We start from the raw sequence: 56,436 nt of genomic DNA, 5'->3' as shown, positions 1-56,436 counted from the left end.
GCTCGCCGAGGAACCGCTGGTGATCATGGGTGAGACGTCCCAGGAGAGCTGGAACCAGACCGAACCGCACCTGGCCTTCGCGGGCGCCGGGCTGCACCCCGCGGTCGGGTTCCGGGCGACGCAGCCGCAGACGATGGTCTCGCTGGTCCGGCACGGGCTCGGCGCGGGCATGGCGAACGCGCTGGCGATGACCACGGCCGACCTGGACGGGGTGCGCCTGGTCCCGGTCTCCGACGCGGGCAACGAACGAGTGGTCGCCCTGTGGTGGCACGCCGACCAGCCGCGCTCGGCGGCCACCGAGGCGGTGCGCGAGGCGCTCCTGGCCGTGCCCCCGCCCCGCTTCCCCATCGGAACCGAGCCCCGCTCCGGTGAAGCGCTGGTGCACTGACCCCGCGTTCGACGCGCCGCCTCACCCTTCGGAGCGAACTCCGTTGTCCCGCAGCTGCTCGCCCGCTCGGCAGGTGACCGGCCGCCAATTTCGGCTGCTACCGCACGTCATCGGCGCATCACCGGGGCAACTCGTGCGAGTGCCTTCGCGATTCCACCGCATCTTTCTCCGGAATCGGGGCAACCCTGAGCGGGCAGGCGACGTGAACGGGGTGTCGCGATGCACACGGCCCGGACGACCGGGCCGCTGGGGGGCCCTGAGCACAACACCGGTGCGCGAGTTCAGTGCGGCACCGCGCGAGACGCGCGTGCCCGCGATGCTGGGAGGAAATCGATGTCCATTCGGAGCAAGGTCGCGCGGACGGCCGCAGTCGCAGCGGGGGGCCTGCTGCTGGCCGCCACCGCCGTCGGATCGGCCTCGGCCGCCTCCGTCCAGGAGGACCCGACCTTCAAGGCCATGCGGGAGGCCTGCGGCGACGGCTACCTGTGCGTCTTCTCCGGGCCGGCAGGCACCGGGGAGATGTTCAAGTACTACGAGTGCACCGACGCGGTGGCCGCGCCGTGGCAGATCAAGTCCTGGATCAACAACCAGTACACCGGCACGGTCGCCGGGTTCTGGGGTCCCGCCCCCGCCAACTCGGACGGGCCGTGGATCGAGCAGTACACCTCCACCGCGCCCGAGTTCGACGACGACACCAGGGGTTTCGACACCCGCGCCGTCGATCCCTGCTGAGCGGGGCGGGTGTCCCCGGCCGCGCGGCCGGGGACACCCGCGCTCCCGACTTCCGAGGCCCGGCGAGGCGGGTGACTACAGTTGGGGCATGACGCGATGGGACATCCACCGAGTACCCGACATGAGCGGGCGGACCGTGCTCATCACGGGCGCCAACAGCGGGCTCGGCCTGCGCACCGCGCAGGCCCTGGGCCGCGCTGGCGCGCACGTCGTGCTGGCGGTGCGCAACCAGCACAAGGGCGACCGGGCCGCCGCATCGGTTCCCGGTGACCCGGAGGTGCGCGAGCTCGACCTCACCGATCTGTCCTCGGTGCGCACCTTCGCCGATTCCTGGTCGGGCGAGCTCGCGGTGCTGGTCAACAACGCGGGCGTGATGTTCCCGCCGGAGGGCCGCACCGCCGACGGATTCGAGCTCCAGTTCGGCACCAACCACCTCGGGCACTTCGCGCTCACCAACCTGCTGCTGCCGCACATCACCGACCGCGTCGTGACCGTCTCCTCCGCACTGCACCGCAACGTGCGCGGAATCAACTGGGACAACCCGAACTTCGAGGGCGCCTACGACCCGCAGCGCGCCTACGGCCAGTCCAAGCTGGCGAACCTGCTGTTCACCCTGGAGCTCCAGCGCAAGCTCGCCGCAGCGGGTTCGCCGCTGCGGGCGATGGCCGCCCACCCCGGTTACGCGGCGACCAACCTGCAGAGCCGCGCGGGCAACGCCGTGCTGCGCCGGCTGATGGCGGTGGGAAACCGGGTCCTCGCCCAGAGCGATCGGGCCGGCGCGCTGCCGACGCTGTTCGCCGCCACCGAGGACCTGCCGGGCAACAGCTACGCCGGCCCCTCCGGACCGGGCGAGATGCGCGGCGGCCCGACGCTGGTCGGCCGCTCCGCCGCCGCGGCCGATCCGGCGGCGGCGAAGCGGCTGTGGGAGCTCTCCGAAGAGCTCACCGGCGCGACCTTCCCGATCACCGCGTCGTAACGGTGAGCGGGAGCCCGTCCGGGTCGATCAGCAGCGGGTCCGGGCTCGGGCGCATCACCGCGCCCGCGCCCGCCCGCGTGAGGGCTTCCACCGCCGATCGGTGCTCGGCGACGGTGAAGCCGAGCGTGCGCAGGCCGAGCCGGGCCTGGCCCGCGTTCCACGGGTTGGCGGCGGTCTCGCGGGTGAAGGTGAGGATCTCGAGGGTCGCCGACCCCAAGCGCAGGTTGGTGATGACCAGGCCGCGCGGATCGTCCTCGTAGAGCAGCTGGCCGATGACCGCGGCGCCCATCGTGCGGACGTAGAACTCCAGGGCGGCGTCGAGATCGGGCACCGTGATCGCGACGTGGTCGAAGGTCGGCCCCGCCTCGGGCAGCAGCGCTTCGCCGGCGACGCGGTCGCGTTCGGCCAGCTCGGGCGACCAGAGCTTGTCGTGGGCGACGGTGCCGGACACGAACTCCAGCAGCGTTCCGTCCGGGTCGGTGAAGAACGCGATCCGCACGCCGCCGTGCGCCGAGCGGGGTCCCTCGGTGAACGAGACGCCGGCTTCCGCCAACCGCGCGGCCTGCAGGTCCACGTCGCCCACGCGCATGCCGAAGTGCCGCATGCCGCACTGCAGGTCGTCCTCGACCCAGCCGCCGAGATCGCCGTCCGCGACCTCGACGAGCTTGAGCCGCGCCGCTCCCGCGTCCAGCCAGCACGTCCCCGGTTCCTCGCCGACCGGCGGGAAGCCGAGCAGCCCCTGGTAGAAGTCCAGCGATCTGGAGAGGTTCCGGCATCCGACCTCCAGGAAGCGGATCTGCGGAGCCTCGGTCATCAGCTGCATCCCCTGCTCGATCCCCACGTTTTCCCCCGTCGAAGCTTCAGGTTCCAGTGGCAAGGACGCTGCTGCCCGGATCTCCGGTTGCCCGAAGTCACCTGAGCGGCCCAACCCGGCGCCGAACACCACGCATTTCGGACATCTTCCCAGACGGGCGCGCCAGCACGTGCTCCGCGGTGCGTCCGGGAGCACCGCGGAGCACGTCCTGGGAGCGCTCTCGCCGTGCGCGTCAGATCTCGACGGCGTTCGCGGCGGCGGAGCGGCGGAACCAGTGCCCGCTGTCCTTCACCGTGCGCCGCTGGGTGTCGTAGTCGCAGTGCACGATGCCGAAGCGCTTGGAGTAGCCGAGCGCCCACTCGAAGTTGTCCAGCAGCGACCACACGAAGTACCCGCGCAGGTCGACGCCGTCGGCGATGGCCTGGTGCGCGATCCGGAAGTGCTGCCGCAGGTAGTCCACCCGGTCGGCGTCGTGCACCGCGCCGTCCTCGCCGACCTCGTCCGGGCAGGCGATGCCGTTCTCGGTGATGTACAGCGGCAGCGGGCCGTACTCCCGGTGCAGCCTGCGCAGCACCTCGCCCAGCCCGTCCGGGTCGACCTCCCAGCCCATCGCGGTGGTCGGCAGGCCGCGGCTGACCGGGGTCATGTCGCTGCTGCCCGGCCAGGGACTCGGCGGGTCGCCCGCGCGCCACCCGCGCGGCTGCTCGCCGACCGAGACCACGTGCCGGAAGTAGTAGTTGACGCCGAGGAAGTCCAGCGGCTGGTTGATCGTCTTGAGGTCGCCGTCGAGGAGGTGGTCGAGGTCGCTGACCGGGGCCAGGTCGTCGATCAGGTCCGCCGGGTACTGACCGCGCAGCAGCGGGTCGAGCCACTGCCGGTTCATCAGGGCGTCGATGCGCCGCGCCAGGTCGGCGTCGGCGTCGCCGTCGGTCCCGGGGTCGACCGGGAACAGGTTGAGCGTGATGCCGAACTCGGCGTCCGGGTCGCCCTCCCGCATCGCGGCGACGGCCTGGCCGTGTCCGAGCATCAGGTGGTGCGCGGCGCGCAGCGCGGCCGGGTGGTCCTGCCGCCCCGGCGCGTGCCGTCCTTCGGCGTAGCCCAGGAAGGCCGAGCACCAGGGCTCGTTGAGCGTGGTCCAGTGCCGCACCCGGTCGGACAGCGCGGCGTGGGCCTTCTCGGCGTAGTCGGCGAAGCGGTGGGCGGTGTCGCGCTCCGGCCAGCCGCCCCGGTCCTCCAGGGCCTGCGGCAGGTCCCAGTGGTAGAGCGTCACCCACGGCGTGATGCCCGCCTCCAGCAATTCGTCGACCAGCTTCGAGTAGAAGTCCGCTCCACGGGGGTTGAGCCCTCCGGTGCCGTCGGGTTGCAGTCGCGGCCAGGCCAGCGAGAACCGGTAGTGGGTCACGCCGAGATCGGCCATCAGGGCCACGTCTTCGGGATAGCGGTGGAAGTGGTCGCAGGCCACGTCCCCGGTCTGCCCTGCGAGCACGTTCCCCTCGGTGTGCGAGAAGCGGTCCCAGATGGACTCACCGCGACCGCCTTCGCCAACACCGCCTTCGATCTGATAGCTCGCCGTGGCCACGCCCCACGCGAAACCGCTCGGGAATCGCCTTGACTCGCCCATTCGCTTCCTTTCGGTGTGTCGTCACCACTGCCAGCGCTCCGGTGGTGCGGCCAGCGCCAGCAGCTCCGCCCAGAGCTCCTCCGGGACGTGCTGCTCGGCCAGCCGGATCGTCTCGGCGATCCGCTCCGGCCGGGAAGTTCCCACGACGGTCGAGGTGATCCGCGGATCGCGCACCGAGAACTGCAAGGCCGCTGCGGGAAGCCGAACCCCGTAGCGCTCGCAGGCGTCGTGCATCCGGCGCGCCGCGTCCAGGACCTCCGCGTCGGCTTCGCGGTAGGCGTAGCGAGTCGAGGCGCCCGGTTCTCGGGCGAGCAGGCCGCCGCCGAAGACCGCGGCGTTGAGCACCGCCACGCCGCGGTCCACGGCTTCGTCGATGAGACCGTCGGCGCTGCGGTCCAGCAGGGTCCAGCGGTTGTGCGTGACGAGGACCTCGAAGGGCGCCTCGCGCAGGAGCTCGGCCATCATCCCTACCGGCCCGCCCGCCAGTCCGACGTGCTCGGCCACCCCTTCGTCGCGCAGCCGGAGCAGCGCCTCCACCGGACCGCCCGGCGCCATCGCCTCGGCGAGGGAGATGTGCTCCGGGTCGTGCAGGTGCAGCAGCGGAACCCGGTCCACGCCGAGGCGCTGCAGGCTCTCCTCGGCCGACCGCCGCATCCGGTCCCCGGAGAAGTCCCCGGAGTCGGCATCCCGGTCCACTTTGGTCGCCAGCACGAATCCCTCGGGCGCGCCACCGATCTCGGACAGCGCGGCGCCGATGCGGCGTTCGCTCTCCCCCGCGCCGTAGATGTTGGCGGTGTCCAGGAAGTTGATCCCGCTGTCGAACGCGGCGCGGACCGTGGCGATCCCCCGCTCGACCGGGGTTTCGTAGCCGAACTCCTGCGGCATGCTGCCCAGCGGCGCGGCTCCCGCGCACAACGGGGTCACCTCCAGCCCGGTGCCGCCGAGCGGGCGGCGCGTCAGCGGCGAGCTCACCGGGCGCTCACCACCGTCCGCGCCGGCCCGAGCGGGCCGGCGCCCACCCCGTCGGCGGCCAATCGCAGGTTCGCCGCGCCGACCCGCGGCGGGCGCCGCACCGGCTCGAAGCCGAGCAGCTCCCGGTGGAGGACCAGCTGCCGGGCGAGACCCCGGCAGCCGACCTGGATCGGTCGGATCTCCGCTGAGCGCCGCATGCTCCCCCTCTCGTCGGGGAGATGTTGCCGCCGCGAACGGGCACGGGACAACGGCGCATCGGGTGCGCGAATGGCCGCTATCCGCCTTGCCGCACCACCCGCGCACTTAGTTCACCGGATGAACTAACGCGCGAGACCTGCCGCACGCGTGCGGCGCCCGGACAGTTTGGCCGGAAACCGCACGTCCCTGGGACGTGCGGTTTCCGGCCAAACTGTCCGGGCCCTTGCGTCCCGTTCTCGTGGATATTAGTTTACCCGGTGAACTTATTGGAGGTGTTGGTGAGCGATCGCAGCAGCGGGGAGGCGGGTCGGCTCGGCGGGGCGTCGGGCGTCGACCAGACGGCCGTGCGGCGGGCCAACCTCGCGCGGGTGCTCGACGAGGTGCGCCGCGGCGAGGTCGTCTCCCGGGCCGAGATCGCCGCGCGCAGCAAGCTCACCAAGGCCACCGTGTCCAGCCTGGCCGGCGAGCTCATCGAGCGCGGACTGCTCCGCGAGACCGGGCTGCGCCGGGAGGGCGCGGTCGGTCGCCCCGGGCGTTCCCTCGAACTCGACGGCGGCGGCATCAGCGCGCTCGGCCTGGAGATCAACTCCAAGTACCTGGCCGCGCGCGGCACCGACCTGGCGGGCCGGGTGATCGTGGAGCGTCGCCTGGGCTTCGACGCGATGAACCTGCCGCCGGAGGCCACCCTCGACCGGCTGGCCGAGCTGGCCAGCGAGGCCATTGCCGAGCTCGCCGACCAGGGCAGCCCGCGGGCGTTCCTGGCCGGGGTCGCCGTCGCGGTCCCCGGTCTGGTCGACGCCGGGACCGGCCGCGTGCGCTACGCGCCGAACCTGGAGTGGCGCGGGGTGGCCGTCGCCGACGCGCTGCGCGAGCGGCTGGGCGGCGAGGTGCCGATCGTGGTCGACAACGAGGCCAACCTGTCCGCTCTGGCCGAGCTGCACGCCATGCCCGAGCCCGCCGACGATCTGGTCTACCTGACCGGCGAGGTCGGCGTCGGCGCCGGGCTGATCACCGGCGGACGGCTGCTGCGCGGTGCGGGCGGGTTCTCCGGCGAGATCGGGCACATCCCGGTCGATCTGGACGGCCAGCCGTGCGGGTGCGGTCGGCGGGGCTGCCTGGAGACCAAGATCGGCCTGCCCGCGGTGCTCGACGCGGCCGCGCCGGATCTCGTCGCCGCGGGTGCGGATCCGCAGGACCAGGCCCACGCCCTGCGAGCTCGCGCCGAGGCCGGCGGGCCGGAGGCGCTCGCCGGGTTCGACGAGATCGGCCGGTGGCTGGGCATCGGGGTGTCGATGCTGGTCAACCTGCTCAACCCGGAAGCGGTCGTGCTCGGCGGGTACCTCGGAACCGTCGCGCCCTACCTGGTGCCCTCGGCGATGCGGCAGCTGCGCGAGCGCGCCGTGGCGGGCGAGGCCGCGACCTGCCGGATCACCGCCTCCTCCTTCGGCTTCTCCGCGGCGGTGCGCGGCGCGGCCAGCATCGTGGTCGAGGAGGTCTTCACCGACCCGCTCCGCATCCCCTCCGGCGGGGACACCGCCGCCGGCTGAACTTTCGGCGCTCCGCGCCGAGCCGTCTGCAGCACGACGATGTGAAAGGAAAGTCATGACCGACTTCACCCCGAAGCGCGAGGACAAGTTCTCCTTCGGCCTGTGGACCGTGGGCTGGCTGGGCCGCGACCCGTTCGGCGAGGCCACCCGCAGCCCGCTCGACCCGGTGGAGGCCGTCAAGCGGCTCTCCGACCTCGGTGCCTGGGGCGTCACCTTCCACGACGACGACCTCATCCCGTTCGGCTCCAGCGCGGCCGAGCGCGAGTCGATCGTCAACCGCTTCCGCGGTGCGCTCGACGAGACCGGCATGACCGTGCCGATGGTGACCACCAACCTGTTCGCCCACCCGGTGTTCAAGGACGGCGCGCTGACCGCCAACGACCGCGACGTGCGCCGGTTCGCGCTGCGCAAGGTGCTGCGCAACGTCGAGCTGGCGGCCGAGCTGGGCGCGAAGACCTTCGTGGCCTGGGGCGGCCGCGAGGGCGCCGAATCCGGTGCTGCCAAGGACGTCCGGGCGGCGCTGGACCGCTACCGCGAGGGCATCGACGCGGTCGCGGCCTTCGTCAAGGAGCGCGGCTACGACCTGAAGCTGGCCCTGGAGCCCAAGCCGAACGAGCCCCGCGGCGACATCCTGCTCCCGACCGTGGGCCACGCGCTGTCGTTCATCAACGAGCTCGAGCACTCCGACATCGTCGGCGTGAACCCCGAGGTGGGCCACGAGCAGATGGCCGGGCTGAACTTCGCGCACGGCATCGCCCAGGCGCTGTGGGCGGGCAAGCTGTTCCACATCGACCTCAACGGCCAGAGCAGCATCAAGTACGACCAGGACCTGCGCTTCGGCGCCGGCGACGTGCGCAACGCGTTCTTCCTGGTGGACCTGCTGGAGACGGCCGGCTACCAGGGGCCGCGGCACTTCGACTTCAAGCCGCCGCGCACCGAGGACTACGAGGGCGTGTGGGCGTCGGCCGCCGGCTGCATGCGCAACTACCTGATCCTCAAGGAGCGCGCCGCGGCCTTCCGCGCCGACCCGCGCGTCCAGGAGGCCCTGCGGGCCTCGCGGGTCGACGAGCTGACCACCCCGACCCTGGGAGCGGGCGAGTCGGTGGCCGACCTGCTCGGCGACACCGACTTCGACGTCGAGACCGCCGCCGCGCGCGGCATGCACTTCGAGCGCCTCGACCAGCTGGCCATGGACCACCTGCTGGGTGTTGCCTGAGCCTTTCCCACGACCGGCCCCGATCGAGCACAATCGGGATCGGCCACGACGGAATCGGCGTTGGCACGCCGCAAAACCCCGGCCCGGGCGGCTGCGCGCAGCCGCCCGGGCCGCGAGCGTGAAGGATGATCCGCAATGCTGGTGCTAGGCATCGACTCGTCGACCCAGTCCACCAAGGCGCTGGTGGTCGACGCCGACGACGGCGCGGTGGTCGCCGAGGCCAAGGCCTCGCACCCCGACGGCACCGAGGTGAACCCGGCCGCCTGGTGGGAGGCGGCGCGCGGCGCCATCGCCGAGGCGGCCGAGCGGGCGCCCGGCCGCGTCGAAGCGGTCTCCGTCGGCGGCCAGCAGCACGGCATGGTCGCGCTGGATTCCGCCGGGGAGCCGGTCCGCGACGCCCTGCTGTGGAACGACACGCGCTCGGCTCCGCAGGCCGAGCAGCTCGTCGAGCGGCACGGCGCCGGGGCGCTGGCTTCTCGGACCGGGCTGGTCCCGGTCGCCAGCTTCACCATCACCAAGCTCGCCTGGCTCGCCCAGCGCGAGCCGCGCAACGCCGACCGGGTGCGGCGGGTGCTGCTGCCGCACGACTGGGTGAGCTGGCAGCTGGCCGGACGTCCCGCGCGGACCTGGACCGACCGCGGCGACGCCTCGGGCACCGGGTACTACTCCCCCACGACCGGCGAGTGGCTGCCGGAGCTGCTCACCGAGGCGATGGGTGGCCGCAGCCCGGAGCTGCCGGAGGTGCTGGCGCCCGACGCCGTGGCCGCGCGGGCGACGCTGCCCGAGATCGAGGGCGCGGCCATCGGCGCGGGAACCGGCGACAACATGGCCGCCGCACTGGGTTTGGGCCTCAAACCGGGTGATGTCGCCGTCTCGCTGGGCACTTCGGGTGCGGTGTTCGCACCCGCCGAGCAGCCCAGCGCCGACCCGACCGGGACCGTCGCCGGCTTCTGCGACGCCACCGGCCGCTACCTGCCGCTGGTGTGCACGCTCAACGCCGCGCGGGTGCTGAGCTCCACCGCGCAGCTGCTCGACACCGACCTCGAAGGGCTGTCCCGGCTCGCGCTCGCGGCCGAGCCCGGCGCGGGCGGACTGAGCCTGCTCCCCTACCTGGAGGGCGAGCGCACGCCGAACCTCCCGGGCGCCACGGGCACGCTCGCCGGGCTGACCGGCGCGAACATGACGCCGCAGAACCTGGCCCGCGCGGCGGTCGAGGGCATGCTCTGCGGGATGGCCGACGCGATCGACGCCTTGCGCGACACCGGTGCCGAGGTGCGCCGCGTGCTGCTCATCGGCGGTGCGGCCCGCTCCGAAGCGGTGCAGGCCATCGCGCCGGGCCTGTTCGGCGTGGACGTGGACGTGCCGGAACCCGCCGAGTACGTAGCCATCGGCGCGGCGAAGCAGGCCGCCTGGGCGCTCTCCGGCGCTGCAGGTCCGCCGGACTGGGAGGTCGCGGGCACCCGCCGCACCGCGGGCGAGGACCGCGGCGGGGAGGCCGTTCGAGCCGCCTACGCCGCCGCCCGCAAGCAGGCCCACGGCATCTGATCGCGGAACGCGCCGCGGCCGCCCGCCCGGGCAGCGGGACCTCGCTGCCCGGGTCGGCGGCCGATTCGCGTGGAATTGCGCCGAGTTCCGGCCCGGCGCGACGATCTCGACTGCCAGACTCGGTGCGTGGCTTCGCATCCCCTCCGCCCCGTGCTCGGCGTGCGCGGGCCGCTGCTGGGCGGTCCGGTCCTGCTGGCCCGCTGCTGGTGGCTCGTCCCGCTGGCGCTGCTGGTGGTCGCGCCCTTCCAGCTCGCGTCGTGGTCGCTGACCTGCCACCTCGGGTCCTGCGCCGAGTCGTTGACGCTGGTCGAGCTGCTGGGGGTGCCCGGCTCGCTGCTCGGCTCGGTGGCCGCGCACGTCTACCGCGGGGCCCTCTCCGCTCCGCCGCTGCTGCTGATCACCGCCGCGGCCACCGCGGGGCTGACCGCGGCGAGCGCGCGCACGCCCATCGGCATCCGCACCGCGCTGCGCGAGATCGCCGCCCGCGCCCGACCGCTGGGCGCGCTCATCGCGTTCTCCGCGGCGCTGCCGGTGATCTCGCTGCTGGCTCCGGTCGCGCTGTGGCGGCTGCTGTTCGGTCCGCTGGCCGACAACCTCCGCCCCGACGGCCTCCGGCCGATCGCGATCGGCGTGCTCCTGGTGGTCCTGCTGTTCGGCGCGCTGGCCGCGATGACCGCGGCGATCGTGGCGCTGGTGGCCACCGTTCCCGTGGTCCTCGAGGGGTGCTCGGCGGTGCGCGCCTTCCGCCGCACGCTGTCGCTCGCGGTCAAGCGCGTGCTGCCCACCTTCGGCACGGTGCTGCTGGTCCTGGTGGCTTCCGAGTTCGTCGCGGCGGCGATGGACGTGCTCTGGCGCACCGCCGATCTGACCGCGCTGCCCGCCTGGCTCGGCGCAGCGCTCAACGCGACCCTGGGCGACGCGGTCTCGCTGCCGCTGACGGCCGCGATGTACTTCGTGCGCTACGTCGACCTGCGCGCCCGCGACGGCTTCCAGCGCGCCGACCTCGTCCGCGCCGCCCCCGGGCCCCGGTGATGGCGCGCCGGGGCCCGGGCCGCGTCAGGTCGCGGGCTCGACGTCGCGGCTGACGAAGGTGACCGCGATCAGCGCGACGATCGCCACGGCGGCGAAGGCGTAGAAGCCCCACGGGTAGGCCAGGCCTGCGCTGAGCAGCGCACCTCCGACCAGCGGGCCGCAGATGGCGCCCAGCCGCCCGATCCCGCTGGAAGCCCCGAGCGCGGTGGCCCTGACCTCGGCCGGGTAGTGGTGGCTGACGTAGGCGTAGACCACGACCTGGCTGCTGAACACGAACACCCCGGCCAGCAGCACGGTCAGGTACACCCCGACTCCGGGCAGCTTCACGCTCAGCAGCGCCAGGAAGACCGCCGCGGCGGTGAACCAGACCAGCACGCAGGTGCGCACCCCGATGCGGTCGGACACCCGGCCCGCCAGCAGCAGCCCCAGCACCGCGCCGACGTTGAGGGTCAGCAGCAGCGCCAGCGCGGCACCCAGCTCGTAGCCGGCCTCGCGCATGATCTCGGGCAGCCAGGTGTTGAGCCCGTACACCAGCAGCAGCCCCATGAACGAGGTGCCCCAGAACGCCAGGGACGAGCGCAGGTAACCGCCGCGCACCAGCGCGGTCATCGGGTTGCCGCGCCGGGCGCGCTCCTCGGCGGTGGGCGGCATCGACTCCGGCAGCCGCTTGGCCAGCAACGGCACCAGCACCAGGGCGGGCAGCGCGCCGATGACGAACATCGCGCGCCAGCTCAGCGCCGGGATCACCACGATCCCCAGCAGCGCGGTCAGCACCGCACCCACGTGGTACCCGGTCATCAGGGTGGTCGTCGCGCTGCCGCCCCTGTTCTGCTTGGCCTCGTTGACCATCGCGATGGCCACCGGCAGCACCCCGCCGAGGCCAAGCCCGGCCGCGAACCGCAGGAACCCGAACACCACCGGGCCGGTCGCCAGCGCGCACAGCAGCGTGAGCGCGGAGAACGCGGTGACCGTGCCGATCATCATCCGGCGGCGGCCGTACCGGTCGGTCAGCGGCCCGATGCCCAGCGCGCCGACCATCACCCCGACCAGACCGGCGGAGGAGATCACCGACGCGGTTCCCGGATCGAGCCCCCAGCTCGGGTCGCGCAGCAGGGAGGGCAGCACGACGCCGAGCACCACCAGGTCGTAGCCTTCCAGGGCCACCGCGGCCCAGCTGAGCGCGGCGACCCAACCCGACGATCGCGCGGCCGGTGGTTCCGGTCCCGTGGCCGAGTGCCCTGAAGCCGTTGTCATTGCGCGGTCACCTCTTCGTGCTCCGTGTTCGCTGACGGCGCGCGCATCATGCGACCACCCGGGCATCCCCCGGGAAGCATCGGTTTCCGGCCAGCAGAAGCCAATGCCGGTTCGTGACCTGGCGAGGCCCGCCAGCCGGGTCCGGACCTCCGGGTGATTCCGGACACGTCGTCCGGGCCCGAACCCGCACGCGGCGGCGGCGCGGCAGGCATGATGGTTCGCCGTGGAAGACCGACGTGATGCCGCAGCGCCCGGAGCCGCCGCCGACCTGCCGCCGGAGGCGGTCGAAGAACCCGGGCTGCACCGCTGGGAGCGCCGCACCGAGTGGCCGATGGTCGCCCTGTCGGTGCTGTTCCTCGCGCTCTACGCGTGGGAGGTGCTGCAGCCGGGCATGCCGGGGTGGCTGCACCGGCTGGTCGTCGCCGGGATGTGGGTGACCTGGGCGGCCTTCGGGCTGGACTACCTGGTCAAGCTGGCGCTCGCGCGCAACCGCGGCCGGTTCTTCGTCCGCCACCTCTTCGACCTGCTGGTCCTGCTGCTGCCGCTGATGCGCCAGCTGCGCGTGCTGCGGGTGGTCATGGTCCTGCTGACGCTCAACCGCAAGGCCCAGGGTCAGGTCCGCGGTCGCGTCGTGCTCTACATCTCGGGCGCGGTGGCGCTGCTCGGGTTCACCGCCGCGCTGGCGGTGCTGGAGGTCGAGCGCAGATCCCCCGACGCATCGATCACCACCTTCGGCGACGCCCTGTGGTGGACGATGACCACGATCACCACCGTCGGCTACGGCGACTACTCCCCGGTCACCGACCGCGGCAAGTTCATCGCCGCAGGCCTGATGATCGCCGGCATCGCCATGCTCGGTGTGGTCACCGGCTCCATCGCGTCCTGGTTCGTCGAGCGCTTCGGCGGCATCGAGCGCCAGCTGGAGCAGTCCAGCACCGACGCCCGCCTGCTCGAAGGCGAGAACGACCTGCTCCGCGCGGAGCTCAACGAGCTGCGCCAGGAGATCGCGGCGCTGCGCCGGGACCTCGCCGGGAACCGGGACTGAATCACCGGCCCGGTCAGCCCCTCGGGCCCGCCGGGAGGACGAACCGCCAGCCCTCGGCGCGCAGGCGCGGGATGATCTCGTCGACGGCGGCCGCGGTTTGCGAGCGGTCGCCACCCCCGTCGTGCAGCAGGGCCACGGCCTGCGGGCTGACCCGGTCGGCGAACCGCTGGACGAGCACCTCGGTCCCCGGCGGGTTCCAGTCCTCGACGTCGAAGCGCCAGCCCAGCGGCTGCATCCCGAGGTCGGCGGCCACCTCGGGCGATTCGCCCCACGAGCCGTAGGGCGCGCGGAAGTAGGCCACCTCCGCGTGCGGTGCGGCGGCGCGGACGAGGTCGTTCGTCTCGACCAGGTCCGCGCGGACGGCTTCGGGCGTCCAGGCCGCGAGGTCGTCGTGGTGCGTGGTGTGGTTGCACAGCACGTGCCCCTCGGCGACGATCCGGCGCACCAGGTCCGGGTTCTGCCGGACGTGGTCGCCCCAGAGGCAGAACACCGCCCGGACGTCGTGCTCGCCCAGCACCCGGAGCAGCGCCGGGGTGTCGGTCGCGTCGGGGCCGTCGTCGAAGGTCAGCGCGACCGTCCGGCCGGGAACGCCCGTGGAGTCGATGATCTCGGGCGTCGCCTCGGGCGTGGTGAACGCGGTGCCGCCCAGCGCGGCGACCAGCAGCAGCGGCAGCAGGGTTCGGGTTGAACGGGAACTCGTCACGCCGGCCTCCTCTGGCCCGGAAACGCGGATCTCCGCAACTTTTCAGAAATCAAGCTAGACATCGCCTCGCTCTGGTGTCAACGCATCGCCCGCCGAGCCGAAATACCGCGTCACCCGGAAACTTTCGGCCCTGCTCGATCCCGTTGCCGGCCTTGACTCCTCAGCTCGCACCCCAATAGTCTCCGAACTCGCCCGAGTTCGAAATGTTTCTGAAATATACTTGGCAACCGAGCGGGAGTTCAGCGATGAAGCCGATCCGCCTCACCACGACCGCCGCGATGGCGCTCGCCGTGTTCGCCGCACCGACGGCCCAGGCCGCACCACCCGCGCAGGCCGACGCGCTGCGCGACGCCGCCCCGGACGGCCTGTTCATCGGCTCCGCCGTGGCAGGCGGCGGGCACCACGACGACGCGTCCTACCCGGACCCGTTCACCTCCGACCAGGCCTACCGCGACGTCCTGGCCGGCGAGTTCAGCTCGCTGTCGCCGGAGAACCAGATGAAGTGGGAGTACATCCACCCCGCGCGCGACACCTACGACTTCGAGACCGCCGACCGCATCGTCGACTTCGCCGAGCGGAACGGGCAGGTGCTGCGCGGGCACACCCTGCTGTGGCACAGCCAGAACCCCGAGTGGTTGGAGAGCGGGGACTTCTCGCCGGAGCAGCTGCGGGAGATCCTGCACGACCACATCAGCACCGTGGTCGGGCGCTACGCCGGCCGGATCCAGCAGTGGGACGTCGCCAACGAGATCTTCGACGAGAGCGGGCAGCTGCGCACCCGGGACAACATCTGGATCCGCGAGCTGGGCCCGGGAATCATCGCCGACGCGTTCCGCTGGGCCCGCGAGGCCGACCCGAACGCGAAGCTGTTCCTCAACGACTACGGCGTGGAGAGCATCAACGCCAAGAGCAACGCCTACTACGACCTGGTCCAGCAGCTGCAGGCCGACGGCGTCCCGGTGGACGGCTTCTCCGCGCAGGCCCACCTCGACCTCGACGACGGCTACCCCGCGGACCTGACGCGCAACCTGCAGCGCTTCGCCGATCTCGGGCTGGAAACGGCGATCACCGAGCTCGACGTGCGCATGACGCTTCCCGAGGGCGGCACGCCGACCGAGCAGCAGCTGGCCGAGCAGGCCTCCTACTACGGCCGCGCGCTGGACGCCTGCCTGCGCGTGCGCACGTGCCACTCGTTCACCGTGTGGGGCCTGCCGGACAAGTACTCCTGGGTGCCGAGCACCTTCCCGGAGCAGGGCGCGGCCACGATCATGTGGGACGACTTCACCCGCAAGCCCGCCTACGACGAGCTTCTGGACGGGCTCAACGCCGCCGAGCGCTGAGCCCCCGCCCGCGCCGGAGATCGGACGCCGCGGTGGGGCAGGTGCGCTTCGCCGCCCCACCGCCGCCGAACGCGAAACCCGAGAGGGGCTTGCGCGGCCGCCGTTCCGACTGTCGCTCGCCGCCCGAACCGCGCCCCTCAACGGCCGCGTCGCGGATCGGCGACCCGCGCGCCGGGACGCCCCTCGAACGGCCTAGCACGTGGTCACGAAGGTGCAACGAATCGTTTCGATATCATCCATCGTTGACACGGTCGCGCTAGCAATGGCGAGAACCGAATCCACGGGGGGACGACGATGGCGGCACTACCCACGGACGCTGAGCCCCAGGAGCGCAGCGACGCCGAGCTCATCGAGGCCGTGCGCGAGGGCGACACCGCCGCCTACGGCCTGCTCTACGAGCGCCACATCGCCGCCGCGTACAACATGGCGCGCCAGGTCGCGAAGTCGGCCGCCGAAGCCGACGACCTCGTCTCGGAGGCGTTCGCCAAGGTCCTCGACCTGCTGCGCGCCCGGAAGGGGCCGACCAGCGCCTTCCGCGCCTACGTGCTCACCGCCGTGCGGCACTCGGCCTACGACCGCACCCGCAAGCAGCAGCGGCTGCAGCTCGCCGACGACCTCGAGACGATCCCGAACATCGACATCTCCCAGCCGTTCACCGACACCGCGGTGGAGGGCGAGGACCGCTCGCTGGTCGCAGCGGCCTTCGCCGAGCTGCCGGAGCGCTGGCAGACCGTGCTCTGGCACGTCGAGATCGAGGGCGAGACCCCCGCCAGGGTCGCTCCGCTGCTGGGCATGACCGCCAACGGCGTGTCGGCGCTGGCCTACCGCGCACGCGAAGGCCTCAAGCAGGCCTACCTGCAGATGCACCTGGGCAACCTCAGCGCCGAGCAGGAGCGCTGCCGCGCCACCGTGGAACGGCTCGGCGCCTGGACCCGCAGCGGTCTGGCCAAGCGGGAAACCGCGCAGGTCGAAGGCCATCTCGACGACTGCGATCGGTGCCGCGCGCTGGCCGCCGAGCTCGCCGAGATCAACGGAGCGCTGCGCGTCCTGGTCGCTCCCCTGGTCCTCGGCGGCGGCGCCACCGGCTACCTGGCCACCGCCGGGACCACCGCGGTCGGCGGCGCCACCGCGGGCGGGATCATCGGTGCCGCGGGCGGGCCGCGCAGGGTCGCGCTCTCGGGGGCGGCGCTGGCCGCGCTGCTGGCGGCGATGGCCTTCGCCATGACCTCCACCGAGCAGGAGATCCCACCGGTGGCCGATTCCCGCGAGCGCCCCCCGTCACCGGCGCAGCCACCGGCCGCGCCGGCTCCCGCTCCTCCCGCTCCTCCCGCTGCCCCGCCGGCCGCGCCGCCGGCGGCTCCGGCGCCCGCGCCCAGCCCGCCGGGCGCCGCGCCGAGGCCTCCGGAAACCGCCCCCTCGCCGCCGATCCCGCTGCCCATCCCACCGGAGAACGACGTGGTCGACAGCGAGGCCCGCGTCGGCTTCGACCTGCTCGGCATCGGGGTGGACGCCAACCCGCGCCTGCGCATCGACCGCGAGGGCGTCGACGCGGGGGCCGACGTGCGCATCAGCCCGGACGGGGAGCCGCTGCGCGTCGACGAGCCGAAGGGCAAGCTCGACGTCCTGGAGAACCCCGTCGTGGAGAACTAGGTACCGCTCGAAGACGCGGCGCGGCCACCGTTCTCGGTCCGCGTCGGCCGCGCAGGTGGGCGCGCAGGACCTCGGAGAGCGGGCTGCGCTCGGCGCAGTCGTCGACCCGGAACGCCTTGGCGAGCTCGCGGGCCTGCTACGGGGTGACTGGAAGTGCTCGTCCTGCCGGAACATCGGCGCGCGGGGTTGTCGCTGTGCCAGTGCTGGCCCTGGCAGCCGGGCAGCGCGTGCAGGTCGGTGATCGAGTGCAGCGCGCGGCGAGCAGGTCGATCATCCGGTTGAGGTGCTCGAAGCCCTCGGTCTTGAGCTCGAACGGGTTCTCGTCGTCCTCGAAGTGCCGGTGGTTCACCGGGATCCGGACGTGGTCCACGCCCGGCGAGGCCAGGTGCGCCGCGTCGGCGTCGGTGACGAAGTCGTGCAGGAAGGTCTCGAAGAACGCCCGGTAGGGCTCCTCCCCCATCGACCGCCCGCATCAGCTGCTCGCGACCCGGGTGCCCGGTGATGAAGTTCTCCGCGTTCACCCGCCCGCCGAGCCCGACGCCGCGCAGGGCGACGGGTTCCGGTCTCCTTTCGACCAGGCGAGACCCCTGGACGCGCAACCGGGCAATGTCGTCACGAGCGTTCTCCGTCCCGCGGGTAAGCGGTTACCGTGACAGCCGAGCAGACCGGTCACCGGCTGTCCACACGCTGGCGGAGGTATCCGAGTTGTCCGCAACGATGCGCGACGTCGCCCGGTTGGCCGGGGTCTCGGTCAGAACCGTGTCCAACGTGGTCAACGAGTTCCCGCACGTCAGCTCGACCACGCGCGGCCGCGTGCTGGCGGCGATCGCCGAACTCGGCTACCAGGTGAACTACTCCGCGCGCAGCCTCGGCCGCACCGGGATGCTCGCCCTGGCGGTGCCCGAACTGCGCACGCCCCACTTCGCCGAGCTCTCCGACGAGATCGTCGGCGCTGCCGCGGAGCGCGGCTACACCGTGCTGGTCGAGCAGACGGGCGGCGTGCGCGACCGCGAGCTGTCGGTGCTCTCCAGCCATCGGCGCCGGATGACCGACGGCCTGATCTTCTCCCCGCTGGCGCTGGGGCGAGCCGACGGTCCCCGGCTGGACGTGAGCTACCCGCTGGTCCTGCTGGGCGGGCGCCCCATCGGCGGACCGGTGCACCACGTCGCCACCGCCGACCAGCGGGGTGGCCGGGCCGTCGGCGAGCACCTGCTGGCGCGCGGCGCGCGGCGGATCGCCGTGATCGGTTCGGCGCTCGAGGGCGGAGCCGGGCACTTCCGCGCGCTCGGCTTCCTGGAGGCGCTGCGCGAAGCCGGGCTCGACCACGACCCGGCCCGCACCGGCGAGGCGCGGGAGTGGACCCGCGAGACCGGTGCCGCGGCGATGCGCCGCCTGCTCGACAGCGGAGTGCCCGTCGACGCGGTCTTCGGCCTCGACGACGTGCTCGCGCTCGGTGCGCTGCGGGTGCTCCACGAGCGAGGACTGCGGGTCCCCGACGACGTCGCGGTGGCCGGTTTCGACGACATCGACGACGGCCGCTACGCGCGCCCGAACCTCACGACCGTCCGCCCCGGCCGCACCGAAATCGCCCGCACGGCGGTGGACTTGCTGCTCGATCGCGTTTCCGGGGCCGAGCCGCGCGCGCAGCGGCAGCTCATCGTCGAGCACGAGCTGGTGGTGCGCGAATCCACGGGATCCGCCTGGTGAGAGGCCGGTTGCGGGAGTTCGCGTCGCGGTGCTGACCGACCTCGGCACGGCCCGGGCCGACACGCGACGACGGGGCGACACGACGGCTCGTCCGGCGCGGCCGTCGCGTCGCGGAGCCCTTCACCGCCCGCGCCGACCAGCCCTCCGCCGTCTAGCGCGATGGGGCCGATTCCCGCAGGTCAACAAGCCGAAACCCGGATGGTGCGCGCGACTCCCGCGCCACGTGCTCGGCAACCCGAGCCGAACGAGCGCCCGGGGACGGGACCTGCCAGCTCTAGCCATGACGGCCACTCGCCTGCAAGAATCGGAAAGCGCTCTCCAAGCGCACATGACGGACACGCCGAACAACACGCATCTCCACAACGGACACGGACGGGCAGGTCGACCACCTGCCGGTCCACCTGCCCGGAACCGGTGCGCTGCTCGCCGCCTCCTCCTGGCCGAGGGACGGGGCGACGAGGCCACCCGGCACCCGGGCTCCCCCGCGACGGCCGCCGGGCGGTGCGCGCAGCGGGTTTCGCGCCACCTCCCGACCGGCCGACTTCCTGCAGAAACGGTGGTGATCTGATGGTCCGACGCTACGGGGTGGTGGGCACCGGAGCCCGCTCCCAGATGTACGTCCGGGCGATGCTCGGGGCTCATGCCGAGGAGGCCGACCTGGTCGCGTGGTGCGAGCCGAACCCCGGCCGGATGGACCACGCGGACCGGCTGGTCGCCCAGCTGGACGGGCGCGCGCCCGCCAGGTACGCGCCCGCGGACCTGGAACGGATGATCCAGGCCGAGAAGCTGGACGCCGTCGTGGTCACCGGCCCCGACCACACCCACGCCGAGACCGTCGGGCGAGCGCTGCGCGCAGGCGCCGACGTCGTGGTGGAGAAACCGCTGACCACCACCGCCCGGGGTTGCCGGGAGATCACCGAGGCCGTCGCCGACACCGGTCGCGCGCCCGTGCTGACGTTCAACTACCGCTACTCGCCGCGCAACTCGGCGCTCAAGCAGGTCATCGCCGACGGGCGGATCGGCGCGGTGACCTCGGTGCACTTCGAGTGGGCGCTGGACACCGTGCACGGTGCGGACTACTTCCGCCGCTGGCACCGGGACAAGTCCAACTCCGGCGGGCTGGCCGTCCACAAGGCGAGCCATCACTTCGACCTGATCAACTGGTGGCTCGACGACGCACCGGTGCGGGTGTTCGCCGACGGCGGCCTGCGGTTCTACGGCGCGACCAACGCGCGCGCCCGCGGTCTGGGCGACCGCCCGGAGCGCGGAACCGTCGACCCGCCCACCGCCGACCCGTTCGCCCTGGACCTGCGGCGCGACCCGGTGCTGCGCTCGTTGTACTACGACGCCGAGCGGTACGACGGATACCGGCGAGACCAGGACGTGTTCGGCCCCGGCATCACCATCGAGGACAACATCTCGGCGGTGATCGGCTACACCGGCGGTGCGTCGGTGACCTACTCGCTCAACGCGCACAGCCCGTGGGAGGGCTACCGGGTCACCGTCAACGGATCGCGGGGGCGCGCCGAGCTGGAGGTGGTCGAGCGCGCCGCCGCGCTGCCCGGCCCCGACGGCCGGGTCGTGCTCGACGCGAGCGCGGAGGACGACCCCACCGACGGTGCCGCCCGCGCGCCCGGCACCCGGTTGGTGCTGCAGCGGCACTGGGAGCCGGCCGAGCAGGTGCCGATCGCCATGGGCGAGGGCAGCCACGGCGGCGGCGACGCGCTGCTGCTGGCCGACATCTTCCGCGGCGCCGGCGAGGACCCGCTGGGGCGCCCCGCCGGGCACCTCGACGGCATCGCGTCGGTGGCGGTCGGCCTCGCGGTCAACGCGTCGATGGAAACCGGTGCGCCGGTGCGCATCGACGAGCTGGGACTGCCCGCTCTCGAACCCCGCGGGGAGGCGTCATGTCCGTGATGAGCGAGCTGGCGACGCTGCGCCGCTCGAAGTCCGCCAAGAGCTCCAGCCCGGCCGAGCGCGGGGACGGCAGGGCAGCCGCGCTGTTCCTGGCACCGTGGTTCCTCGGCCTCGTGCTGATCACGGTCGGCCCGGTGCTGGCCTCGCTCTACCTGTCGTTCACCGACTACAGCCTGCTCGCCGCACCGGAGTGGTCCGGGCTGGACAACTACGCCGAGATGCTCGGCGACGAGCGGCTGCTGACCTCGTTGCGGGTGACGTTCACCTACGTGTTCGTCTCGGTGCCGCTGCAGCTGGCCGCAGCGCTCGCGCTGGCGCTGTTCCTCGACCGCGGGTTGCGCGGCCTGGCCTTCTACCGCTCGGCGTTCTACCTGCCCTCGCTGCTGGGCGCTTCGGTGGCGATCGCGATCCTGTGGCGGCAGATCTTCGGCAACGGCGGGCTGATCAACCAGGTGCTGGGCTGGTTCGGCGTCCAGGGCGTGGGCTGGATCAGCCATCCGGATTACGCGCTGGGCACGCTGGTGATCCTCAACGTGTGGACCTTCGGTTCGCCCATGCTGATCTTCCTGGCCGGGCTGCGGCAGATCCCGCAGCACTACTATGAGGCGGCGTCGATCGACGGGGCGAGCAAGCTCCGGCAGTTCTGGAGCGTCACGCTGCCGCTGCTGACCCCGATCATCTTCTTCAACCTGGTGCTGCAGATCATCCACGCCTTCCAGTCGTTCACCCAGGCGTTCGTGGTCAGCGGCGGGACCGGTGGTCCGGTGGACGCAACGCTGTTCTACACGCTCTACCTCTACGAGCAGGGCTTCACCAACCTCGACATGGGCTACGCCTCGGCGCTGGCCTGGCTTTTGCTGCTGATCATCGCGGCCTTCACCGCGATCAACTTCTTCCTGGCCAAGTTCTGGGTGTTCTACGATGACTGAGACGCTGGCGAAACCTCCTGTCACGAACCGACCTCCGGCCGATCCGGTGCGGCGCTCGCGGCTTCGACCGCGCCTGCGGCGGGTGATCAAGCACCTGCTGCTGATCGGTTCGGCGCTGGTGATGCTCTACCCGCTGCTGTGGATGCTCGCCAGCTCGTTCAAGCCCAACGCGCTGATCTTCCGCGACCCCTCGCTGATCCCGGCGCAGCTGGACCTGTCGAACTACCCCGACGGCTGGGCGGCGCTGGCGCACCCGTTCAGCCACTACCTGCTGAACTCGGCGGTCATCGTGGTCGGCTCGGTGCTGGGCAACCTGCTGTCCTGCTCGATGGCCGCCTACGCCTTCGCCCGGTTGAACTTCCGCAGCAAGCGGCTGTGGTTCGCGGTCATGCTGATGTCGATCATGCTGCCGATCCACGCGGTGATCGTGCCGCAGTACGTGCTGTTCTCCAACCTGGGCTGGATCAACACCTTCCTGCCGCTGATCGTGCCGAAGCTGCTGGCCACCGACGCGTTCTTCATCTTCCTGATGGTGCAGTTCTTCCGCGGCATCCCCACCGAGCTCACCGAGGCGGCCAAGATCGACGGTGCCGGGCACTTCCGGATCTACTGGCAGATCATGCTGCCGCTGTCGCTGCCCGCGCTGGCCACCACGACCATCTTCACGTTCATCTGGACCTGGAACGACTTCTTCAGCCAGCTGATCTTCCTGACCGACCCGGAGATGTACACCGTCCCCGTGGCGCTGCGGACCTTCGTGGACTCCACCGCGGAGAGCTCGTGGGGCGCGCTGTTCGCGATGTCGGTGGTCTCCCTGATCCCGATCTTCCTGCTCTTCCTGTTCGGGCAGAAGTACATCGTCAAGGGGATCGCGACGACGGGCCTCAAGTGACCGCTCCTCACCGCGCTCCCCGGGATCGAACCGGTTCCGGGGAGCTCAGGTGCCGAGCCGGAAGGCTCCCCGGGCGATGCCCAGCAGCAGCCGATCGGCGGTCGCCCGCGGGGCGAGGTCGGTCGAGTCCAGGACGTGGTGCTCCAGCTCGCCGAGGTCGCTGAACTGGCGGTGCATCTCGCGCACCGGTTCCGGCTCGGTGAGGGTGTTCTCGGCCGTGCGGCCGGTCGCCCGGCGCACCACCTCCTGCTCCTGCGGGCGCAGCACCGCGTAGTGCAGCGGGCGCCCGGCGGCGCGCGCCGCGACGCGGAACAGTTCGAGGAACCACGGACCGACGACGCCGTCCACGATCACGTGGTAGCCGCCGGCGGCGTAGCCGAACGCGGCGCCGACCAGGACGTCGATGACGACCTCGTTCTGCCGCTGGGCCTCGGGCAGGTACGGCAGGACCGCGCCCGTGCGGATGCAGGCCCAGAAGTCGTCGGCGTGCAGGTGGACGCTCGGATCGAGCTCGTCGGCCAGCAGCGGTGCGATCGTGGACTTGCCCGCCCCCGGCGGGCCGGTCAGCAGCACCACCGGCGCGAGCGCCCCGTCCGATCCGGTGGGACTCATCGCAGCAGGATAGCCCGGTGCTTCCGATCGCGATCACCGGCGCTCGACGGCTCGCACCGCGAGCTCTGCCCCGGGCGGACGTCCTGGCGGTGCTCGGTGGTGGATTCGGCCGGTCCGGCGCTCGCGGAGCTGGGCGAAGCAGGAGGGATTCGCGGCCCCGTCGAGTCGCGGACGACCGGGTGCGGCGTTGAAGGCCGCGACACGCCGCCGCGCGACGCTTAACTTTTACAACGAACGATGTCACATTGATCAGCGGCACCGAGGTGCGCGGGTAGTGCTGTCCCAGCCCGGTACCCGACCGACCGGGCTCGCCCGCGACCGCCGGGGTGGGCAGGAGCGGCGGCACGCTCCGGCCCACCTCGGTGGTCCTCGACGACCCCGCTGCTCAGCTCAGCGTGACGTGCGGGTGGATTCCCGGACCACGAGCTCCGGTTCGAAGACCACCTGGCGGTGCTCGGGGTGCGCGGTGGAGGTTTCGGCGATGAGCAGCTCGGCAGCGGTGCGGCCGAGGCTGCGGGCGGGCTGGCGCACCGAGGTCAGCGGAACCGCGGCCGCCCCGGCGAACTCGATGTCGTCGTAGCCCACGATCGCCATCTCCTCGGGCACCTTCACCCCGGCGCCGACCATGGCCTGCAGCACTCCCAGCGCCAGCAGGTCGTTGGCGCAGAACACCGCGCTCGGCCGCGGACTCATGCCCAGCAGCCGCGCGCCGGCGTCGCGCCCGGAGTCCGCGTCCAGCGCCGCGACCTCCAGCACCGACAGCCGCGCCCCGCTGCCGTCGAGCACCGAGCGCACCCCGGCCTCGCGCTCGCGGCACTGCACGAGCAGCTCCGGACCGTTGACGAAGGCGATGTCGGTGTGCCCGGCCTCCAGCAGGTGGCGCGCGGCCAGCGCTCCCCCGGCCACGTCGTCCACCGATACCGAGCTGCCCTGCAGCTCCGGCACCTTGCGGTCGACGAACACGTAGGGGATGCCGCTGCGCGCGAAGGTGTGCAGCCGGTCGCTCACCGACTCCACGGGGCTGAGCAGCACGCCGCGGACCCGCTGCTCGGCCAGCATCGCGAGGTAGGAGGTCTCCAGGTCGACGCGCTGGCCGCTGTTGCAGGTGATCACGTTGAGTCCGGCGGCGTGCGCGGCTTCCTCGGCGCCGCGGGCGAGGTCGACGAAGAACGGGTTGCCCAGGTCGAGCACCACCAGCGCCATGATCCTGCTGCGCCCGGCGCGCAGCTGCCGCGCCGACTCGTCGCGGACGTATCCGAGCTCGTCGATCGCGGTCTGCACCCGCCTGCGGGTCTCCTCGGACACCAGGTGCGGACGGTTGACCACATTGGACACCGTGCCGATGGAAACCCCCGCCTGGCGGGCCACGTCCTTGATTCCGACCATGCTCACCCTCGCTTACGAACTCCTGGTGAGCCTAGTCGGCGGAACACCGCGGAGCCCGCACCGGGGACGTGTCGCGCCGGGCGGATCCGCGGCGCGACCGCCCGGCGCGATGCCCCGCGCGCCGGTTCAGCCCTCCCGGGGCAGCTCCTTGACCTCGCGGCGCAGGATCTTCCCGGTCGGGCCCTTGGGCAGCTCGGGCAGCAGCCAGATCTCCCGGGGGTACTTGTAGGCGGCGATGCGCTCCTTGACGAACTCGCGCAGCTCGTCGGTGCTGACCTCCTGGCCGGGCTTGAACGACACCGCCGCGCCGACCTCCTCGCCGAGCTCGGGGTGCTTCACGCCGATGACCGCGGCCTCGGCCACCGCCGGGTGCTCGTAGAGCACCTCCTCGACCTCGCGCGGGTAGACGTTGTAGCCGCCGCGGATGATCAGGTCCTTCTTGCGGTCGACGATGAAGAAGTAGCCGTCGGAGTCCTTGGTGGCGATGTCACCGGTGTGGAACCAGCCGTCGCGGATCGCCTCGGCGGTGGCCTCGGGACGGCCCCAGTAGCCCTTCATCACGTTCTCGCCGCGGATGACGATCTCGCCCGGCTCGTCGACGCCGAGCTCGTTGTCGTCCTCGTCGACGACCTTCATCTCGCAGCCGCGCACCGGGAAGCCGATCGAGCCGGGCTTGCGCTCGTGGCCGGGCTGGTTGAACGAGGCCACCGGGGAGGTCTCGGACAGGCCGTAGCCCTCCAGCACGTGGCAGTCGAACTTCGACTCGAAGCCGCGCAGCACCTCCACCGGCATCGCCGAACCGCCGGTGGCGCAGGTGCGCAGCGTGCTCATGTCCGCCGAGTCGGCGTCGGGGTGGTTCAGCATCCCGGCGTACATGGTGGGCACGCCCTCGAAGATGGTGACCGCGTCCCGCTGCACGATCTGCAGCGCCTTGCCCGCGTCGAACCGCGGCAGCAGCGTCAGGCAGGCGCCGACCCGCACCGCGGTGTTCAGCGCGCAGGTCAGGCCGAAGACGTGGAACAGCGGCAGGCAGCCCATCACCACGTCTTCCGCGCTGAGCTCGAACAGCGTCTCCACCGCCATCCCGGCGTTGGAGGCCATGTTGTGGTGGGTCAGCTCCGCGCCCTTGGGCTGCCCGGTGGTGCCGGAGGTGTAGAGCAGGACCGCGGTGTCGTCGTCGGCGCGCTCGACCGGCTCGGTGATCGGCTCGCCGGAGAGCTCGGTCGGGCCCATCGCGCCGACGACCACGCCCGGGATGCCCACGGCGGCCGCGGCCTCGGGCACGGCGTCGCCGCCGCCGTCCCAGCCGTAGACCAGCGACATCCCGGAGTCCTTCAGGTAGTACTCGACCTCGCGGGCCTTGAGCAGCGGGTTCATCGGCACGACGACTGCCCCGGCCAGCAGAGCGCCGTAGAACAGCACCGGGAACGCTGGCACGTTCGGGAAGACCAGTCCGATGCGGTCACCGGGATTGATACCGCGCTCGCGCAGGTCACCAGCCACGGCGGCCGCCGACGCGTGCAGCTGCGAGTAGCTGACCACGTGCTCGTCGAGGCGCACCGCGGGGCGATCGCCGTGGCGTTGCGCGGTGGCGACCAGGTTCGCTGCCAGGTTCGTCATGTTCCGTTCCCGTCGTCGTTGAGTGGTTCGGACCCGGCGTCAGCCGTCGAGATCGAGGACCTCAGGCAGAGATAGTCCACGCTCCGCAGCTCGGAGGCAATCCATCGGGTGCACATTTGGGTAACACGTACATCGTGAACCAGGTAAATGGTCCGCGCTGCCCGTTTTCCGAACCGATCAGGAGGCACGGTCGGTCAGCACCGGTCGCGGGCGTTCGATCATTCGGTGGCCAGCAGCTCGGCGGCCAGCGCGGCCAACGAGGTGGACTCGACGTCGAACTCGCCGTCGGCGTCCGGGCAACCCTCCCGCTTGACGTAAGCGGTGCGCATCCCCTGCGCCGCGGCGGCGCGCAGGTCCCACGGGTGCGCGGCCACCATCAGCACTTCGCCCTCCCCCGCTCGCAGCAGGTCCAAGACCAGCCGGTAGGCGGCCGGGTCGGGCTTGTAGCAGCGCACGAGCTCGGTGGGCAGCGCGGCGTGCCAGCGCAGCCCGCCACCGCGGGCGATCTCGATCAGCGCTCGCGCGGTGCTGTTGGACAGCGCGACGGTGTTGAACCGCTCGGCCAGGGCACCGAGCCCCGGAGCGGCGTCCGGCCAGGGCCGGGGCACCAGCGCGGCGGCGGCGAGGTCGTCGAGGGCGGAACCGCGCAGGGCCGCACCTGCGCTCTCGGCGGCCGCGTCGAGGGCTTCGCGGTTGAGCTCGTCCATCGGCCGGAACTCCTGGCCGCCGGCTTCGGGCATGAGCTCGTCGATGCGGTCGAGCCAGGCGTCGACCAGCGCATCGGCCGGTTCGGCGGACTCCCCCGCGGCTTCCAGCGCGCTGCGGGTCTCGGCCAGGCGGTGGCCCCGTTCGTCGACGATCGTGCCGAGGACGTCGAGGACCAGTGCGGAAATCTTGGGCACATCTAACGACACGCGGGGGATCATGCCGCCCGCCCGGCCGCCCCCACCGCACGCGCGAAGCACGGTTCGATCTCGAATCCGCATCCGCGCGCAACCAGACTCACCCCTCGCGCGCGGCGGCCTCCAGCAGCGCGCGCATCCGCAGCGGCATGGCCTCGCGCAGCGAGATGACGGTGCTGCTGCGCACCACGCTGTCGATGGCCAGGACCTCGTTGGTGATGCGGTGCAGGTCCTGGGTGTCCCTGGCCACGATCTTGACCAGCAGGTCCGCATCACCGGTGGTGGCGTGCACCTCGACGGCCTCGGGCAGCTCGCGCAGCGCGGCCGTGGTGCGGGGCTGCATGGACTGGCTGATCTCCAGCGACACGAAGGCGACCATCTGGTAGCCCAGCGCGGTCGGCTCCACCCTCCTGCTGAAATCGCCGAGCACGCCGTTGCGGCCGAGCTTGCGCAGCCGGGCGTGCACCGTGTTGCGCGCGACGCCGAGCTGCCGGGACAGCGCCAGGATGGTCAGCTCCGGGTCGTCGTCGAGGGCGAGCAGGATGCGCGCGTCCAACGAGTCGATTCCGTCCACGCCCGCTCCCCCTCGTGTGCACGGCGCCACACGCCGTGATCGACTACGTGTGACGAGAACAAGCCAATTGCGCATATTGGCACATCTGGTCGTGGTAGTGCGACTTCTGTCGCAGGCCTCGGGTGCTGTGTTGCTCCTGCGGCAGCCGGAACCGGAAAATTCCGAACATGACCGCAACCGTGCAGGCCGCAGAACGCGGCCCCGAGACGCCTGCCCCGACCGCGCCGCCGCACTCCCGCACCGAGGACGCCCTCGGACTGCTCTCCGGCACGTTCGTCGTCTCGCTCGGGTTGTACCTGCTGCAGGGCAGCCAGCTGGTCACCGGCGGCACCGCCGGTCTGTCGCTGCTGCTCAGCTACGGGCTGCCGGTGCCGTTCTGGCTGGTGTTCCTGCTGGTGAACCTGCCGTTCATGGCGCTCGCCGCGCGCCAGAAGGGCTGGGACTTCACGCTGCGCACGCTGGTGTCGATCGCGCTGGTCTCGGCGTTCTCCCCGCTGCACGCCCAGCTGTTCGGCGAGTTGCACCTCGAACCGCTCTACGGCGCGATCGCGGGCAACCTGCTGGCGGGCATCGGCCTGCTGATCGTGTTCCGGCACGGTTCCAGCCTCGGCGGGTTCAACGTGATCGCGCTGATCGCCCAGGAGCGCTTCGGCTGGCGCGCCGGTCTGGTGCAGATGGGCATGGACGTCGTGGTGGTGCTGTGCTCGATGGCGGTCACCACGGCCACCGGCGTGCTCCTGTCGGCGCTGGGCGCGGTCGTGCTCAACGGCGTCCTCGCGCTCAACCACCGCCCCGGGCGCTACCTGGCGGCCTAGATCCCCGCGGCCCGGAACCGCGCGCTGCGGGGCGTGCGGGTCCGGGCCGCGGCGCGCTACTTCACCGCGATCGGGTTCACCGGCGCACCGACGGCCCCGGTGATCGGGATCGGCGCGGCGGTCAGGAGGAACGCGTGCTGCCCGTCCTCGGCGCAGTCGGCCGCGAGCGCGTCGAGATCCCACATCTCGCCGAGGAACAACCCGATGTGCGGGATGGCGACCTGGTGCAACGGCTGGAAGGCGTCGTCGAACTCGTTCGGCCGCACCTCCACTCCCCAGGTGTCGGTGGCGACCGCGGCGATCTCGGTGCCGTGCAGCCACTCGGCGGTGGTGAACGACAACCCCGGCGCGGGCCCGCCGGCGTAGGTGCCCCAGCCGTCGCGCCGGGCGCGGGCGAGCTGACCGGTGCGCACCAGCGCGATGTCCCCGCGTCCCACCGGGCTGCCCTGCCGCTCGGCGATCTCGGTGAGCTCCTGGGCGGTGATGGCGTAGCCGTCGGGCAGCTCGCCGCCGGTGCCGAGGGCGCGCCCGGCGTCGAGCAGGACCGCTCGCCCGGTGAACCCGTCGGCGACCGTCTCGATCCCGGTGACGTGATCGCCCGCGGCGGTCACGACCTCCTCGGCGGGTCGCCCGTTCCAGGCCTTCGCGTGGTCGAAGATGTGCCCCAGCCCGTCCCACTGGGTCGAGCACTGCAGCGGCATGCTGACCACGTCGTCGGCGCCCCCGATGCCGTGCGGGAAGCCCTGCTTGCCCGCGGCGGCGTCGGTGCCGGTGTCGAGCATGGTGTGCACCGGGTTGGTGCGCCGCCGCCACCCGCGCTGCGGGCCGTCCACGTCGAAGCGCTGGGCCAGCGAGAACACCGCGCCGCGCCGGACCAGCGCGGCGGCCTCGCGGCGCTTGGCCTCGTCGAGGTGGTTGAGCGTGCCGCGCACGTCGTGCTCGCCCCAGCGGCCCCAGTTCGAGCAGCGCGCGGCCATCTCGGCGACGGCCGACTCCGGGTCGGCGCGGTCGAAGGGGAAGGTCATGGCAGCTCCGCGAAGGTGTCCTGGATCCAGTCGGCGGTGAAGGTGCTGACGTGGGCGAAGTGGTCCAACCCGATGTGCTCGGCGCCGCCCTCGGCCTCGTCGAAGACGCGCAGCTCGCACTTCGGGCTGCTGATCGCCTGCTCGTGGCTGCGGTGGGCGTAGTGCAGCGGGATCTGCCGGTCGTTGGCGCCGTGGGTGATCAGGAACGGCACGCTGATCTTGTCCACCACGCCGTCCAGGCACACGTCCTCGACCTTGTCGATGAACGTGTCCAGGTCGTCCTCGCCCCACACCCACAGCACGTGGTTCCAGTAGTGCGGCACCGGGTTCTCGCCCTCGCGGTCGAGCCTGCGCTTCTGCACCGCGCCCCAGTCGTGGTTGGCGCCCCAGGCCACGCACAGCGCGAGGCGCTTCTCGAAGGCCGCGGCCCTCGGCGCGAAGTAGCCGCCCAGCGACCAGCCCACCAGGCCGATCCGGTCGGCGCGCACCCCGGGGCGGGTCTCCAGGTGGTCCACGCAGGCGGCGGCCCAGGCCTCGGTGTCCACCCGCGCGGTCAGCCCGCGCATCCGCAGCGCCTCGCCGCTTCCCGGGCAGTCGACCATCAGCGTGGAGATGCCCCGGGCCGCCAGCTCCGCGCCGAAGCCGGAGAGGTACATGTGCTCCTTGGTGCTGTCCAACCCGTTCCACATGATCACGCACGGCGCGGGCTCGCCGTCCCGCGAGGCGTCGGTGAAGTACGCGGGCAGCGAGGTCTCCTGGTAGGGCACCTCCACGCGGCTGGTCCGGGGGCCGATGAGCTCGAAGGTGCTGCCCATGAGCTCCAGGCAGCGCTCGTAGATCGCGTTGCGGTCGGGCGTGTCGGCGCTCTGCATCCGCTCGGCGTGCACCAGGTAGTTGGTGGCGCGGTGGAACTTCTGCCCCGCGGTGCGCGCGTGCCCGGCCGCGCGGTCCTGCTGGGCTTGGGCGACCAGGTCGTCGACCACGGTCGTCCAGGACTTCAGCAGCTCGCCGGTGCCCACGTCGGAGCCGCGCGCGCCGGCCTCGCGGATCGGCCGGCAGGCGCGATCGACCTCGTCGATGAGCCCGCCGCTGTTGAGCGCGGCGACCACGGTCAGGTTCCACACGTAGTTTCCGGGAAAGTACTCGAACATCTCGCTTCTCTCGGTTCGCTGGTGGGAGGTCACGATCGGTCGCGGGGCCGCGGCGCGGCCCGGCGCACGGGTGGGGGTTCGGTCCCCTCGGTGACGCGGTTGCGGATGGTTCCGATGCCCTCGACGGTCATCTCCACGACGTCACCGGGTTCCAGGGCGGGCGGATCGGCCCGGTCCGGCCTGCCCCACAGCTCGGCGAGGCAGCCGCCGTTGCCGCAGGTGCCCGAGCCGAGCACGTCGCCGGGCCGGATCTCGGCACCGCGCGAGGCGTAGGACACCAGGTCCTCGAACGGCCATCCCATGTTGGACAGCAGATCGCGGCCGATCTCCTCGCCGTTGACCGACACGCGCATCTGCAGCCGCAGGAACCCGTCGGAGTCGCGGTAGGGCTCCAGCTCGTCGGCGGTGACCAGGCAGGGGCCGAGGGTGCTGGCGAAGTCCTTGCCCTTGGCCGGCCCGAGCCCCACCTTCATCTCGGTGGACTGCAGATCGCGCGCCGACCAGTCGTTGAGGACGGTGTAGCCGGCGATGTGCTCGCGCGCCTGCTCCGGGGTGAGGTCGCGCCCGGTGCGGCCGACGACCGCGGCGACCTCCAGCTCGAAGTCCAGCACCCGGCACCCGGGCGGCCGCGCGACCTCGTCGAACGGCCCGGTGACGGCGTGCGGGTTGGTGAAGTAGAAGGTCGGCGCGAGGTACCACTCCGGAGCTACCCCGGTGCCGCTGACCGCGCGGGCCACGCCTTCGACGTGCTCCTCGAAGGCCACGAAGTCGCGGATCGTCGGGGGCTGCAGCGGTGCCCGCAGCCGCACCGACTCCAGCGGGACGCCCGCGCGCGAGCGCGCCCGCCGCCCCGCTCCGGCGAGCTCGCCGGAGCTCAGCAGTTCCCGCAGGTCGCCGCCGTCGACCGGGTGAAAGCGCTGCCGGTCGAGCAGCCCGCAGAACTCCTCGCCGTCGATCTCGGCGGTGGCGAATCGCATCAGGCCCTCCTCACACCGGCGGAGCGACGAAGACGCCGCGGTCGGGGTCGTTGAACGACTCGGCGGCCACGAACTCGTCCATCGGGTTCGCGGTGCCCCACTGGTCGGAGACCTCGGGCTGGGTGAAGTCGTAGAGGTGCGGGTGCCAGGTGTCCTCGTCGAGCAGCTCCAGCTCGGTGGTGTACTCGACGGTGTTGCCGTGCGGGTCGAGGAAGTAGCTGAAGGTGTTGTTGCCCGCCAGGTGCCTGCCCGGTCCCCAGACCTTCTTGATGTCGTTGCGCAGCAGCCGTCCGGTGCCGCGCATGTACTCGTCGATGCCGCGCATCTCGAACGAGGCGTGGTGCAGCGACACGTGCGGGCCCCGGGCGATGGCGAGGCTGTGGTGCTGCGGGTTGCAGCGCATGAAGTACATCGCCTCGCCGAGGTTGGGGTGGAACAGCGTGTCCGACAGCGAGAAGTCCAGGTGCTGCTCGTAGAACGCCCTGGTGCGCTCCGGGTTCGGCGAGTTGATCACCACGTGCGAGAGCTTGACCGGGATGGACTCCTGCTCCTCGATGCGGCGGTGCGCGCGCACCTGCACCTCGCAGGAGATCTCGACGGTGCGACCGTCGACGTCGAAGAACCGGAACCCGTAGCCTCCGCCCGGCGTCTGCAGCGCACCGGGTTCGCCGACCAGCTGCACCCCGGCGGTGGCCAGGCGCTGGGCCAGGGCGTCCACCGAGGCGCGGTCCTCGGCCCCGAGGGCGATGAGGTCCAGGCGCTTGTCCTCGGCCTGCCGCAGCCGCACCACGTACTGCTCCGGGGAGCCCTCGGCGGCCAGGAAGCTCAGCCCGGGCTCCTCGACGACCGGGGTCAAGCCCCACAGGTTGGTGTAGAACTCGCGCTGCTTGGCGTAGTCGGGCACCGCGATGTCGAGGTGCCGGAGATGGGTGATGAGTCGATCTGTCACGTACTGCCTCCTTCGTCAGACGGGTTGGGCGACGAGTTCCGAGACCCGGGCCATCAGGCCGGGAACGTCCCCGCGCTCGCCGTCGAGCAGCCACTGCGCGAGCTGGTCGGACGCCTCCACCACGGTCTTGGCGCGGTCGAACCGCCGGGCCGCGTAGGCCTCGAGCGCGGCGTCGGTGGCATCACCGGCCGACAGCACCTCCTCGGCGAGCGCGACCGCGTCCTCCAGCGCCTGCGCCGCGCCCTGCGCGAGGGTGGGCGGGCAGACGTGCAGGGCGTCGCCGGCGAGCGCGACCCGGCCGCGGTGCCAGGGCCTTTCGAGCAGGTGCGATTCGAAGTGGGTGTAGTGCACCGCGTCCGGGTCGGTGAGCTGGCGACGGATCTCCTCCCAGGGGCCGCCGTAGTGCCCGGCCAGCTCGCGCATCAGCTCCAGCGACTCGGCCGGGCTCAGCCCGGTGCGGTCCTGCGCCCGTTCGGCCAGGTAGGCGTACAGCGAGTTCTGCCCGGTCGGGCAGTACCCAGCCAGGTAGCAGCGGCCGCCGTAGTAGATGTCGGTGCGGGCGACCGACTCCGGCCGGGGGACGAACGCCCGCCAGATGCCGATCCCGGTCGGCCGGGTCTCCAGGTCGACGCCCAGCAACCCGCGGGTCGACGAGCGGACCCCGTCGGCGCCGACGACCAGGTGGTAGTGCTGCACCCCGCCGTCGACGAAGGTCACCGCCACCGACGGTCCCGCGTGCTCGAACCCGGTGCAGGAGTCGCCGAAGCGCACCCGCACGCCGACCTCGCGGGCGCGCTCGACGAGGGCGCGGGCCAGTTCGGGCCGGTACGTCCCGAGCGTGGCGGGCAGGTCCGGCCCGCCGGTGCGCACGTCGTCGAACTCGGCGAGCAGCTCGCCGTCGGGCGCGCGCAGACCCAGGTCGTCGAACGCGAAGCCGCTCGCGCGCACGCGTTCCCACACCCCGAGGCGCCGGAGCACGCGCAGGGCGTTGCCCTGCAGCGTGATCCCGGAACCGATCGCGGTCACGGCGGGTTTGATCTCGACGAGATCGACCTGCCAGCCACCTTCGGCCAGCAGGATCGCGGTGGCGCATCCGGCCGAACCCGCGCCCACCACCAGCGCCTTGCGCGTTGTCATGTTGCTTCTCCGAGTGCCGACGAGCTTTCGATCTCCACTCTGCGGCGCGGCTCACTATCGGGGAAGAGCCAACTGACTATGCCGAGTATTGGCGTGAGCTATAGTCCGGCGATGGACGTGCGGGCGCTGCGGAACCTGGACCTGAACCTGCTGCCGTCGCTGGACGCCCTGCTGGAGGAGCGCAACGTCTCCCGCGCCGCCGACCGGGTGGGCGTGAGCCAGCCGAGCATGAGCGCCGCTCTCGGCAAGCTGCGCAGGCACTTCGGCGACGAGCTGCTGCAGCGCAGCGGCAACCGCTACCACCTCACCGCGCTGGCCGCCCAGCTGGCCGGGCGCACCAAGGCCGCGCTGGCGGGGGTGGAACGGGTCTTCGACGCCGCACCGGATTTCGACCCGGCCGCATCGCGGCGCGAGTTCACCCTGTTCACCAGCGATTACGCCGCGCTCGTGCTGGGCAGGCAGCTCAGCGAGCTGGTCGCCGAGCGCGCCCCGCACGCGCGCCTGCACTTCGAGCAGAACGTCCCGCAGGTCGTCGAGCACATCGACGAAGCCCTGCGCACCGTCGACGGCATCATGATGCCGCACGGCTTCCTCGACGAGCTGCCCGCGCAGGACCTCTACACCGACGAGTGGGTGTGCGTGGTCTCCGAGGACAACGAGCGCATCGGCGAGCCACCCACCCTCGACGACCTCGCCGAGCTGCCGTGGGTGGCCACCTACCGAGGCCCGCACGCCTACACCCCGGCCATCCGCCAGCTCAAGATGCTGGGCATCGAGCCGCACGTGCAGGTCGCGGTGGAGAGCTTCCTCGCGGTGCCGTTCCTGATCAGCGGCACGCCGCGGGTCGCGCTGCTGCAGAAGACCCTGGCGCGCCGCCTGGGGCCGTCGGCGGACGTGCGCGCGCTGCCCTGCCCGTGGGACGTCCTCCCGCTGCCGGAGGCCTTCTGGTGGCACCCGCTGCACGACGCCGACCCCGCCCACCTGTGGCTGCGGGAGGTGCTGCGCGAAGCCGGCCGCCAGGTCACCGCGCGCTACGGCCTGCCCACCGGCTGACCGCCCGGATCGAACGCGGTCGACGACCACCGCGAACCGCGCGCCTCGGGCCGATCGCGATCGGCCTCGCCGCGAGCACCACCGGTGGTAACTTCACCCGTCGACCCCAGGGCTTCCCGACCGCGGAGGAACGAGTGCACGACGAGCTTCCCGACTTCGACGCCGTCTACCGCGGCCAGGGCATCACCGAAGGCGCCGACCAGAGCGTGCCGTGGAACATCGGGGTTCCGCAGCCGGCCATCGCCGAGCTGATCGAGCAGGGGGTCGGCTCACCGGTGCTCGACGCCGGCTGCGGGGTCGGGGTGACCGCGTTGGACCTGGCCGCGCGCGGTCACGAGGTCGTCGGGGTCGATTCCTCGGAGACCGCGATCGCCGAGGCCGAGGCGGCCAAGGACGCCCGGCACGCCACGGCGAGCTTCCAGGTCGCCGACGTGACCGAGCTCGACGGCTACTACGACGGCCGCTTCAGCACGGTCATCGACAGCACGCTGTTCCACTCGCTGCCGGTCGACCGCCGCGACGACTACCTGCGCTCGATCGCCCGAGCCGCCCGCGACGGGGCCGTGCTGCGCGTGCTGGTGTTCCGGTCCGACGCCTTCCCCGAAGGCGGCGGGCCCAACGCGGTGACGGCAGAGGAGCTGCGCGCGGCGGTCGAGGAGCACTGGAACGTCGACTCCATCGAGGACAGCAGCATCGCCGCCTTCCTGCCCGCGGAACTCGGCGGGGCGGCCCACCCGACCGACGAGCAGGGGCGCTCGCGGATTCCCGCCTTCCTGCTCACCGCGCACCGCTGAGCACCCCGGTTCGCCGGTTCGCGTTGCTAGCCTGAGCCGATGTCACCGGACGCCTCCCCGAGATCCGTCGACGCGGTGCTGTTCGACACCTTCGGCACCGTCGTGGACTGGCGCAGCGGCGTGGCTGCCGCCGTGGCCGAGTTCGCCCAGCAGCACGGGTTCGACGCCGACCCCGGCGAATTCGCCCTGCGCTGGCGCGCCCGCTACCAGCCGGCGATGCGCGCCGTGCGCCTCGGCGAACGCGAGTTCGTCGACCTCGACGTCCTGCACCGGGAGAACCTGCTGGCCACCGCCGAGGAGCTGGGGATCGCGCTGGATCGGGTCGACGACGCCGAGATCGACCGGCTCAACCGGGCCTGGCACCGGCTCGACGCCTGGCCCGACGCCATCGCCGGGCTGACCCGGCTCAAGCGGCACTTCATCATCGGTCCGCTGTCCAACGGGCACACCGCGCTGCTGACCAACATGGCCAAGCACGCCGGGCTGCCGTGGGACGTGATCATCGGTTCCGACTTGACCCGCGCCTACAAGCCCGACCCGGAGGCCTACCTGCGCACCGCGGCGATCCTGGACCTGCCACCGGAGCGGGTGATGCTGTGCGCCGCGCACGACGAGGACCTGGCCGCCGCGCAGCGCGCCGGGCTGCGCACGGCGTTCATCCCGCGCCCGCAGGAGCACGGCCCGGCGCAGCGCGCCGACCCGGAGCCGGGCGGCTCGTGGGACGTCGTGGCCCGCGACGTGCCCGATCTCGCCGCCCGGCTGCTCGACGGGTGATCAGCGCGGCGGCCAGGGGTTGCCGCCCGGCCGGTGGTTCGGCAGCTGGCCGAGCTGCTGGGGCGGCGCGAAGAACCCGGACCGCTGGTTGCGGGCCCACGGCGGTTGCGGGGCCTGCGGAACGCGCCGGAAGAACGCGTTCCTGGCCACCCGCATCAGGCCCACGATCGCGTCCCGGCGGGCGAAGAAGCGCTCCGGGCTGATCGTTCGCCGCTCCGCGCGGGCGTGCAGCAGCGCCAGCTCGGTGGCCGCCAGCTGGTAGTCGCCCATCGCCCGCGCGCCGGTGACGCCCGCGGTGCTGCGCGCCCAGGCGCGCGCCCGCCTGCGGCCCGGGATCGAGGCGAGCATCCGCAGGTCGTTCGGCGCGACCAGACCGCTGGGCACGTAGGCGGGCAGGAAGCGGCCGATCTGGCCGACCAGCCGCTTGCGGTCGACCACCAGCACCACGACGAGCGCGATCAGCACCACCGCCTCGATGAGGTAGGCGAACACCATGCCGGGGAAGCCCGCCAGGGTCAGCCCTCCGTTCCACAGCGCGTGCAGCAGCACGGCGCCGCACCAGCCGAGCACCACCGCGAAGAACCGGCCGGCACCGCGGTGCGTGGCCGCGTAGGCCACGCCCAGACCGGTGATCGCGGTGTACATCGGGTGCCCGAGCGGGGCGACCACGCCCCGCAGCAGCACCGTCCCCCAGACCTCGCCGGGCGCGGCCAGCCCCCGCATGTAGTACAGGACGTTCTCCACCAGGGCGAAGCCGAGTCCGCACAGCGCCGCGTAGACGATGCCGTCGGTGGCCCCGTCGATCTCGTGGCGGCGCACCACCAGCAGGAACAGCAGCAGCGCGCCCTTGAAGCTCTCCTCGACCACCGGCGCGATCACCGTCACCGTCAGCGCCGAGGCCGGTTCGGGCCCGAACAGCACGGCCAGCACCGACTCTCCGGCGGTGTTGACGATCAGCGCGCCGAGCAGCGCCACCCCGGCTCCCCAGGCGAAGGCCACGCACAGCATCAGCCGCGGTTCCGGCTCCAGCCGGTCGATCCACAGCACCAGAGCGACCAGCACGATCGCGGTCGGCAGCGCCAGCAGCATGCCCACGACCACGTTGGTCGGGGCACCGGGGACCAGCAGCACGTAGGAGCCCAGCGCGAGCAGCAGGCACAGGCCGGAGACGACCAGTCCGACGATCAGCGGGACCGGGGCGCGGTTGGAGCTGCGTCCTTCCAGGACGGACTTCGGGCTCAGTGCGGGCATGCCCGGCAGGGTATGGGAACGCGACCGGCCACGTGGCGGGAACCCGGCAGCCGGGCCGGGAATCGCGCTCCCGGAGGGAACACCGCTCCCGGCCCGACCGCCGCCAGGACCCCGCCCGTCAGCGGCGCTCCTGCTCGGCCAGCTCCAGGCAGTCGGCGAGGACCTGCAGCGCCCGCTCGGCCTCGTCCTCGGTCAGCGTCATCGGCGGAGCCAGGCGCAGCACGTTCCCGTGCAGACCGCCCTTGCCGATCAGCAACCCGCGCGCCTTGGCCAGTTCCATCACGCGCGCGGCCGCGAGGGCCGACGGACCTCCGTCCGGTTCGACCAGTTCCACGCCGATCATCAGCCCCTTGCCGCGCACGTCGCCGATCAGCGCGCGCTCCTCGGCCTGCGCGCGCAACCCGCGCAGCAGCTGCCCGCCGAGCTTGGCGGCGTTGCCCTGCAGGTCGTGGTCGAGCAGGTAGTCCAGGGCCGCGGTGGCACCCGCGGTCGAGACCGGGTTGCCGCCGAAGGTGGAGATCGAGTTGGCCCCGATGCCGTTCATCAGCTCGGCTTCGGCCACCACGCCACCGATCGCCAGGCCGTTGCCCAGACCCTTGGCGAAGGTCATCGCAGCCGGGGTCACGCCGTGCGCGCCGATCCCCCAGAAGTGCTCGCCGGTGCGCCCCCAGCCGGTCTGCACCTCGTCGGAGATCAGCGGGATGCCGTACTCGCCGAGGACCTCGGCGAACGCGCCGAAGAGCCCGTCGGGCGGGGTGGCGAAACCGCCGACGCCCTGGATCGGCTCGACGATCATGCACGCCACGTCGCCGGCGGTGGTGGTCTCGATGACCTCGCGCAGGTCCTCGACGCACGCGGCGATGTAGCCGGCGTCGGAGAGGTCGCGGAACGGGCTGCGGTAGCGGTAGCCGCCGTGCACGTAGCTGACCTTCACCGGTGAGAGCGAGGTGGCCGACCAGCCCCGGTTGCCGGTCACGCCGATCGTGCCGAAGGCGCGGCCGTGGTAGGAGTTGCGCAGCGCCAGGACCTGGTTGCTGCGCCGGTGCTGCGTGGCCAGCATCAGCGCGGTCTCGTTGGCCTCGGTGCCGGAGTTGGTGAAGAACACCCTCGGCTCGCGCAGCCCGGAGAGCCCGGCGATGCGCTCGGCGAGCTCGACCTGCTGCCGGATGAGGTACAGCGTCGAGGTGTGCAGCACGCCGGTGTCGACCTGTCGGCGCACCGCGTCGCTGATCTCGGCGATGTCGTAACCGATGGCGTTGGTGAGGATTCCGGCGAAGAAGTCCAAGTAGGTGTTGCCCTCGGCGTCGGTCACGTGCCGGCCCGAGCCGCTGACGATCTCGACGGGTTCCTCGTAGTACAGCGCAAGCCAGTCGGGCAGCACCGCGCGGTGCCGGGCCAGCAGCGAGTCGGACATCAGGTTCCTCCTCCGGGTCGATGCGCCCCCAGTCTCGCGCTCCGAGCGGACGCTGGCCACAACCCGCGGCGGATCGACGTCATCGCAGGTCACAGCATTTCCCCATACCCCTGATGACGGCGCGCTCACCGGGTGTAACCTGTGGCGCGTCGGTCACGCCCCGCCAGCACCTCCCCCCAGTCGCTGACGGTGGCGTGACCGGCTTTTCACTCCCAGTGATCACCGTCGCTCGCATGACTCTTTCCGGTGATCCACTCGCCGTTTCGCCCCACAGCCATTGCGCCGAACGGGTCACACCCGTCTAGCCTCACGTCACGCACGCACCCCGCCCGCGTCTCGTTCGCGGAGGTGGGGAAATGACCAACAGCAACCGAGTCCGCACCGCACTGCTCAACCGCCTGCCGGGCGATCCGGTCGACACCAGCTTCGGCCCTCGCGAGCGACAACGGGGAGGGAGGATCTGATGGGCGGCACCGTCGCGGTCCGTTTCGCCGCAGGGGTGGTCGGCGAATCGCATCGGCAGGCCCACTTGGCCCAGCGCCCGGACGGCGGCGTCCCGGCCGCGTGGCGCACGCTGTGCGGCCAGGAGATCCCCTCCCATCTGGCCGAAGTGGCCGATCGTCCCGCGGGCATGCCCTGCTTCGGCTGCCTCGCGCGCCTGCCCGTGCCGAAGGTCAACCCGGAACTGCCGAGTTGAGGGGGCGGTTCGGCTTGGTGGGCCGATCCGCGTCTCACGCCGAGCGGCACAACGACAGGGCGAAGTCGCCGGCCTCGTCGGTCCACCAGTGCTCCAGGACGAATCCCGCGACGGCGAGCTCGTCGCGGATCCGGTCGTGGCGGAACTTCGCGGAGATCTCGGTGCGGATCTCCTCCCCCGCCGCGAAATCCACTTCGAGCCCGAGCTCGGCGACCCGTACGCGCATCGCGCGCTCGGCCCGCAGCCGCATCTCGATCCACTCCTGCTCGGCGTTCCACCGCGCGGCGTGGGTGAAGGCCGCGAGGTCGAAGTCCGCGCCGAGCCGCTCGTTGAGCACGCGCAGCACGTTCCGGTTGAACTCCGCGGTGACCCCGGCGGCGTCGTCGTAGGCGCGCACCAGCCGGTCGGGGTCCTTGACCAGGTCGGTGCCCAGCAGCAACCACTCCCCCGGCACCATCGCCTCGCGCAGCGCGCCGAAGAACCCGGCGCGCTCCTCCGGCAGCAGGTTCCCGATGGTCCCGCCGAGGAAGGCCACCAGCCGGTCCTCGCCGTCGTCGAGGCGACCGGTGGTGAAGTCGTCGACCACCCCGCGCACCTCCAGGCCCGGGTAGTCGGCCTCGATGGCGGCGACCGCGGTTTGCAGCGCCGAGGCGGAGACGTCCAGCGGCACGAACCGCTGCAGCGCTCCGGTCTTGCGCAGCGCGTCGAGCAGCAACCGGGTCTTCTCCGAGGAACCGGAGCCGAGTTCGACCAGGGTCCTGGCACCGGTGGTCTCGGCGATGGTCACGGCGTTGGCGCGCAGGATCCGCGCCTCGGCCCTGGTCTGGTAGTACTCCGGGAGTTCGGTGATGCGCTCGAAGAGCTCGCTGCCCGCTGCGTCGTAGAACCACTTGGGCGAGAGCCACTTCGGGTCGTCGGTGAGTCCTTCCCGGACGTCGGCGCGCAGCTCGGCCGCCGCGTCGGCCTCGGTGAACCTGGTCTTCACGCTTCCTCCTCGAGGGATGTGACCTCGGTGTGCTCGGTGTCGGCGACCAGCAGGCACCGGTCGGGGACCTCGACCCAGCGCTCCGGCGCCCCGTAGGGTTCGGAGGCCACCGCGACCGAACCGGGCCCCTTGCGCACCCACAGCGAGTGCGTCCAGGTGGTGGCGACCAGCTGCCCGCCATCGCACAGCAGCAGGTTCAGCCGGGAATCGGGCGCGGCCGCGAGCACCTCGCCCACCAGGTCGCGGACGGCCGAGGGCGGGTCCTCGCCGGCGTCGAGGCGCTGGCGCAGCAGCGCCCACAGCACCGCCGAGTCGATCGGCGCGGTGGTGAGCAGATCGGTGGTCTCCAGCCGCCCGGCGAGCTTGGCCAGCGAGTCGGGCCAGCCGCCGACCTTCCCGTTGTGGCTGAACAGGCGCTGCCCGTCGGCCAGGGGCGCGCACGCCTCCACCGACACCGGCATGCCGACGGTGGCCGAGCGCACCGCGGCCACCACCGCCGAGGCCCGAACCTGCCTGGCCACCTGGGGGAACGAGGTGTCGGTCCACATCGGAACCGCTGCGCGGTAGGTCGCGGGCTCGCCGTCGTCGCCGAACCAGCCCGCGCCGAAGCCGTCGGCGTTGACCGTACCGCCGCCGCGCATGTCGGTGGGATCCCAGGACTGCTCGAGCAGCGAGTGAGCGGGGTCGAGCAGCAGCTCGGCCAGCGTGCGCTCGGGGCCGAGGTAGCCCAGGTGACGGCACATTCAGCCCTCCAACGCGGTGCGGGCGCAGCGGAACCCGGCGAAGATCTGCCGCCGGATCGGGAAGTCCCAGTTGCGGAAGCTCCCGCGGCAGGCCGCCCGGTCGGTGCCGAACGAACCGCCGCGCAGCACCTTGTGATCCGACCCGAAGAACACCTCGGAGTACTCCCGGTACGGGAAGGCCGCGAATCCCGGGTACGGCAGGAAGTCGCTCGCGGTCCACTCCCACACGTCGCCGATGAGCTGGCGCGCGCCGCACGGGGCCTCACCGGCCGGATAGGCACCGGCCGGTGCCGGTTGCAGGTGCCGCTGGCCGAGGTTGGCGTGCTCGGGCTCGGGGTCCGCATCGCCCCACGGGTAGCGGCGGGAGCGACCGCTCGCCGGGTCGTACCGCGCGGCCTTCTCCCACTCGGCCTCGGTCGGCAGCCGCTTGCCGGTCCACGCGGCGTAGGCCTCGGCCTCGTGGAAGCTCACGTGCACCACGGGCTCGTCGGCGGGCACCTGCTCGACGTGGCCGAAGCGGCGGCGCAGCCAGCGCCCGCCGTCGCGGAACCAGAACCGCGGCGCGCGCAGGTCGGCCTTGTTCCGGTAGGCCCACCCGGCCTCGCTCCACCACTGCGGCTGCTCGTAGCCGCCTTCGGCGATGAACCGCTGGTAGGCACCGTTGGTCACCGGCGCGGCGTCGAGGTGGAAGGCGTCGACGTGCACCTCGTGGGCGGGTCGCTCGTTGTCCAGCGCCCAGGGCTCGGTCGAGGTGCCCATGGTGAACGGGCCGCCCGGCACGAAGACCTCCTCGGCCGGCAGGTCCTCCGCGCGCCGCGGTGGCGGGGCTTCCAGCGCGGGTGGCCCGTCGCGCAGCTGGTGGGTTGCCAGCATCGTCTCGTCGTGCTGCTGCTCGTGCTGCACGATCATGCCGAAGGCGAAGGCGTGCTCGACCAGTTCCCGCCCCTCCAGCGGAGTGCGTTCGAGCAGGTCGAAGACCTTGTTGCGGACCGTTCCGATGTAGTCGCGGGCCTCCGAGGGTCCCAGCAGCGGCAGCTGCGGGCGCTCGGCGCGCGGGTGCTGGAAGGCGTCGTAGAGGTGGTCGATGTCCGGGCGCACCGCCTCCGCGCCGCCGACGTCGCGCACCAACCACAGCTCCTCCTGGCTGCCGACGTGCGCGAGGTCCCAGACCAGCGGCGACATCAGCGGCGAGTGCTGACGCACCAGCTCGTCGTCGTCGACGGCGTCGGTGAGCTGGGCGCTGCGCCGCCGGGTGCGGTCCAGCTCCTCGGCGACGTGGTCGCGCAGCCGGTCGTGGGTGAGCTCGTTGAGATCCTTCACCGGGGCACACCTCCAGGTGCTCGGCGCTCGGCGGCGGCCAGCCGCCGCGACAGGTGATCGGCGAGCCGCTCGGCCAGGCCGGGCCCTCGCGCGGTTTCGGACAGCAGCTCGCGAGCGAGGTCGAGGATCTCCCGCGCGGCGCGCGCCAACGCGGGATCGCGCAGTCCGTGCTCGGCGGCGCGCATCCAGCTCCCGGCCACCGGAGCCGCCCGCGCGGCGACCTCGTCCACCACGGCCTCGTCGGCGAACAGCGCGGCCAGCGCTGCGGCCGGGAGCATCCAGTCGGTCCCGGGCTGCGCGTCCAGGTAGCGCACCTCGAGGTAGCCGCGCGGGCGCACCGGCGGGAAGACCGTGGTCAGGTGGTAGTCGAGGTCCTCGCGGGTGGGGCCGCCCCGGCGGATCCACTCGGCGAAGCTCAGACCGCTCGGCGCGCTCCAGTCGTCGCCGTCGCGGCGCTGGCACAGCACCGAGACGTCGAGCATCCGGCGCGCCCAGCCCAGCGCCGGGTCCCCGGCGGTGGGCCCCGGCAGGGTGCGCGGCGGGTCGGTGTTGAGCAGCACGCGGGTGCGCGCGGACTGCCAACCGGTGTCCGCGCCGCTCATCCGCGGCGAGTTGCCGAAGGCCGCGATCATCACCGGGCCCAGCGCGTGCAGCGCCGACCAGCGGGCGGCCACCCTGCCGGGTTCCCCGGCGTCCAGGCACACCTGGACGCCGGCCGTGCTGCACATCATCAGCCGGCCGTTGATCCCGATGCGGTCGAAGGCGGCTTCCATCGCGGCGTAGCGCGGCACCCGCAGGATCCGGTTCGGGGGGCGGTGCGGGTCCAGGCCGTGCTCCCCCAGCACGAGGTCCGCGGCGGCCAGCCTGCGGCGCAGGTAGGCGGCGTCGGCTTCGACCGCGCCGAGCAGGCCGGGAAGTGATGTGGTGGGGAGGCTTGAGATCTCGACCTGGCCACCGGGTTCAACGGTGAGCACCGAGCCGTTCGGCAGATCCCGGTGCGGGCTCTCCGGTGCCAGGGAGGGTGGGGCGTGCGGGCCCAGCGCGCTGACCAGTGTCGCGACGTCGAGGGCACGCCCTGGATCGGATCGATGGTGCACGGTCCACTCGAGCTCGACGCCGAGGAGTCTCGGAGGTCCGTGCTTGAAGCACACCGAGGCCACGTAAGCTTCCGCCTCCGCCCGCGTGCGCAGGCGCGAGGTCGGGAACTCCGCGGCCGCCGGATCGGTGGAAATCGGCATGTCATCACCGCCCGTCGTCGGCCGGTCACCGACGCTACCGTTCGGTCCCGACAGTCGCGAGAGTTGCAGCTCGGCGCGGATCCGGAATCCGGCGGGCACCGGGCAGCAAAACGTACGTACGGATTGCATCTGCTCGGGGAATCCTGGGAACATCGCCGCATGCCCCGTGTCAGTCAGGATCACCTGGACACCCGGCGTCGTCAGATCCTCGACGGCTCCCGGTCCTGCTTCGCGCGCTTCGGCTACGAGGGTGCGACCGTGCGGCGGCTGGAGGAGGCCACCGGCCTGTCCCGCGGTGCGATCTTCCACCACTTCAAGGACAAGGAATCGCTGTTCCTCGCCCTCGCCGAGGACGACGCCACCAGGATGGCCGATGTCGTCGCCGAGCAGGGCCTGGTGCAGGTGATGCGCAACCTGCTCGACGAGGCCACCGGAATCGAGGAGCGGGCGCTGGGCGCGGACTGGCTGGGCACCCGGCTGGAGGTCTCCCGCAGGCTGCGCACCGATCACGAGTTCCGGGAGCGCTGGGCGCGGCGCTCCGAACTGCTCACCGCGGCCACCCGCGCGCGCCTGAAGTGGCAGCGCGACTCCGGGAACCTGCGCGACGACGTCGACGTGGACGTGCTCACCGCCTACCTGGAGCTGGTGCTGGAAGGGCTGGTCTCGCACCTGGCGATGGGCCTGCCCGCCGACCACCTGCGCTCGGTGCTGGACCTGGTCGAGGAGAGCGTGCGACGCCACCGGAGCCAGTGATCCCACTCCGCGGCCGAGCTTCGACGTAACCTCGGGACGCGGGAACCAGCGAACGAAGGAGCCGGGCGGCGCATGTTGAGCCAGTGGTGGAATCGCTTCCTGGCTTCGGATCCGTCGCTGCGCCGCCTGCGGGGCGCCGTGCGGGTGCTGCTGTCGGTCGCCCTGACGCTGGGCGCGAACCTGCCGCTGCTGTCGATGTGGGGTCAGCCCGCGCCGATGGCCATGATCGGCGCGGTGGTGGCGATCAACGGCTCGATGGGCGTCAGCGAGACCGAGCGCGGGGCGCAGCTGCTGACCTTCGCGCTGCTGCCGCTGCCGGTGGTCGCCGCGCTGGTGCTGTCCATCACCACCCAGCCGCTGCCGCTGGTGCACAGCCTGCTGTTCCTGGTGGTGAGCTTCGCAGCCGTCTACGTGCGGCGGTTCGGGGCGCGCTACTTCCCGCTGGGGATGGTCGCGTTCATGGGCTACTTCTTCGCCATGTTCCTCAAACCGCAGATGGCCCAGCTGCCCGCGCTGGTGGTGGCGGTGGTCGTGGGCGCGGCGGCCGCCGCGGTGCTCAAGCTGGTGGTGCTGCGCGACGACCCGGAGGGGATCCTCGACCGCGGAAGGCGCACGCTGCGCGCCCAGGTGCACGGGCTGCTGCACGCGGTGCACGACGTCGCCGAGCACCCCGGGTCCGAGTCGCGGCGGCGCAAGCTGCACAACCACTCGGTGCGGCTCAACGAGACCGCGCTGATGCTGGAGAACACCATCGGCCGCCTGGACGCGCTGCCGGAGTCCCGGCGCGAGCTGCTGCGCCAGCGGGTGCTCGACGTGGAGCTGGCCGCCGAGAACATGGTGACCAGGCTGCTGCGGCTGGTCGACCACCCCAGCGGTGGTGGCGAGGTCGGCCACGCGGTGGGCGCGCTGCTGGAGGTGCTGGAGAGCCCGCACGCCGAGATCCACGAGGTGACCCGGCAGGTCTCCGAGCAGGTCGAGCAGCGCGGCTCGGTGCAGCTGGCGATGGCGATCCGCCGCCTGGGCAGCGCGCTGGCCGAGCTGGCCGGCGCCACCGGCGAGCTCGGCGAGCAGCAGGTGGACGAGGACGAGGTCGAGCCGGCCGACGAGCAGGACGCCGACGAGGATACCGGAACCGGGCTGAACCGCCCCGAGGTGCGCACGGCCATCCAGGTCACCGTCGCCGCGGGTCTGGCCATCCTGTTCGGCCAGCTGGTCTCGCCGAACCGCTGGTACTGGGCGGTGATCACCGCGTTCGTCGTGTTCATCACCACCAACAGCCGCGGCGAGCTGCTGGTGCGCGCCTGGCAGCGCACGCTGGGCACGCTGCTGGGCGTGCTGGCCGGGATCCTGGTGGCGGTGAACATCACCGGGGACCTGGGCGCCGAGATCGCGGTGATCCTGCTGTGCGTGTTCCTGGCGTTCTACTTCGTGGGCTACTCCTACGCGGCGATGACCTTCTTCATCACCACCATGCTCGGCGTGCTCTACGGCATGCTGGGCGTGTTCACCTTCTCGGTGCTCGGGCTGCGGCTGGTCGAGACGCTGATCGGGGCGGCTTCCGGGGCGCTCGCCGCGGCCGTGGTGCTGCCCACCCGCACTCGCGAGCTGGTCCGGGACAACACCGCGGAGTTCCTGGGCGCGCTGCGCGACTTCCTGCGCGGCGCGGGCACCGAGCTCGCCGAGCGGGGCACCGCGACCGGCCTGCAGGAGCCCATCCGCACCCTGGACGACGCGCTGCACAAGGTGCTGGCCAGCTCGCGGCCGCTGACGCTGTACCGGCTGCGGTCCCGGCAGAGCCAGGTGCAGCGGATGGCGCTCAAGCTCAGCGGCTGCGCCTACTACGCGCGCAACGTGGTGGTGGCCCTGTCCCAGGCGACCCCGATGGTCGACGCCGACACCCGGCAGCGGCTGGCCGAGCTGATGAATGCGCTGGCCGACGCGGCCGAGGGGCTCAACGACCGCAACCGCGAGACCTTCGACGAGGCCATGGCCGCCGCGCAGCGCACCAGCGACGCGCTGCACGACATCGCCGAGTCGCTCACCGACGGGCCGACCTCGCTGCACCGCACGATCACCTGGCTGGACCGCGTCACCCAGGTGATCGACGACCTGGCCCGGGAACTGGCGCTGGAGCCGCACTCGGCTCACTCCGCGGCGTGAAACTCGCGGACGCGCCCGCCCGCTCGCCGCGCCCCGCCGGGGAACCGATCTAACCTCCGAGATCGTCCGCCCCTCGGCTCGCGGAGGTCTCGTGAAGCGCTCGACGGCACTCGGTCTCGTTGCGGCGGCCGTGGTCACCACCGCCCCGGCCGCCTCCGCCGCGCCGGCAGGCCTGGAGTTCGGGCCGTGCCCGGAGGACATCGCCGGGCCCTATCCGCAGATGCGGTGCGCCGAGCTGAGCGTACCGCTGGACTACGCCGATCCCGGCGGCGAGCAGATCGAGCTGCTGGTGTCCAAGCTGCCCGCGCGCAAGCCCGAATCGCGCCGCGGATCGCTGCTGGTCAACCCGGGTGGTCCGGGCGGTCCGGGCGTCGCGTTCGCCGGTGGGCTGGCCTCCCAGCTGCCGGCTCCGGTGCGCGACTCCTACGACCTGATCGGCTTCGACACCCGCAACTCCGGGCACAGCCAGCCGATCACCTGCGCGGACCCCGAGAAATACTGGCGCACCCCGCTGCCCGACCCGGACTCGCCAGCCGCGCGGGAGGCCAACTGGCAGCGGGCCGCGCAGTACGCCGCGGGCTGCCAGGAGCGGGCCGGGAAGTACCTGCCGCACCTGACCACCCCGAACAACGCCAGGGACGTGGACCGCATCCGCGCCGCGCTGGGCGAGCAGCGGATCAGCTTCCTCGGCTACTCCTACGGCACCTACCTGGGCGCGGTCTACGGCGAGATGTTCGGCAGGCACGTGGACCGGATGATCCTGGACAGCTCGGTCAACCCGGATCCCTCGGAGATCTGGTACGGCAACAACCTCGCCCAGGACGTCGCCGCGCAGCGGCGGCTGGAGGACTTCTACGGCTGGGTCGCCCAGCACCACGACCACTTCGGCCTCGGCACCGAGCCCGCCCAGGTGCGCGCGGCCTGGGAAGGGGTGCGCGACGGCCTGCGCCGCGCCCCGCGCGGACCGCTGGGCCCGGCCGAGTTCCTCGACATCACCTTCGACGCGCTGTACAGCGACTCGCGCTGGCAGCCGCTGGCCAAGGCGATCGCGCAGGTCCGGTTGCGCGGCGAGGACCAGAAGCTGGTCGGCATGGTCGAGCGCAAGGACGCCGCGGCCGAGACCTCCAACGCGATCTACACCGCCGTGGAGTGCGCCGACGCGCCGTGGCCGCGCAGCAAGGCGTGGTGGGAGCGCGACTCGGCGCGGATGGCCGCCGAGCACCCGTTCGCCGCCTGGTACAACAGCTGGACCGTCGCGCCCTGCCGCACCTGGCCCGCGCCCTCGCAGCAGCCGATGCGCATCACCGGCACCGGACTGCCCCCGGTGCTGATGTTCAACTCCGAGCACGACGCGGCCACCCCGTACCGGGGTGCGCAGGAGATGCACCGATCGCTTCCGTCCTCGGTGCTGGTCACCGAGAAGGACGCGGGCGAGCACGGCGTCTGGGCGCTGGCGGGCAACGACGCGGCCGACCGGATCGGCACCGCCTACCTGCTCGACGGCGAGCTGCCCGCCGGGGACGTCGCGGTCCCGGGCCACCCGCTGCCCGACCCCGGCGCGCGGGAGGAGCGGACCCGGACCGTCGAGCTGCGCTGACCCGCGCGACCACGCGAAAGGGCCGACCCCGGGAACTCCGGGGCCGGCCCTTTCGCACCACGCGCGACGTCAGTTCACGCCGTGCATGTACTTCTTGATGCTGCGGGAGGCCACCAGCAGCAGCGCGGCGCACCCGATGGTGGCCAGGCCGATGATCGCGAAGTAGGTCTTCTGGTTGTCCACCGAGTACAGCTGGACCACCTGGGCGCCCAGGCCCTGCCCCATCGCCGGGGCGAGGAAGTACAGGCCCATGGTCTGCGAGGCGAACACCTTCGGCGCCAGCTTGGTGGTCACCGACAGGCCGACCGGGGAGAGCAGCAGCTCACCGACGGTCATGATCACGAACACCAGCGCCAGCATGAGCGGCAGGTGCTTGCCGTCCCCGGAGACCACGTTCGACAGCACGACCCACAGGAAGGCCAGCGCGACGAACAGCAGACCGCCGACGAACTTCTGCGGGGTGGACGGCTGCTTGTTGCCCATCTTCACCCACAGGGCGGCCACGGCGGGCGCCAGCACGATGATCGCCAACGGGTTGACCGACTGGAACCAGGAGGCCGGGATCACGAAGCCCAGGACGTTCAGGTCGGTGTCGGCCTCGGCCAGGTTGGCCAGCGTGTTCGGCTGCTGCTCGAACAGCAGGAAGAACAGCGCGGTGGCCAGGAAGAGCGGGATGTAGGCCACCAGGCGGTCCCGCTCGACCTTGGTGATCTGCTTGCTGGAGAGCATCACCGCGAAGTAGACGACCGGCAGCACCGCGGAGATCAGGCTGACCACGTCGACCATGCCGCTGAGGCCCATGACGCCGCTGACGGACAGGGCCACCAGCACGGCGACGAACGCGACCACGATGCCGCCGGCGCGACCCAGCACCCGGCCCTTGTGCTCCGCGGGCAGCGGGTTGACCGGCTCGACGCCCGCCGAGCCCAGGTTCTTGCGCCCGATGACGTACTGGACCAGGCCGAAGGCCATGCCGACCGCAGCGGCGGCGAAGCCCAGGTGCCAGTTCACCTTCTCGCCGAGGGTGCCGACGATGAACGGCGCGAAGAAGGCGCCGAGGTTGATGCCCATGTAGTAGATCGAGAAGCCCGCGTCGCGACGGGTGTCGTCCGCGCCGTAGAGCCCGCCGACCAGGCCGGAGACGTTCGGCTTGAGCAGACCGGTGCCGATCACCAGCAGGATCAGGCCGACCAGCACCGGGGCGATGCCGCCGGGGACGGCCAGCGCGAGGTGGCCGAGCATGATGATGAAGCCGCCGTAGAGCACCGCGCGCTGGGCACCGAGGATGCGGTCGGCCAGCCAGCCGCCGAGGATGCCGGTCATGTAGACCGAGGCGCCGTAGACGCCGACCACCGAGAGCGCGGTCGACTCCGGGATGCCCAGGCCGCCCTCCGACACGGCGTAGTACAGGTAGTACGCCAGGATCGCGCGCATGCCGTAGTAGGAGAAGCGCTCCCACATCTCGGTGAAGAACAGCGTCAACAAACCGCGGGGATGCCCGAGGAATCCCGTCTGCGGCGCGTCCGCAACCGTGGGGGTACTCACGATCACGTCCTCTCGTGTTTCGAACAGGGGGCGGCGTTAACCGCAACAACGTTTGCGGCAGGTTACGTCGTCCCCGAGTGGATCAGACCACCGGGTCACCTTCGTCACAGTGACGATCACCATAACGCCCTCACCTCGGGGAACTCGGCGCGCTGCTGGAACGTACGCACGTACCGAGGCAACACGCCCCCGGCCAGAAGTCGCCGGTACTGGGAATTGTGCGAATTGTGATCGCACCACCACTGAAAGCGCCCGGACCTCGCGGCTACACTGAGTCGGAACCTTTTATGCGGTTTCCACCTTTTTCGAACATGGGAGTGAGCAACTAAGTGCCAGCGGCACAATCGCCCGAGGGCCCGGCCGAGCCGAGCAGTACCGAGCCGGGCTCGCGACCCGGCGACCCCGCTCCGGCCCAGCGCAGCAACTGGCGGGCCGAGGTTTGATCGAAGTTCTGCTGTCCGCGGCGGGCCTGCTGTTCGTCGGAGTCCTCACCCTGGGCACCGGCTTGGCCGTCGCCGCCGAGTTCTCCCTGACCTCGCTGGAGCGCAGCACGGTCGACGCGCACGTCAACGCCGTCGGGGACCGCCGTTCCCACGCCGTGCAGCGCGCGCACCGCACGCTGTCGTTTCAGCTCTCCGGCGCGCAGGTCGCCATCACCCTGACCACGCTGATCACCGGTTACGTCGCCGAACCGCTGATCGGCGATCTCATCCAGCCGGTCCTGGCGGCCTTCGGCACGCCCGAGGCGATCGTCTCCGGGGTCGCCCTGGCGCTGGCGATCCTGCTGGCCACCGCGCTGTCGATGGTCTTCGGCGAGATGGTGCCCAAGAACCTCGCGATCGCCCGGCCGCTGCCCACCGCGCGGGTGGTCTCGGGCTACCACGCCGGGTTCTCAAAGGTGTTCGGCTGGTTGATCAACCTGCTGAACAACACCGCGAACCACCTGGTGCGGCGCTTGGGCGTCGAACCGCAGGAGGAGCTGCGCTCGGCTCGCTCGCCCGACGAGCTCGGCTCGATCGTGCGCTCCAGCGCCGAGCGCGGAACGCTCGACGAGTCGACCGCGACGCTGATGGACCGGTCGCTGCGCTTCGGCGACCGCACCGCCGACGAGCTCATGACCCCGCGGGTCAAGGTCGGTGCCCTGGCCGTCGGCGACACCATCACCGATCTGCTCGACCTCGCCCAGCGCACCGGGTTCTCCAGGTTCCCGGTGCACGGCGACGACCTCGACGAGGTGCACGGCGTCGTGCACGTCAAGCAGGCGTTCGGCGTGCCCGCCGACCGCCGCGACTCGACCCGGGTGGAATCGCTGGCGCGGCCGGTGCCCACCGTGCCCGAGTCGCTCGCCGGTGACGCGCTGCTCAACCGGCTGCGCGGCTCGGGGCTGCAGATGGCCGTGGTGGTCGACGAGTACGGGGGCACCGCGGGCATCGTGACCCTCGAGGACGTCGTCGAGGAGATCATCGGCGATGTGCGCGACGAGCACGACCGCCAGGAGATCGCGGCGGTGCGCAGGCTGGGCGCCGACGTGTGGCTGATCTCCGGCCTGCTGCGGCCGGACGAGCTGACCGAGGCCACCGGTTTCGCCATGCCCGAGGGCGACTACGAGACCGTGGCCGGGTTCCTGCTGACCCGGCTGGGCCGGATCCCCGAGGTGGGCGACCGGCTCGCCCTGGACGGCTGGCTGCTCACGGTGATGCGGATGGATCGGCACCGCATCGCCGAGCTGCGGCTGACCCGCCAGCGCGCGCACGCCGAACCGGTGGGGGTGACCCGATGAGCGACGGATTCGCCATCCTGCTCGGCGTGGGCCTGCTGCTGCTCAACGCGCTGTTCGTCGGCGCGGAGTTCTCGCTGCTGTCGTCCCGCCGGGACCGGCTGGAAGCGCTGCTCGCCCAGGGCGTGGGCCGGGCCCGCACGGTGATCAAGGCCAGCCAGGAGGGCTCGCTCATGCTCACCAGCGCGCAGCTGGGCATCACGCTGTGCTCGCTGGGCCTGGGCCGGCTCGGCGAGCCCGCGGTCGCGCACGCCGTGGGCGGGCCGTTCGCGCTGCTGGGCATCCCCGAGGCGGTGACCCACGCGATCTCCTTCGCGATCGCGCTCGCCGTGGTGGTCGTGCTGCACGTGCTGGTCGGCGAGATGGTGCCGAAGAACCTGGCGCTGTCCGAGCCGGAACGAGTCGCGCTGTGGCTGGTTCCGCCGCTGGTGGCCTTCGTGCAGGTCGCGCGCCCGCTGATCGCGCTGTTCAACATGCTGGCCAACGCGGTGCTCAAGCTGCTCAAGGTCGAGCCCAAGGAGGAGCTGGAAACCGCCTACACCTCGGCCGAGCTGGCCGAGCTGCTGGTCGAGTCGCGCCGCGAGGGGCTGCTGGAGCAGTCCGAGCACCGCAGGCTCGCGCAAACCCTCTCGTCGGTCGAGCAGACGGTCTCCGAGGTGCGGGTGCCGCTGGCCGAGGTGACCGTGCTGCCTCCGCGGCCCACGCTCGGCGACGTGGAGCGGGCGGTCGGCGAGACCGGCTTCTCGCGGTTCCCGGTGCGCGGCGACGACGGCGATCTCCTCGGCTACCTGCACATCAAGGACGTGCTCGACCAGGCGGGCAACGACCCGCGCACCCCGATCGCCGCGGCCCGCTGGCGGCGGCTGCCGACGGTGCCGGTCACCGCGAGCCTGGCCGAAGCCATGGCCGAGCTCCGCCGCGCGGGCAGCCACCTCGCCGCGGCCGTGGACGCCTCCGGCGAGGCGACCGGCGTCATCGCCCTGGAGGACCTGGTGGAGGAGTACGTCGGAACCGTCCGGGACGGCACCCACGTGCGCTGACGGGCGCCCCGAGGGCTCCGCCGCCGCTTCGCCGGGCCGGTCCCCGGCGAAGCGGCGCTTCGGCTTCCGGGTAGTGTCTCCACGTGCGAGATGATCAGCTGGTGCCGTCCCGCGCGGACGTCGCCGAGTCCGGCCGCGTGATCGGCGGCCGCTACCGGCTGGAGCGCACGATCGGTCGCGGCGGCATGGGTTACGTGTGGTCCGGCAGCGACATCCTGCTGGGACGTCAGGTAGCGGTGAAGGAGCTGCGCTTCCCCCCGGGCCTCCCCAGCGTCGAGGCCGCCGAGATGCGCGAGCGCGCGCTGCGCGAGGCGCGAGCGATGGCCACGTTGAGCCACCCGAACACGGTGATGCTCTACGACGTCGCCCGGGAGGCCGACCAGCCCTTCGTGGTGATGGAGCTCGTCGCGGGGCAGAGCATCTCGGCGCTGCTCAAGACGCACCGGGCGCTCAACCACTACCAGCTGGCGGTCTTCGTCGACGGCGTGGCGGCCGCGCTGCAGGCCGCGCACCGGGTGGGGATCGTGCACCGCGACGTCAAACCGGGCAACGTGCTGCTGGGTCCGCTGGGGCAGGTCAAGCTCGCCGACTTCGGGCTGTCCCGCAACGTCGCCGAAGCCACCATGACCCGATCCGAGATGCTGGTGGGCACGCCGACCTACCTGCCGCCCGAGATCGCCCGCAGCCGCACCCTGGAGGCCTCCGCGGACCTCTGGAGCCTGGGGGCGACGCTCTACGCCGCCGCGGAGGGCCGGCCGCCGTACGACAAGTCCACCGACCCGCTGGCCACGATCAGCTCGATCGTGCACGGACCGCTCCCCCGCCACCACCAGACGGGCCCGATCGGAGAGGTCCTGGGCGGGCTGCTGGTCAAGAACCCGGAGCAGCGGATGCCGCTCTCCGAGGTGCGCAACCGGCTGCGCGAACTGGTCCTCGACGCCGGTGAGCAGCCGTTCGAGGCGCTGCTCAACCCCAGCACCGCGACCACCGAGCGGATGTCGGTGCCGAAACCTCCCTCGGCGCAGGCCATCCCCCGGCAGCACGACCGCCGCGCCGCTCCACCGCCACCTCCCGGCCGCGCCCGGCGTGCCGCACCCGCACCGCGACGCCCGGCGCCGGCGCAGCCCAAGCGCGCGGCTCCGCTGCAGGACACGCCCTCGCGGGCGATCCCCTCGCGGTTGCCGGTGCGCACCCCGGTCGCGCTGGCGGTGGCCGGGGTGGTGCTGGTGGTCGGGGCGGCGACCATCGGCTTCCTGGCCGGGCGCGAGGGCCCCGGAACCGCTTCGGTGTCCAACGAGCGCAGCCTGACCTTCGGCGAGGCGTACCGGAAGCTGCAGGTCGAGCAGGGCACCACCGTGGGGCGCAGGGTCTCGAAGAGCGCCGAGGACGGCGTGCGCTACCTCGGTTCGCTGGCGGCCGGGGACGTGCTGCGGCTGGACGGCGTGGCCTTCGGACCCGTGCCCGCCACGGAGGTCGTCGCCCGGCTGCGCACCACCGGCGATGCGACCGGCGCGCACCTGGACATCCGGCTGGACCGCCCGGACGGCGAGCTCGTGGGGCGCATCGACGTCGCCTCCGCCGGCGGCGGCACCGGCTGGCGGAACGCGGCGGTGCGGCTCGGGCGGGGCGTCACCGGCACGCACACCGTCCACCTCGTCGTCGGCGCCGCCAACGGGCAGGACGACCTCGTCCAGCTCGACTGGATCCGCTTCCACCGCTGAACGTGATCCCGGCCCCGCGCGGTGGGCATCACCACCAGGACCCCGAGCACCGTCGGCTAACCTGACCAGCGATGTCGGTGTTGAGCGAGCAGGAGTGGCGGGCGCGGCAGGCAGCCCACCGGGAGCGCGTGTCCGTCTGGACCGCGCCGCATCGCGAGCGCCAGCAGGAGAAGCGGAAGCACCCGGTGCTGGACTTCCTGTTCACCTACTACTCCTTCCGGCCCGCCCGCCTGGAGCGCTGGCAACCGGGTGTCGGCGTGGCCTTGGAGAACGGCGCGCAGTTCCTCGACCGGCGGGGGTTCGTCGAGACCCCGGACGGGGTGTCGCTGGACCCGGCCGAGCTGACAGACAAGCGTCGGGACGGCGCCGAGTTCGTCCTCGGCCTGCTGTCGGCCACCGCCTCCCGGCAAGCGCGGCTGGGCTGCTTCGGGCTGCACGAGTGGGCGATGGTCTACCGGACCGAGCCTGGCGACGTGCGGCACTCCGGGTGGCCGCTGCGGCTCGGGCACGCGGGCACCGACGAGGTCGTCGAGTCGATGCCGATCAGCTGCACCCACCACGACGCGTTCCGGTTCTTCACCCCGCAGGCCCGCCCGCTCAACGCGCTGCAGCCCGAGCGCGCCGACCAGGTGCGCCTCGAACAGCCGGGCTGCCTGCACGCGAACATGGACCTGTTCAAGTGGGCCTACAAGCTCGACCCGTTCGTGCCCGCCGAGCTCATCGCCGACTGCTTCGAGCTGGCGGTGCGGGTGCGCGAGCTGGACATGTGCGCCAGCCCGTACGACCTCAGCGCGCTCGGGTACGAGCCGGTGCCGATCGAGACCCCGCAGGGCCGGGCGGAGTACGTGCGGCGCCAGCGCGAGTTCGCCGAGGAGGCCTCCGGCCTGCGGCAGCGGCTCATCGACACCTGCCGGGAGATCCTGTCCTGGGGCGCCCAGCGCGAATCGGCCTGAAATCCCACCTCCGGACGGGGTGCGGTTTCCGGCCGAACCGCTAGACCACCGCGGGCTCGCGCTCGCGGGTGACGGCGCGCCGGGCCATGCCCAGGTAGACGGCCATCGCGGCGATCGACAGCACGCCCATGACCAGTGCCATCGGCACCGCGGTGTGCGAGCCGGCGGCACCGACCAGCGGCGAGGCCATGCCGCCGACGGCGAACTGCAGCACCCCCAGCAGCGCCGAGGCGCTGCCCGCGGTCTCCGGGCGGCCGGACAGGCTCAGCGCGGTGGCGTTGGGCATCACCAGGCCGACGCTGGCCACCGTGATGAACAGCCCGGGCAGCAGGCCCACCAGCCCGAGGCCGGCCAGCACCGCCACCAGCACCAGCAGCGCGCCCAGCAGGTTGCAGCACAGCCCGATCGCCAGCATCTTGCGCGGATCGGCCCTGCCGACGAGCCGCCCGTTGAGCTGGCCGATGCCGACGATGCCGATCGCGTTGACCGCGAAGACCACGCCGAAGGTCTGCGCGGACATCCCGTAGACGTCCTGCAGCACGAACGACGATCCCGAGATGTAGGCGAACATGGCCGCGAAGGCCAGCGAGGCCGACAGCGCGAAGCCGACGAACAGCCGGTCGCGCAGCAGCTCGCCGAAGGTGCGGAGGGTGATGCCCAGGCTTCCCGGCCGCCGGTTGGCGGCGGGCAGCGTCTCCGGCAGCAGGAAGGTGGCCACGGCCAGCAGCAGCGCGCCCACCGCGGTCAGCGTCACGAAGACCCCGCGCCAGGTGGTCAGCTGCAGCAGCTGGCCGCCCACGACCGGCGCCAGGATCGGCACGATGCCCACGACCAGCATCAGCATCGAGAAGAACTTCGCCAGCGCGACCCCCGAGTACAGGTCGCGCACCACGGCGCGGGCGATCACGATGCCCGCCGCGCCTCCGAAGCCCTGCACCAGCCGCATCCCGGCCAGCGCGTACCCCGAGGGCGCCAGCGCGCACAGGATCGAGGCG

General features: G+C 72.2%; 51 protein-coding genes (2 of these 51 only partly in view). 26 read left to right on the top strand and 25 right to left on the bottom strand.

The features are described 5' to 3' along the window. The 3 genes from ACFQRI_RS02050 to ACFQRI_RS02040 all read left to right on the top strand — a co-directional run. Positions 1-388: the end of a LysR family transcriptional regulator gene (locus tag ACFQRI_RS02050; RefSeq protein ID WP_380663628.1), read on the top strand. 581 nt of this gene lie to the left of the window's left edge; the window shows 388 of its 969 coding nt (coding positions 582-969); its start codon lies off the left edge, out of view; it ends in the stop codon at positions 386-388. A gap of 333 nt (positions 389-721) precedes the next feature. After that, positions 722-1,120 carry a peptidase inhibitor family I36 protein gene (locus tag ACFQRI_RS02045; RefSeq protein ID WP_380663625.1) on the top strand — a complete coding sequence of 133 codons (399 nt, stop codon included), beginning with the start codon at positions 722-724 and terminating at the stop codon, positions 1,118-1,120. Between the two features lie 88 nt (positions 1,121-1,208). Further along, positions 1,209-2,096 (top strand): oxidoreductase, encoded by an 888-nt coding sequence (locus ACFQRI_RS02040; RefSeq protein WP_380663622.1) that lies wholly within the window; start codon positions 1,209-1,211, stop codon positions 2,094-2,096. Here ACFQRI_RS02040 and ACFQRI_RS02035 read toward each other — a convergent pair. The 4 genes from ACFQRI_RS02035 to ACFQRI_RS02020 form a co-directional block, all read right to left on the bottom strand. Next, positions 2,083-2,910: a VOC family protein gene (locus ACFQRI_RS02035; protein WP_380663619.1), complete on the bottom strand. Its 828-nt coding sequence runs from the start codon at positions 2,908-2,910 to the stop codon at positions 2,083-2,085. The genes ACFQRI_RS02040 and ACFQRI_RS02035 overlap by 14 nt on opposite strands. 232 nt (positions 2,911-3,142) lie before the next feature. Beyond that, positions 3,143-4,531: a GH1 family beta-glucosidase gene (locus ACFQRI_RS02030; RefSeq protein WP_380663616.1), complete on the bottom strand. Its 1,389-nt coding sequence runs from the start codon at positions 4,529-4,531 to the stop codon at positions 3,143-3,145. A gap of 21 nt (positions 4,532-4,552) precedes the next feature. Then, entirely contained in the window at positions 4,553-5,503 is a 951-nt protein-coding gene (locus ACFQRI_RS02025; protein WP_380663613.1) for an aldo/keto reductase, read from the bottom strand. Beyond that, positions 5,500-5,700 (bottom strand): hypothetical protein, encoded by a 201-nt coding sequence (locus ACFQRI_RS02020; protein WP_380663610.1) that lies wholly within the window; start codon positions 5,698-5,700, stop codon positions 5,500-5,502. Before ACFQRI_RS02020 ends, ACFQRI_RS02025 begins: the two co-directional genes overlap by 4 nt. Before the next feature lie 279 nt (positions 5,701-5,979). Here ACFQRI_RS02020 and ACFQRI_RS02015 point away from each other — a divergent pair, with 279 nt between their 5' ends. The 4 genes from ACFQRI_RS02015 to ACFQRI_RS02000 all read left to right on the top strand — a co-directional run bounded on the left by ACFQRI_RS02015 (position 5,980) and on the right by ACFQRI_RS02000 (position 11,041). Further along, the gene (locus ACFQRI_RS02015) at positions 5,980-7,248 is read left to right on the top strand and encodes an ROK family protein (protein ID WP_380663608.1); all 1,269 of its coding nucleotides are present in this window, start codon (positions 5,980-5,982) and stop codon (positions 7,246-7,248) included. Positions 7,249-7,303: 55 nt separating this feature from the next. Next, entirely contained in the window at positions 7,304-8,464 is a 1,161-nt protein-coding gene (gene xylA / locus ACFQRI_RS02010; RefSeq protein WP_380663605.1) for a xylose isomerase, read from the top strand. A 135-nt stretch (positions 8,465-8,599) separates the two neighbouring features. Beyond that, positions 8,600-10,009 carry a xylulokinase gene (gene xylB / locus ACFQRI_RS02005; protein WP_380663602.1) on the top strand — a complete coding sequence of 470 codons (1,410 nt, stop codon included), beginning with the start codon at positions 8,600-8,602 and terminating at the stop codon, positions 10,007-10,009. Between the two features lie 126 nt (positions 10,010-10,135). Continuing rightward, positions 10,136-11,041, top strand: a complete 906-nt coding sequence (locus tag ACFQRI_RS02000; RefSeq protein ID WP_380663599.1) for a hypothetical protein — start codon at positions 10,136-10,138, stop codon at positions 11,039-11,041. Between the two features lie 24 nt (positions 11,042-11,065). On the opposite strand, the gene ACFQRI_RS01995 is transcribed toward ACFQRI_RS02000, so the two are convergent. After that, entirely contained in the window at positions 11,066-12,295 is a 1,230-nt protein-coding gene (locus ACFQRI_RS01995; RefSeq protein WP_380663597.1) for an MFS transporter, read from the bottom strand. Between the two features lie 223 nt (positions 12,296-12,518). Here ACFQRI_RS01995 and ACFQRI_RS01990 point away from each other — a divergent pair, with 223 nt between their 5' ends. After that, on the top strand, positions 12,519-13,340 hold the full coding sequence (locus ACFQRI_RS01990; protein WP_380663593.1) for a potassium channel family protein: 822 nt from the start codon (positions 12,519-12,521) through the stop codon (positions 13,338-13,340). Between the two features lie 13 nt (positions 13,341-13,353). Here the strand turns inward: ACFQRI_RS01990 and ACFQRI_RS01985 are convergent, their stop codons facing one another. Further along, a complete protein-coding gene (locus ACFQRI_RS01985; protein WP_380663590.1) occupies positions 13,354-14,043 on the bottom strand; it encodes a polysaccharide deacetylase family protein in 690 nt (229 codons plus the stop codon). A gap of 245 nt (positions 14,044-14,288) precedes the next feature. Here ACFQRI_RS01985 and ACFQRI_RS01980 point away from each other — a divergent pair, with 245 nt between their 5' ends. Continuing rightward, complete coding sequence (locus tag ACFQRI_RS01980; RefSeq protein ID WP_380663587.1) at positions 14,289-15,383, top strand: endo-1,4-beta-xylanase; 1,095 nt, start codon at positions 14,289-14,291, stop codon at positions 15,381-15,383. Positions 15,384-15,677: 294 nt separating this feature from the next. After that, entirely contained in the window at positions 15,678-17,033 is a 1,356-nt protein-coding gene (locus ACFQRI_RS01975) for a sigma-70 family RNA polymerase sigma factor (RefSeq protein WP_380663584.1), read from the top strand. Between the two features lie 136 nt (positions 17,034-17,169). Here the strand turns inward: ACFQRI_RS01975 and ACFQRI_RS01970 are convergent, their stop codons facing one another. Then, the gene (locus tag ACFQRI_RS01970) at positions 17,170-17,493 is read right to left on the bottom strand and encodes a glycoside hydrolase family 5 protein (protein ID WP_380663581.1); all 324 of its coding nucleotides are present in this window, start codon (positions 17,491-17,493) and stop codon (positions 17,170-17,172) included. A gap of 245 nt (positions 17,494-17,738) precedes the next feature. Between ACFQRI_RS01970 and ACFQRI_RS01965 the strand changes: the two genes are divergently transcribed. The 4 genes from ACFQRI_RS01965 (at position 17,739) to ACFQRI_RS01950 (ending at position 22,478) form a co-directional block, all read left to right on the top strand. Further along, positions 17,739-18,740, top strand: coding sequence for a LacI family DNA-binding transcriptional regulator (locus ACFQRI_RS01965; RefSeq protein WP_380663578.1), 1,002 nt, complete (start codon positions 17,739-17,741; stop codon positions 18,738-18,740). 567 nt (positions 18,741-19,307) lie between these two features. Further along, positions 19,308-20,657: a Gfo/Idh/MocA family protein gene (locus ACFQRI_RS01960; protein ID WP_380663575.1), complete on the top strand. Its 1,350-nt coding sequence runs from the start codon at positions 19,308-19,310 to the stop codon at positions 20,655-20,657. Further along, positions 20,648-21,586, top strand: a complete 939-nt coding sequence (locus ACFQRI_RS01955) for a carbohydrate ABC transporter permease (protein ID WP_380663573.1) — start codon at positions 20,648-20,650, stop codon at positions 21,584-21,586. The genes ACFQRI_RS01960 and ACFQRI_RS01955 overlap by 10 nt, the downstream gene beginning before the upstream one ends. Continuing rightward, positions 21,579-22,478, top strand: a complete 900-nt coding sequence (locus ACFQRI_RS01950) for a carbohydrate ABC transporter permease (RefSeq protein ID WP_380663571.1) — start codon at positions 21,579-21,581, stop codon at positions 22,476-22,478. The genes ACFQRI_RS01955 and ACFQRI_RS01950 overlap by 8 nt, the downstream gene beginning before the upstream one ends. Before the next feature lie 45 nt (positions 22,479-22,523). Here the strand turns inward: ACFQRI_RS01950 and ACFQRI_RS01945 are convergent, their stop codons facing one another. The 5 genes from ACFQRI_RS01945 to ACFQRI_RS01925 all read right to left on the bottom strand — a co-directional run bounded on the left by ACFQRI_RS01945 (position 22,524) and on the right by ACFQRI_RS01925 (position 27,572). Next, entirely contained in the window at positions 22,524-23,090 is a 567-nt protein-coding gene (locus ACFQRI_RS01945; protein ID WP_380663568.1) for an AAA family ATPase, read from the bottom strand. Positions 23,091-23,480: 390 nt separating this feature from the next. Next, positions 23,481-24,476 carry a LacI family DNA-binding transcriptional regulator gene (locus tag ACFQRI_RS01940; RefSeq protein ID WP_380664565.1) on the bottom strand — a complete coding sequence of 332 codons (996 nt, stop codon included), beginning with the start codon at positions 24,474-24,476 and terminating at the stop codon, positions 23,481-23,483. Between the two features lie 126 nt (positions 24,477-24,602). Continuing rightward, a complete protein-coding gene (locus ACFQRI_RS01935; protein WP_380663565.1) occupies positions 24,603-26,096 on the bottom strand; it encodes a long-chain-fatty-acid--CoA ligase in 1,494 nt (497 codons plus the stop codon). 218 nt (positions 26,097-26,314) lie between these two features. Further along, a complete protein-coding gene (locus ACFQRI_RS01930; RefSeq protein WP_380663562.1) occupies positions 26,315-27,010 on the bottom strand; it encodes a haloacid dehalogenase type II in 696 nt (231 codons plus the stop codon). Between the two features lie 88 nt (positions 27,011-27,098). Further along, positions 27,099-27,572, bottom strand: a complete 474-nt coding sequence (locus tag ACFQRI_RS01925; RefSeq protein ID WP_380663559.1) for an Lrp/AsnC family transcriptional regulator — start codon at positions 27,570-27,572, stop codon at positions 27,099-27,101. A 167-nt stretch (positions 27,573-27,739) separates the two neighbouring features. Here ACFQRI_RS01925 and ACFQRI_RS01920 point away from each other — a divergent pair, with 167 nt between their 5' ends. Then, positions 27,740-28,387, top strand: coding sequence for a YitT family protein (locus tag ACFQRI_RS01920; protein ID WP_380663557.1), 648 nt, complete (start codon positions 27,740-27,742; stop codon positions 28,385-28,387). Between the two features lie 56 nt (positions 28,388-28,443). Here ACFQRI_RS01920 and ACFQRI_RS01915 read toward each other — a convergent pair whose 3' ends face one another. From ACFQRI_RS01915 to ACFQRI_RS01895, 5 genes are read right to left on the bottom strand one after another with little or no spacing between them, the layout of a single operon-like run. Then, positions 28,444-29,412 (bottom strand): cyclase family protein, encoded by a 969-nt coding sequence (locus tag ACFQRI_RS01915; protein ID WP_380663554.1) that lies wholly within the window; start codon positions 29,410-29,412, stop codon positions 28,444-28,446. Next, positions 29,409-30,563 (bottom strand): alpha/beta hydrolase family protein, encoded by a 1,155-nt coding sequence (locus ACFQRI_RS01910; RefSeq protein ID WP_380663551.1) that lies wholly within the window; start codon positions 30,561-30,563, stop codon positions 29,409-29,411. Before ACFQRI_RS01910 ends, ACFQRI_RS01915 begins: the two co-directional genes overlap by 4 nt. A 29-nt stretch (positions 30,564-30,592) precedes the next feature. Further along, entirely contained in the window at positions 30,593-31,540 is a 948-nt protein-coding gene (locus ACFQRI_RS01905) for a fumarylacetoacetate hydrolase family protein (protein ID WP_380663548.1), read from the bottom strand. A gap of 10 nt (positions 31,541-31,550) precedes the next feature. Continuing rightward, positions 31,551-32,489, bottom strand: coding sequence for a VOC family protein (locus ACFQRI_RS01900; protein WP_380663545.1), 939 nt, complete (start codon positions 32,487-32,489; stop codon positions 31,551-31,553). Positions 32,490-32,504: 15 nt separating this feature from the next. Continuing rightward, a complete protein-coding gene (locus ACFQRI_RS01895; RefSeq protein WP_380663542.1) occupies positions 32,505-33,626 on the bottom strand; it encodes an FAD-dependent monooxygenase in 1,122 nt (373 codons plus the stop codon). A 111-nt stretch (positions 33,627-33,737) separates the two neighbouring features. On the opposite strand from ACFQRI_RS01895, the gene ACFQRI_RS01890 reads away from it, so the two are divergent. The 3 genes from ACFQRI_RS01890 (at position 33,738) to ACFQRI_RS01880 (ending at position 36,247) form a co-directional block, all read left to right on the top strand. Next, a complete protein-coding gene (locus ACFQRI_RS01890) occupies positions 33,738-34,679 on the top strand; it encodes a LysR family transcriptional regulator (protein WP_380663539.1) in 942 nt (313 codons plus the stop codon). Positions 34,680-34,813: 134 nt separating this feature from the next. After that, the gene (locus tag ACFQRI_RS01885) at positions 34,814-35,473 is read left to right on the top strand and encodes a class I SAM-dependent methyltransferase (RefSeq protein WP_380663536.1); all 660 of its coding nucleotides are present in this window, start codon (positions 34,814-34,816) and stop codon (positions 35,471-35,473) included. A 39-nt stretch (positions 35,474-35,512) separates the two neighbouring features. Beyond that, positions 35,513-36,247: a haloacid dehalogenase type II gene (locus ACFQRI_RS01880; RefSeq protein WP_380663533.1), complete on the top strand. Its 735-nt coding sequence runs from the start codon at positions 35,513-35,515 to the stop codon at positions 36,245-36,247. On the opposite strand, the gene ACFQRI_RS01875 is transcribed toward ACFQRI_RS01880, so the two are convergent. Both ACFQRI_RS01875 and ACFQRI_RS01870 read right to left on the bottom strand, forming a co-directional pair. Beyond that, positions 36,248-37,498 carry a PrsW family intramembrane metalloprotease gene (locus ACFQRI_RS01875; protein ID WP_380663530.1) on the bottom strand — a complete coding sequence of 417 codons (1,251 nt, stop codon included), beginning with the start codon at positions 37,496-37,498 and terminating at the stop codon, positions 36,248-36,250. It lies immediately after the preceding gene. Between the two features lie 118 nt (positions 37,499-37,616). Next, positions 37,617-38,912, bottom strand: coding sequence for an aspartate aminotransferase family protein (locus ACFQRI_RS01870; RefSeq protein ID WP_380663527.1), 1,296 nt, complete (start codon positions 38,910-38,912; stop codon positions 37,617-37,619). Between the two features lie 463 nt (positions 38,913-39,375). On the opposite strand from ACFQRI_RS01870, the gene ACFQRI_RS01865 reads away from it, so the two are divergent. Then, positions 39,376-39,609 (top strand): hypothetical protein, encoded by a 234-nt coding sequence (locus ACFQRI_RS01865; RefSeq protein ID WP_380663524.1) that lies wholly within the window; start codon positions 39,376-39,378, stop codon positions 39,607-39,609. Positions 39,610-39,643: 34 nt separating this feature from the next. Here the strand turns inward: ACFQRI_RS01865 and egtD are convergent, their stop codons facing one another. The 4 genes from egtD to egtA are packed head-to-tail and all read right to left on the bottom strand — an operon-like array spanning position 39,644 to position 43,895. Further along, positions 39,644-40,594 (bottom strand): L-histidine N(alpha)-methyltransferase, encoded by a 951-nt coding sequence (gene egtD / locus ACFQRI_RS01860; protein ID WP_380663521.1) that lies wholly within the window; start codon positions 40,592-40,594, stop codon positions 39,644-39,646. Next, positions 40,591-41,337, bottom strand: coding sequence for an ergothioneine biosynthesis protein EgtC (egtC, locus tag ACFQRI_RS01855; protein ID WP_380663518.1), 747 nt, complete (start codon positions 41,335-41,337; stop codon positions 40,591-40,593). The genes egtD and egtC overlap by 4 nt, the downstream gene beginning before the upstream one ends. Then, the gene (gene egtB / locus ACFQRI_RS01850; RefSeq protein WP_380663514.1) at positions 41,338-42,657 is read right to left on the bottom strand and encodes an ergothioneine biosynthesis protein EgtB; all 1,320 of its coding nucleotides are present in this window, start codon (positions 42,655-42,657) and stop codon (positions 41,338-41,340) included. After that, positions 42,654-43,895: an ergothioneine biosynthesis glutamate--cysteine ligase EgtA gene (gene egtA / locus ACFQRI_RS01845; protein WP_380663511.1), complete on the bottom strand. Its 1,242-nt coding sequence runs from the start codon at positions 43,893-43,895 to the stop codon at positions 42,654-42,656. Before egtA ends, egtB begins: the two co-directional genes overlap by 4 nt. A gap of 159 nt (positions 43,896-44,054) precedes the next feature. Between egtA and ACFQRI_RS01840 the strand changes: the two genes are divergently transcribed. The 3 genes from ACFQRI_RS01840 to ACFQRI_RS01830 all read left to right on the top strand — a co-directional run bounded on the left by ACFQRI_RS01840 (position 44,055) and on the right by ACFQRI_RS01830 (position 48,405). Then, entirely contained in the window at positions 44,055-44,648 is a 594-nt protein-coding gene (locus tag ACFQRI_RS01840; RefSeq protein ID WP_380663508.1) for a TetR/AcrR family transcriptional regulator, read from the top strand. A gap of 72 nt (positions 44,649-44,720) precedes the next feature. After that, a complete protein-coding gene (locus tag ACFQRI_RS01835) occupies positions 44,721-46,808 on the top strand; it encodes an FUSC family protein (RefSeq protein ID WP_380663505.1) in 2,088 nt (695 codons plus the stop codon). Between the two features lie 91 nt (positions 46,809-46,899). Next, complete coding sequence (locus tag ACFQRI_RS01830) at positions 46,900-48,405, top strand: alpha/beta hydrolase (protein ID WP_380663502.1); 1,506 nt, start codon at positions 46,900-46,902, stop codon at positions 48,403-48,405. A gap of 69 nt (positions 48,406-48,474) precedes the next feature. On the opposite strand, the gene ACFQRI_RS01825 is transcribed toward ACFQRI_RS01830, so the two are convergent. After that, complete coding sequence (locus ACFQRI_RS01825) at positions 48,475-49,950, bottom strand: peptide MFS transporter (protein ID WP_380663499.1); 1,476 nt, start codon at positions 49,948-49,950, stop codon at positions 48,475-48,477. Between the two features lie 439 nt (positions 49,951-50,389). On the opposite strand from ACFQRI_RS01825, the gene ACFQRI_RS01820 reads away from it, so the two are divergent. The 4 genes from ACFQRI_RS01820 (at position 50,390) to ACFQRI_RS01805 (ending at position 55,441) form a co-directional block, all read left to right on the top strand. Continuing rightward, a complete protein-coding gene (locus ACFQRI_RS01820) occupies positions 50,390-51,730 on the top strand; it encodes a hemolysin family protein (protein WP_380663495.1) in 1,341 nt (446 codons plus the stop codon). Further along, positions 51,727-52,767: a hemolysin family protein gene (locus ACFQRI_RS01815; protein ID WP_380663491.1), complete on the top strand. Its 1,041-nt coding sequence runs from the start codon at positions 51,727-51,729 to the stop codon at positions 52,765-52,767. Before ACFQRI_RS01820 ends, ACFQRI_RS01815 begins: the two co-directional genes overlap by 4 nt. Positions 52,768-52,850: 83 nt before the next feature. Continuing rightward, complete coding sequence (locus ACFQRI_RS01810; RefSeq protein WP_380663488.1) at positions 52,851-54,488, top strand: protein kinase domain-containing protein; 1,638 nt, start codon at positions 52,851-52,853, stop codon at positions 54,486-54,488. A 71-nt stretch (positions 54,489-54,559) separates the two neighbouring features. Continuing rightward, positions 54,560-55,441, top strand: coding sequence for a 3-methyladenine DNA glycosylase (locus tag ACFQRI_RS01805; protein ID WP_380663485.1), 882 nt, complete (start codon positions 54,560-54,562; stop codon positions 55,439-55,441). A 40-nt stretch (positions 55,442-55,481) separates the two neighbouring features. Here ACFQRI_RS01805 and ACFQRI_RS01800 read toward each other — a convergent pair whose 3' ends face one another. Further along, a protein-coding gene (locus ACFQRI_RS01800) for a Bcr/CflA family multidrug efflux MFS transporter (RefSeq protein ID WP_380663482.1) crosses the window boundary here: on the bottom strand, positions 55,482-56,436 show its 3' portion. Its footprint extends 260 nt past the window's final position; 955 of the gene's 1,215 nt are visible here — the last part of the coding sequence; its start codon lies beyond the right edge, outside the window; it ends in the stop codon at positions 55,482-55,484.

The sequence above is a fragment of the Saccharopolyspora griseoalba genome, from assembly GCF_042665275.1.
In the GTDB taxonomy this organism is placed as follows: domain Bacteria; phylum Actinomycetota; class Actinomycetes; order Mycobacteriales; family Pseudonocardiaceae; genus Saccharopolyspora; species Saccharopolyspora griseoalba.
This window is presented reverse-complemented; position numbering and strand designations above follow the sequence as displayed.

Bases quoted from the DNA above. Each gene is read 5' to 3' on its own strand.
- ACFQRI_RS02045 (WP_380663625.1), top strand. From the start codon at position 722: ATGTCCATTCGGAGCAAGGTCGCGCGGACGGCCGCAGTCGCAGCGGGG.
- ACFQRI_RS02040 (WP_380663622.1), top strand. From the start codon at position 1,209: ATGACGCGATGGGACATCCACCGAGTACCCGACATGAGCGGGCGGACC.
- ACFQRI_RS02035 (WP_380663619.1), bottom strand. From the start codon at position 2,910: ATGACCGAGGCTCCGCAGATCCGCTTCCTGGAGGTCGGATGCCGGAAC.
- ACFQRI_RS02030 (WP_380663616.1), bottom strand. From the start codon at position 4,531: ATGGGCGAGTCAAGGCGATTCCCGAGCGGTTTCGCGTGGGGCGTGGCC.
- ACFQRI_RS02020 (WP_380663610.1), bottom strand. From the start codon at position 5,700: ATGCGGCGCTCAGCGGAGATCCGACCGATCCAGGTCGGCTGCCGGGGT.
- xylA (WP_380663605.1), top strand. From the start codon at position 7,304: ATGACCGACTTCACCCCGAAGCGCGAGGACAAGTTCTCCTTCGGCCTG.
- xylB (WP_380663602.1), top strand. From the start codon at position 8,600: ATGCTGGTGCTAGGCATCGACTCGTCGACCCAGTCCACCAAGGCGCTG.
- ACFQRI_RS01995 (WP_380663597.1), bottom strand. From the start codon at position 12,295: ATGACAACGGCTTCAGGGCACTCGGCCACGGGACCGGAACCACCGGCC.
- ACFQRI_RS01980 (WP_380663587.1), top strand. From the start codon at position 14,289: ATGAAGCCGATCCGCCTCACCACGACCGCCGCGATGGCGCTCGCCGTG.
- ACFQRI_RS01975 (WP_380663584.1), top strand. From the start codon at position 15,678: ATGGCGGCACTACCCACGGACGCTGAGCCCCAGGAGCGCAGCGACGCC.
- ACFQRI_RS01970 (WP_380663581.1), bottom strand. From the start codon at position 17,493: ATGGGGGAGGAGCCCTACCGGGCGTTCTTCGAGACCTTCCTGCACGAC.
- ACFQRI_RS01960 (WP_380663575.1), top strand. From the start codon at position 19,308: ATGGTCCGACGCTACGGGGTGGTGGGCACCGGAGCCCGCTCCCAGATG.
- ACFQRI_RS01955 (WP_380663573.1), top strand. From the start codon at position 20,648: ATGTCCGTGATGAGCGAGCTGGCGACGCTGCGCCGCTCGAAGTCCGCC.
- ACFQRI_RS01950 (WP_380663571.1), top strand. From the start codon at position 21,579: ATGACTGAGACGCTGGCGAAACCTCCTGTCACGAACCGACCTCCGGCC.
- ACFQRI_RS01945 (WP_380663568.1), bottom strand. From the start codon at position 23,090: ATGAGTCCCACCGGATCGGACGGGGCGCTCGCGCCGGTGGTGCTGCTG.
- ACFQRI_RS01940 (WP_380664565.1), bottom strand. From the start codon at position 24,476: ATGGTCGGAATCAAGGACGTGGCCCGCCAGGCGGGGGTTTCCATCGGC.
- ACFQRI_RS01935 (WP_380663565.1), bottom strand. From the start codon at position 26,096: ATGACGAACCTGGCAGCGAACCTGGTCGCCACCGCGCAACGCCACGGC.
- ACFQRI_RS01920 (WP_380663557.1), top strand. From the start codon at position 27,740: ATGACCGCAACCGTGCAGGCCGCAGAACGCGGCCCCGAGACGCCTGCC.
- ACFQRI_RS01915 (WP_380663554.1), bottom strand. From the start codon at position 29,412: ATGACCTTCCCCTTCGACCGCGCCGACCCGGAGTCGGCCGTCGCCGAG.
- ACFQRI_RS01910 (WP_380663551.1), bottom strand. From the start codon at position 30,563: ATGTTCGAGTACTTTCCCGGAAACTACGTGTGGAACCTGACCGTGGTC.
- ACFQRI_RS01905 (WP_380663548.1), bottom strand. From the start codon at position 31,540: ATGCGATTCGCCACCGCCGAGATCGACGGCGAGGAGTTCTGCGGGCTG.
- ACFQRI_RS01895 (WP_380663542.1), bottom strand. From the start codon at position 33,626: ATGACAACGCGCAAGGCGCTGGTGGTGGGCGCGGGTTCGGCCGGATGC.
- ACFQRI_RS01890 (WP_380663539.1), top strand. From the start codon at position 33,738: ATGGACGTGCGGGCGCTGCGGAACCTGGACCTGAACCTGCTGCCGTCG.
- ACFQRI_RS01880 (WP_380663533.1), top strand. From the start codon at position 35,513: ATGTCACCGGACGCCTCCCCGAGATCCGTCGACGCGGTGCTGTTCGAC.
- ACFQRI_RS01875 (WP_380663530.1), bottom strand. From the start codon at position 37,498: ATGCCCGCACTGAGCCCGAAGTCCGTCCTGGAAGGACGCAGCTCCAAC.
- ACFQRI_RS01870 (WP_380663527.1), bottom strand. From the start codon at position 38,912: ATGTCCGACTCGCTGCTGGCCCGGCACCGCGCGGTGCTGCCCGACTGG.
- ACFQRI_RS01865 (WP_380663524.1), top strand. From the start codon at position 39,376: ATGGGCGGCACCGTCGCGGTCCGTTTCGCCGCAGGGGTGGTCGGCGAA.
- egtC (WP_380663518.1), bottom strand. From the start codon at position 41,337: ATGTGCCGTCACCTGGGCTACCTCGGCCCCGAGCGCACGCTGGCCGAG.
- egtA (WP_380663511.1), bottom strand. From the start codon at position 43,895: ATGCCGATTTCCACCGATCCGGCGGCCGCGGAGTTCCCGACCTCGCGC.
- ACFQRI_RS01840 (WP_380663508.1), top strand. From the start codon at position 44,055: ATGCCCCGTGTCAGTCAGGATCACCTGGACACCCGGCGTCGTCAGATC.
- ACFQRI_RS01835 (WP_380663505.1), top strand. From the start codon at position 44,721: ATGTTGAGCCAGTGGTGGAATCGCTTCCTGGCTTCGGATCCGTCGCTG.
- ACFQRI_RS01815 (WP_380663491.1), top strand. From the start codon at position 51,727: ATGAGCGACGGATTCGCCATCCTGCTCGGCGTGGGCCTGCTGCTGCTC.
- ACFQRI_RS01805 (WP_380663485.1), top strand. From the start codon at position 54,560: ATGTCGGTGTTGAGCGAGCAGGAGTGGCGGGCGCGGCAGGCAGCCCAC.